Below are 57,671 nucleotides of genomic sequence, written 5' to 3'. Positions count from 1 at the left end.
TTATCCTCTGTGTATCTTATCAAGTCCTTTTCAATCCCGCTAAGCTTTGACACTACGAAACAGACTATTTTCTCTCCCTTCATTGGATCTGGAACTCCGACACATGCTGATTCAACTACATTTGGAAATGAGTTTAATACGCTTTCGATTTCGGCTGGACCTACTCTCTTTCCTGCAACCTTTATCGTATCATCACTTCTACCAACAATGTAAAAGTACCCTTCTTCATCTCTATAAGCCAAATCTCCATGAACCCATACATCCTTCCAAACTGACCAGTAAGTCTCAATATACCTCTCTGGATTCCTCCAAAACCCTCTAGTCATACCTGGCCAAACACTCAATATAACCAATTCCCCCTCAACATTTGGTGGAGCTTCTTTCCCCTCCTCATTGAATACTGAGGCGTTAATCCCCGGGGAAGGACCATTGAACGATGAAGGCTTTATCTTCTTTATAACGTAATTCCCTAAAATACCTCCAGAGATTTCAGTACCTCCAGAATAGTTTATTATAGGATTTTTTCCACTGGCATTAAATAACCAATACCAACTTTCCGGATCAATGGGTTCTCCAGTATTTCCTGTTAGCCTAACGTTTAGTTTAACTTCACCTTGACTTCTTAACGCTCTAACCAGACTAGCTGAGACTCCTAAAACATCAACTTTCATATCTTCAACGAATTTCTGTAGCACTTCCCCACCCGTATATCCTTCAATCATCCCCATTTTAGCATCTAGTAAGAGTGATCCAAATACCATCCACGGTCCCATCATCCACCCCATGTCAGTAACCCACATTAAGGTCTCATCTTTTTTCAGATCGAACTGAAAGTAAATATCAGCAGAAGCCTTTATGGGAAATCCATCGTGAGTATGAACACATCCCTTGGGTTTCCCCGTAGTTCCAGAAGTGTAAATTATCATCATTGGGTCTTCAGTACCAGTATTTTCTACATAGTCTCCACCAGTTCTTATTACATCCTTATAGTCATAAAAATCACCTCTAGTTCCTCCCCTATTTAGTACTACTTTAGTTATGTTCAGTCCTTCCAGATTTTTCAACATGTCAACTTCTTTTCCTCTTCTAATACTCTTATCAACAGTGAAGATTACTTTAGCCTCACTATCCTCTATTCTAACTCTTATTGGCTCTGGACCAAACCCAGAAAATAGAGGTACGAGTATCATCCCTGCTCTAACTGCACCTAACATTACCGATACTATTTCCGGGATCATCGGCATGTAAATAGCAACCCTATCTCCTTTCTTCAAACCTATTTCCTTTAACCAACTTGCAATCGACTTGCTCTCATTTAGTATTTGAGAATAAGTTACCGTTCTAGTGTTGAAGCTCTCATCCATCCACTTAATAAACACATCAGAACTATCGCGTAATTGATCACCAATGTTTAACTTTCCCCCTATGAACCATTGGGGCCATTGTTTTCCCCTACTTAAATCTAAAACCTTAGTGTAAGGTTCTTGAAATTTCACATTAATTAACCTTATAAACTCATCCCAAAATTCTGGATTCTCATATGTGTACTTAATGAAGTGTTCTAGTTTGTCAAGGTTCTTTTCAACCATGAACTTGTATACATTGCTATTTTCTATCCATTCCTTATCTGGATTAAATGCCATTAATATCTATCCCATTAATTTTTATAACTTGGGCAATTTTAAACGCTTTTATATTGCTCTCGTATTTTAAGGCTTTGATGAAAGATTCCTCGCTTATCAACCCCTCAAATGCTCCCAGTGAGTATAAAAACCCTAGGATTGCAGCATTTGCAGCCTTAATATTTCCAGCATTTATGGCTATTTGATTAGCGTCAATTACGTAAACTTTGCATCCTTTTAATTTATCGAGAACCTCTTGCAAACTAAGTAGCCTAACTTTAGGTAAAACTGGCCTTACTACGTAGTTATTTATAATGATAGTAGTATGTTTTCTTGAAGCGTAGTTTAAGTTTCTTAAAACCTCAGTAGCCTCTAAGCCAACTAGGTAGTCAGCCTTTCCTAATGGTATTAGTGGAGAGTTAACGTCGCCTATCCTTACGTGAATGTTAACTCCTCCGCCTCTCTGCGCTAAACCATGGGTTTCTGCTATTAAGACCTTAGTATTTGAATAGTTTCCAGCCTCGGCTATCATCTTACCAGCAGTTATTATACCTTGGCCTCCCACACCGGCTATTAAGATGTTTACCCTAGCCATAATTCGTCCCATTTTTCTGGTTTGTTACCCTTTAAGGATATTGCCTTAAATGGGCAAACTGGTATACAGGCCCCACAGCCTATGCACGTATAATTATCTATCTCAGCCTTCTTATCCTTTCTAGGAATTATTGCTGGACATGTAAAGTAGTCATAGCATATACTACAGCCGGTACATTTCTCTAGATCAACTATGGCCTTTGGTAGATTGTTCTCCTCTACGTTATCCATAACTAACAACGCACAAGCTCTTTTAGCTATGACAACTGCTGGTTGCCTATTTTCCCTAACCCACTTTAATGCATTTGATAATTCCTTTATTGAAGAATTAACGTCAAAAGGATCAACGTACTTTACATACTTTACTCCCAAACCCTTAGCAACCTCTCCTATATCTATTCCCTTTGATGGACTTGGCTGCTGTCCGGTCATCGCAGTAGACCTATTATCTAAGACAAGCACGAGCATAGGAGTTTGATTATAGACGGCATTTGCAAGTGCTGAAATCCCACTGTGGAAGAAGGTAGAATCCCCAATAACTGCTATCGGAATATTCCCAGTTGCCCTATAAACGCCATTGGCAATTCCAATACTAGAACCCATATCGGTAGAAGAGTCTTGAGCGTCAAAAGGCGGTAACAATCCTAATGTATAACATCCAATATCACCAGAGATGAACGTTTCATTAGGCTTAAAGGAAGCCATTGTAATTGCCTTCTTTAAGTCTATGAATGAACTTCTGTGTGGGCATCCTGGGCACAGTGCTGGAGGTCTAGGTGGTACATCTTGGGGAACTTCTAGGTATTCCGTTACAAGGTCTAACCCAAAGAATTTGCTAAAGGCATAGTATACCTTATCTAATGTCATCTCTCCAACCCTACTTACTAGATCCTTTCCATGTAATTCCACTCTTACCCCTTGATCATATAAGAGATCCTTTATTTGATATTCAACAATTGGTTCACCTTCCTCTACTATTAGAACCCTCTTGGAGTTGCTTACAGCCTTGAGAATCAGTCTTTTAGGTATAGGAACTGGGGTGGATAACCTTAATACATTTGCCTTAATGTCCAACTCTTTCATGGCATCAGTTACGTAACCGAATGAAATACCCGAGGCAATTATTAGATTTTCGCTATCGTTATCAATTAGCTCATTTAAACCCTCTACCTCCTCTTCAATTTTTTCCCATCTCTTTAACTGTTCAACTCTATTTCTTCTAGCGTTCTCTGGGACTAACACGTAACGTTTAGGGTCTTTGATAAGTTTACCTAGGACTGGTCTAGATGGAGGTTTAAGTTCCACTGGCCCCCTAATGTGACCTATCCTAGTAGTTGATCTGAGAATTACTGGGTGTTTAACTTTGTTGCTTAACTTAAAGGCCTCTATGGTTAAGTCATGAGCAGATTGTGGATCATGTGGCTCTATAACTGGGATTAACGCATGTAAACCGTAGTATCTGTTATCTTGTTCGTTTTGTGACGACCACATGGAAGGATCATCGGCAGAAACTATAACTAACGCTCCTTCTACTCCAGTATATGATGAACTCATTAAAGGATCAGCTGCAACGTTTAACCCCACATGTTTCATTGTAGTTAGGGCAAAAGCTCCGTTGATAGCCGCTCCATAAGCCGTTTCAAATGCCACTTTTTCGTTAGCACTCCATTCAGTATATATTTTTCCATATTTCATTAAGGTTTCTATTATTTCTGTAGAGGGTGTGCCTGGATAACCGGCAGCTATGGATACTCCAGCGCTTAATGCGCCGAAAGCTATTGCCTCGTTTCCCAAAATTACTCTCTTAGTTGTAGAAAGTTCAATCACATTTATAATTATAGTTTAAATGTTAATAAGCGTTGCTTTCTAAAGTTCAAGATTTTAATAATTTGATTAAACTTCAGAAGTAAAGTTTATTTTAGTACATAGGTAGTTTAATCTTTTTAATCTATCAATGTATAGTATATCGTATGGCTCAAACTCATGAAATGCTAGAGAACTTCTTAAATAACTTTCTTAAATTAATAATAGTAAGCGAGTTATTGAATATTGACATCGATGCGAATAACTTGGAGAAACTTGCAAAAGTATCTAGTGATATTGCAGTAGATCTATCCATAGGAATTACAAGGAGAAAATTTGGTAATGATAAAACTAAGAAGATAAAAGAAGGTCTAAGTAACGTATATTTATGGTTAGAATCAACTTCTACCACTCCAGAGTTATATTATCTTTTAATGGATAAACTTAGCAGAATAGTGATGGAAAATAACGTCGATTTGGCATGGAAAGAATTGGAAGAATTTGAACATTATTTATCGGAGCTTAATAAGAGTCAGACTAAGGAAGTAGAATTAGGGAAGACTCTTGAAAAAATCAGTGATATGAAAAAAGCTCTAATTAATTACTTGGTTTCTATACAAGGAGATAATGATGAAGCATTTTTAATAATAAGAGATGAAGTTTTTAATTTAATTCTTGGCAATAATATATACGAGTTAAAAATTAGTGAACTAAGCGAAAATGAGAGGAAATCCTCCGATAGTTTTAGACTTTATACTGCGTTGAAATTGTTGTTAGATGAGGAGAATAAAATAAGAAATAAGAGACTTCTGGGAGAAGTTTTTTCTATAAGCAAGATAAAGGATAAGGACGGAAAAGTTGTAAATGTTATGATAAGTTTCGCCAGTGCTAAGGAAATATTGAATTTAAGAGAAAACTCAGATATCACAGTTAAACTTATGCGTAGAGTTGAAGATGTCTGCATATTCTTATCCGGCAGTACGTTATACGGAATGATTCCTTGCAATGTTGAGTTGGATATGAATACAGAATACATATATAAGGGTGAAAATGTTTTCGAAAAAATCAGTCAACCTTGACTCGTAAAGGCCATTGAAAGCTCGTAATTTTAGCCTTTGCCCCCACTTTAACATTTCCTTCAGCGTAACACAGCAGTCCTCCTTCAACATTGAGAAATCTAATTAGGGCAACAAACACTGGTTGTGCTAATTTGTTACCTTCATCATCATTGTAGATTATTGTATAAGAATCCACGTAAGCCTCATCCTTATTTACTTCCACGTAATTCTCTATCTTGACGAAACAGTGTTCACAATAGGATCTAGCAGGGACGAAGATTCTTCCACACTTACTACACTTACTTCCTACAATCTTACCTTGTTTCAGCCCGTTAAAGAACTGTTCTCCCGCCGGGCCTACTGTATACTCGTATTTTTCAGCTTCCATTACGTCATACCATCTTAATAGGCTTCCTTCTTTTCCACTCTTCTCCCAAGACATTTAGATCACCTTAAAGCATTGGATATCTTCAATACTTCCTTTCCTTTCCTCCTTTGGCTTCCACACCGCCTTAACCCTCTTCCCTATGATTTCCATACTCTTCACTTGTTCATAACTTGCACATATTCTGTGGAATATTCCAGGGTATACGAAATCCCTATTGTTAGAAGGTAATAGCCTTATAACCCCAACAATCTCTGGCTCTTCCAATTTTGCCCTAGTCCAACTTATGAAACTTGCAACTACAGTCATTACAATCCCTTCATCTTTCACCTCAACCCACTCATCAGTAGCTCTAAAGCATTCCTCACAATACATTTTCGGTGGTACGTGGATTCTACCGCATTTATTGCACTTCCTTCCGTATATTTTACCTTCCTTAAGTCCAAGTAGATATTTACTTTGAGCTTGTCCAGCAGTGTATGCGTACTTAGCGTTTGGCTTATACGATATTATGTAGTGTTTACTTAAGTCTTCTTCTTTCAGAGGAGTTACCATCTCATATCACCTCAATTACGTAAAACTATAACCGTACCCGCTTGCATTAAATCTCCCCAAGCCTGGGCTACACCAGTATGTACTGGTCTCTTAACTTGCATTTTCCCAGCAGTCCCCTTTAACTGCCAATATATACTTATGACTTTCATTAAACCCGCAGCAGCAATAGGATTACCCACTCCCAGTAAACCTCCACTGGGACTACTGGGTATATCACCATCGATGTCGAATACTCCCTCCTTCAATAATTTTGGAGCCTCTCCTCTCTTAGCCAATTGTAGTGCCTCTAAATGGTGTAGTTCTTTGTAATCAAAGGGATCATATGGTTCGGCAACATCTATTTCCTTATTTGGCCTCTCAATCCCAGCCATCTTATAAGCCATTCTAGCAGCGAATTCCACATATCTAGCGTAAGATAAGTCCCTAGCAGGCCATTCCGTATTGTCTAAAGTCCATCCAACTCCTTCAACCCAAACTGGCGTATCAGTATACCTCCTCGCTACGTCTTCAGAAGCTAATACGATTGCCGCCCCACCATCACTAACTGGGCTAACGTCTAAGAGTTGCACTGGCCAAACTAACACTTCGCTCTTTAACACGTCCTCTACTGTTATGTTTGAACCTAATTGCGCATATGGATTATTTACTGCATTCCTCTTGTTCTTAACGGAAACTAACGCGATCTCCTCCTTTTTAATTCCATAGGTTGCCATATATCTATGCATTTCCATTGCAAATATCCAGATTAGATTAGGGTTCAATGGTTTTTCAAGGATTGGATCCCATATGTATCTGAATATTGCTTGAGGATGGGGTCTATCTGGACTCATCTTTTCCTCAGCTACAGCAAGTACTTTCTGGCATAAACCACTGGCAACATGATACCATCCTGCTATGGCAGTCATAACTCCAGTAGCACCACCCACATAAACCCTACTTACTGGTTTTCTAATGCCCCCAGAACCATGTGATAAGTATTCGCCCTTTAGGTTAACTCCATCAAAAGCATCTGGTGCACTTCCAATAACAACACAGTCGATATCCTTTAACTCTAGTCCAGCCTCATCTAATGCCTTACTTGCAGCCTCCCATGCAATCTCTTGTGGAGTTTCTAGTAGTCTTCTCCTAAATGGAGTTAAGCCAGCACCTATTACAGCGACTCTTTTATTTAAATGAATGTTTACCTTCATGGCTTTTCCACCACCACAACTGATCCGGTAAGAGTGGGAATTCCACGCCAAGACGCGACAAGTGCCCTTTCACCTTTCCCTTGCTTAATATAATCTATTGCGTCTAACAGTAATGAAAAACCTGAAGCTTCTAAAGGAACTCCCTTAGCCATATGCCCACCTAATGGATTTACTGGAATTTCTCCTTGAGGAGAGAGATTTCCCTCCCTTAAGTCCTTTGATGGTTCCTCAGAAACTCTCAATCCCTCCAAGTGCTGTAATTCTTTGTAACTGTATCTATCATCAACGAAAACAGCATCAAAATACCTTCTAGGCGACTCAATTCCAGCCATTCTATATGCCATATCAGAGGCTATCCTCATGTAGTTTGCCTTTCCTAGCTCTGCAGTTTCTAGGTTTGAGGAATCAGTTGCGAATCCCAGTCCCTTGATTACTAGATAATCGTCTTTTTTCAGCTTTTTAGCAACTTCCTCATCAGCAACTACTATAACTATTGCTCCATCAACAAAAGGCGCTATATCCAACTCACTAAGAGGGTAAACTACGTAATCTTTCTTTAACACGTCTTCAGCTGATATATTACTAGCATAAGACGCTCTAGGAGATGATAGACCAGCTTTCTTATTCTTTTCCACTACTAATGCTAAGTCTTCCCTTGTTATCCCTTTTCTTTGCATGAACTTTACAGCATCTAACCCTGCAATAAAATGGAAATTTGGTGGATTAATGGATCTAACGTATATGGGATCCATTGCGAATTTCACCAAGTCACTAAACGTTAGTATGTCGCTTACCTTGGAATGGGCTTCAATTGACACTACGTTAGCTACACCGGAATTAATATGCATTACAGCGTGAGCTAATCCTTGAAGCGAGTCTCCAGCTACAGTCATGGTTGGTCTCATTGCTCCTCCCATTTGGTCTGGCGCGAATTCGTCTGATATTGATATTCCCTCCCAGAAGTCCTCTTGGCAGGATATAAAAGAGTCTACATCATTTCTAGGATTTATATTTCCCGCATCCTTATATGCCCTAGACGCAGCCTCGAAAACCATCTCTCTAAATGAGACTTCTGGAGTTGTGGGCCTAAAGCCGAACCAACCTATGCCTATTATGGTAATTCGATTCAAAAAAGTCCCCAAATATATTCTCTTTACGTACTTATTAAAGCTTTTTAGCCTTGCCTATGAAAGGATCAAAAATAACTAAATATACGGTATTCCATACCGTTCAATATACTTAGCAATAATGTGTCTTTGCACTTCATCAGTTCCCTCACCTATCCTAAGTAATCTGGCGTCACGATATATTCGTTCAATAGTGGTTCCCTTAGCGTAGCCCATACCACCAAATACTTGCAAGGAGATATCGACTATTTCGTTAGCGATAATTGCTGATAATAGTTTTAACATTGCGACGTAAACTCCCTTATCCTTTGAATTCTCATCAAACTTACTACTAACATCCTTAGCCATTGATTTTACCGCGTTGAGTTTAGCTACGGAATCGGCGAAGTACCATCTTATCCCTTGAAAATCATAAATGGAATTTCCAAACGCAGTTCTAGATCTAGCCCACCTAAGAGCTTCTTCCAACGCAGACTCAGCCAAACCTATTGCAATCCCAGATATAGCAAGTCTCCCTATCTCTAGTACTGAATTTACCATATTCCACCCATTATTTACTTCTCCAACTATATAATCGTTTGACACTTCACAATCGTGAAAGATTACCTCAGCGGTTCCAGTTCCCCTATTACCCATGACTTCTATTTTTCTAGTCTCAACGCAATTACCCCTAGGCACTATGAAAACGGATAAATCATGCCTAGATGAGCCAGTTCTCGTAACTGTGACGAAAATATCAGCGTAAAGTCCTTGAGTTATCCACATCTTATGTCCTTTTATTCTCCATAATCCATTTCTTTTCTCAGCGAAAGTCTTCATGGAGCCTATATCACTTCCACCAGAAGGTTCAGTTAGGGCAAAACTACCTATCATCTCTCCCTTACTCATCGGCTCTAGAAACTCCTTCCTTTGTCTTTCGTCTGCATATAATCTAATCATTTCGCCGGCCAATTCTCCTTGAGCGTCAGCAATTAACGCTAAGGACCCGCTAACCTTGGCAATTTCTTCTAAAATTATCATCATATCGTAGTGTGAAAGTCCATTAGTTAAAGGGATTAGAAAGCCTAGCTCTCCGAGTTTCTTAACCAAATCTCTAGGGTAGTAATCTTCTTTGTCTATTTTAGTTGCTATTTTTTCAACATCTCTTTTGAGGAATTCCCTCAGTGATTCTATAAAAAGTTCTTTTTCGCTCATATATTTATCTTACATTTAATAACTTTTAAATCTTATATCAATCTATCATTATTGAACGAAAGGTATATATAATTTTTAATTTACAAATATATATGATAACATGAGCTGGAAAATATATTCTCTAGATCAGATTAGAGCATTGGCTAAATTCTCCATGGAAAATCCAGATACCTTCTGGCGGGATAAGGCTAATTACATAACTTGGTTTAGGCAACCAGAGAAAATACTTGAGGGAGAACCACCGTACGAGAAGTGGTTCGTTGGAGGAACCACAAATATATCCTATAACGCTATAGATAGGCATTTACCAGATAAGAAAGATAAGGTAGCATTTTATTGGACCAATGAGAAATTAGATAGTTTTAGGTCAATATCCTTTCAAGATCTTTATCAAGAGGTAAACAAGGCAGCCTATGTCTTAAGTGAATTGGGGGTGAAAAAAGGCGATACGGTATCTATGCTAATGCCTAATATACCAGAAGCTGTATACTTCTCCTTAGCATCACATAGACTGGGGGCAATTCTAATAATACATTATGTAGGGTTGAGCGAGGAAACACTGGCATATAGGTTTAATGATTGCGGTTCAAAAGTATTGATTGTTGCCTCAAGGACGTTTAGGAATGGAAATGAGATAAGAATTAAGGATTTTGTGGATAAAGTTTTGGAATCTCATACTACACCTATACAGAAAGTCTTGGCAGTGCCGAGGGGGTATTCAGATTTTAATGTTAATGGGAAAAGGGATGTTGTGTATGATGATGTGAAACCTAAAGGGAAAGTTTACGTTAAACCAGTGGAAGTTGAGGCTAACGAGCCAGCAACAGTTTATTACACGTCTGGAACTACGGGAAGACCTAAGGGATTATACCATAGTAATGGAGGGTATGTGATAGCACTCAATTGGGCTTTTAAGGCAATATTTAACCCAACAGAGAATGACGTTTGGTGGACTGTTTCAGAATTAGGTTGGCCAGTATGGCCAATGGCAAATTTATACACAATACCAGTAATGGGAATACCTGGTGTGCTTTTTGAGGGATATGTTGGTTATAAAAGGGATCTATTCTCGAGGGTAATTGAGAGATATAATGTAAGCCTAGTTTGGAGTTCTACCACAACTCTTTATACTCTCAAGAGTTTAGGAGAGGAGTCAGTTAAGGGCGGAGATACATCAAGCTTAAGAATGATTCTTAATACAGGAGAACCTTTAAACGTTGGAGCGTGGATGTGGTTAAATCAGAATCTTCCTCATGTTAAGATAGCTGATGCGTACTGGATGACCGAGCATTTATCGCCAGTTGGTGCAACTCCTTACGGAATCGGCGAAATTCCCTTCAAGGCAGGTTCCGCTGGTATACAATTCCCAGGAGGAACATATTTCTTAATTGTTGATGATGAGGGAAAACCATTACCTCCTAAGCAAAAGGGTTATATAGTGTTAAAACCGCTTAACCCAGCCTTAGCTAAAATGTGGAATGATCCCAATTACGAGAAGATAAAGGAGAAGTATTGGTCTAGGTTCCCAGGGTACTTCTACACTGGAGATTACGGTTATGTTGATGAGGATGGATATCTGTTCGTGTTGGGAAGAGCTGATGATGTAATAAGAGCTGAAGGGGAGAGGATAGGAACACTTGAAGTTGAAAGTGTAATAGTAACTCATCCCAACGTGGCCGAAGCTGCCGTAATAGGTCAAGGCGGTAACATTATAGCGTTTGTAGTCCCAAGACAAGGGGTTGAGGTTGGTGACACACTCAGAAATGACATTAAGAACTATTGTAGGAACGCTGGTTACATAGTTGATAAAGTAGTGTTTGTGAAGAGACTGCCTAAAACCAAAAGCGGGAAGATAATGAGAAGGCTACTAAAGGCTATCCTAGCTAACGAGAATCCCGGTGATATATCAACATTGGACGATATGAGGATAATGGAGGAACTTAAGGAAGCGTTGAAGAGCTTAAGCTAAAATGCTTTTTATGGAAAACGCAATTAACTTCCTTTGGGCATTTCTCAAATGATAGAGGAACGTTACTTTACTTATTCCTAGTAGCTTAGCTAATTCATCGGCAGTTGCTCTTCTGGGATAGTCTAAATAACCATAGGAATAGGATACCGTAAGCACTTTCTTTTCCCATTCAGTCAGATTAGGGTAGAGAATTGGGTTAAAGTCAGTTGTCTCCACTCTTTTCACCTTTCCTAAACTTTCGATCTCAGTAAGAATCTCTCGAAGATTTTTACTGGAAGTTACAAATGACCATTTTTCGTCTTTACCTTCTATGAGATTACCCAGAATCAACACTTCCTTATCGTAGAGGACCCCAGCTATTGATCCCTTGTATTTATTTAGAAAATCCACATAAGTTCCCCCCTTAAATTTATCTACCTTTATAACCTTTACAACGCTTCTGTGTGTTTTCATTAAGTTTGATATAACCTTATTTTCCATTGAATCGATAAGAATCCTGCTCCTTAAATAGTTCTTATGTGGATAAACTTCTAAATTAATAGTATATGCGGTAAATGGCATATGTGAAGTCCAACAATCTTCATGGCTTACAACTATATCTACATGTTTAATCAAGTTAATCGTGTACTATTTAAACTCTTTAAAAATATAAATGTTATGTATTATAAGGAACTATAATATAGTATACTGTTAGTCGTATGTTTATTAAACTAGTTTAATATAGAATATTAAATTATTGATTTGAAAAGCCAAATATGGCAGAAAAAGCTGCAGTAAAAGCAGGGGAAGCTATTGCTAGAATGGATAGGATTCCAATATGGGGACTTTCATATATTTTTATAGGAATATTAGGTATAGGGTTTCTCTTCACATTTTATGACATTTTCGATATAAATGTATCATTTATACAAACGGCTTTAACGCTATTTCACGTTAGCAATCCTTCTTCTCCTCAGATTCCAGCATTACTAGGTCCCATAGTCCTATTAAACCTAGTAGGGTATATAATAGGAGCCCTCATACTTTCCCCAATATCTGACGTAATAGGTAGGAGGAGGATGTTAATGATAACTATGATCATTACTGGCCTTGGCAGTTTATATAATGCATTGGCAAATAATTATGTTAATTTTTTAGTGGCAAGGACCATAACTGGTATTGGTGTTGGTGCTGATTTAGCAATAGTTAATACTTATATTGGAGAAGTAGCTCCCATTAACGGAAGGGCTAGATACACTAGTCTAGTATTCTTATTTTCAACACTAGGCGCAACACTAGGCATATGGTTAGGATTGTTCTTAACAACGCCCTCTGCTCCATTTCCTCTTGGATTACCGTTTGCACTTGGTGGAAGTGGGTTCTTTGCGGTTAATGGATGGAGAGTAATGTACGGTAGTGTTTCCGAAAAGTTTATAGATTAGCATTACCAGATTGAACTATGCAAGATTTGGTTCAAGCTTATAAGGAAGAGAAGAACGCGAGAATTAAGGAGAGGATTCTTGCAGTGAAGCTGCACGTAGTTGATGGTAAATCGGAGAAAGAAGTTTCGAAAATGCTTAACAAGGGCTATTCCACGATAAAATTGTGGATTGGTAAGTACAAGAAGGAAGGTCTTGATGGACTAAGGGACAAGCCCAGATCGGGAAGACCCAGAAAAGTAGAAGAAGAAAAGATAAAACAAATACTTGAAGATAAGCCCCAAAAATACGGAATACAAGAAGAGTACTGGACAATGAGAACATTAAAGATAGCACTACAAGAACAAGGAATAGAGTACAAGAAATCCAGACTATACGAACTAGTCCACGAACTAGGATACAACCTAGTAAAACCCAGACCTACCAACATCCAGGCAGAAAAGGACAAGTGGGAAGACTTTAAAAAAAATAAAGAAATTGGAAGGAAAGGCCTTATTCTTTCTAGACGAGTGTAGGGCAGTAATTAGCACGTCAATTAAGAAGGTTCTAGCTAAGATCGGCAGTAAGCCCGTAATGCGCGTCAATATAGGTTTTTCCTCAATCTATGTTATTCTCGCTATAAACGCTTGGACCGGTGAAGTAATAGTTTCTCTTGCTAAAAGGCCTAACTCTGAATCTGTTAAGTATTTCTTGAGGTACTTTAGGAGGCGTGTGGGTAGTGGTAGGGTTTACATGGTCATGGATAATTACTCTCCTCACAAGACTAAGGGTACGCTTGAGGTTTGTCGTAGGAAGGGTATTCATCCCGTGTTTACTCCTCCCTACTCGCCTGAGCTTAATATGGCTGAGGCGGTCTTCAAGTCCCTCAAGAACTACATGAGCAATAAAATATTTTATACGATAAAAGACGTTAAAAATTGTATTAAACAGTTCTTTGAAGAAAATAAGTATAGATTTGATCTTAATGCAATAACATACTTAGGGTTAGATAAAATTGAGGTCTAAGAACTTTCCGGAAATACTAGGGATAGGTGCTTTATTGGCTTTAATAGGATTGCTCTTAAGGTTTAGCTTACCCGAATCTCCAAGATGGTTAATATCAAAGGGTAAATTAACTGAAGCTGAAAGGATAGTTGAGGTGATGGAGAAGAAGGCTACTAGCAAGTTAGGTAATCTCCCACCATTACCCAATATAATTCAGCCTTATATTGCAGAGAGGTATTCCTATTTAGATGCATTAAAGACCATATTTAGTTCCTCACTTTATATAAAGAGGTTTGGAATACTTGTCTCAATGTGGTTATTTGGTTATATGACCGTCTATACCTTGGCAGCTGGTTTAACATCTATATTAGCCTCACTAGGATTTGCTCCACCAGAAGCTGGAATGATTGCGGCAATAGGTGTTATAGGTTTCATATTAGTTCCTATAACAACCTTCTTTGTTGGAGATAGACTTGAAAGAAAGACGTGGACAGTCATTTCAGTAATCTTCACAATAATTGGGGGATTATTAATAGCTATAGCTGGTACTAACGTAGCATTATCTTTCCTAGGATCTATAATTCTCTTTTATGGTTTTAATTTATGGGTTCCAACATCATACGCTTGGACTGCTGAGAGTTTTCCGACTAGGGCTAGGAGTACTGGTTTCGCCTTATGTGACGGTGTAGGTCATATAGGGGGTGGGATAGGGATCATTGCAATTTCCTCTTTCATAGGTTCTCTGATAGCTTCTGGGGTCACTACAACTTTGGCAATAGAGGTGTTTTTGCTAATAGCCTTATTCCAAGTAATTTCAACAATAATTGCAATAGCAATAGGACATAGGTCTGCCAATAAGAGATTGGATGAGGTTTCACCCTAAGACATCAACTCAGTTTAATGATAAACTTAAATAATTTTTTTAAGTATATACTCTCATGAGCGAGACGATAAGGAATATAATGAGATTATTTCCGCTAGGAATAGTAGTAGTTACAACTAAATGGAGTGATAATTTAGTAGGAATGACGGTCAACACATTTAATTCCCTTTCTTTAAATCCACCATTAGTTATGTTTACCGCAGATAAAACCAAGGGTAATGATGTACCTTTTATCGAGAGTAATGGTTTTATAGTAAATTTTGTCGATGAGGAAAAAATCTTCAATACATTTGCCTTTAAGCCCGTAAAGGAGAGATTCAAGGAGGTAAAGTTCTTCGAAGGTTTAGATGGAATGCCCGTATTGGCTGACAGTTACGCTTACATGGAAGTTAAGAAGTATAAGACTATTGATATTGGTGATCACACCATTGTAGTTGGTGAGGTAATTAATGGAAAGGTTGTTAGAGATAATTTTTCACCCTTAGTCTATTACAATAGAAATTATTGGAAGTTATGTAGATAACCTTAAATCAGTTTAATAGTGAATTAATTTATCTTTTTGCACTTAATAGTGTTTGATGATCAGCATTTTACGTACATCTCATGTGTGTATAAGAGTTAGCGATTTGGATAAGGCGAGATACTTCTACTCAGAACTCTTAGGATTTGTGGAGACAGAAAAGGATGGCGATTACATTTATTTGAGAGGGATTGAGGAAGGTCAGCATCATAGCTTAATACTAAAAAAGGCCAACTCGGCTGGTTTATCGTATATAGGCTTTAGGGTAAGTAAAGGAGAAGAATTAGATAAGGCCAGAGAAGAATTGGAAAACCTAGGTCATAAGGTTAGGAAATTTAGGGAAAAGGGTGTTGATGAAGCTCTATTATTTGAATCCCCCGAAGGAATCCCAATACTTCTATACTATGACATGGAGTATGTAGGCGATTTAAGATTAGCATTTCATAAGCATAGGGGAGTGAGTCCAGTCAGGTTAGCCCACGTAAATTATATGGTTAAGGACTTGGAGAGAGAATTGGAGTTCTTTAAGAGATTCATGGGTTACTATGAGACAGAGAGGTTCTTGGATAAGGATGGGAATTTGACAGTAGTGTGGTTAACTAGAAGAGGGGATTCACACGAAATAGCAATAGCGAAGTCAAGTAAAAACGTTCCGGGATTTCACCATGAGACGTATTATGTTCATGATGTAAAAGATGTCATTAAAGCCCCAGATATTCTAGCCTCAGTGGGATTGTGGGATAGTATAGAAAGGGGTCCCGGTAGACATGGCGCAACTGAGGGGTATTATATTTACTTGAGAGATTTTGATAAAAATAGAATTGAGTTCTTCACCAACGATTACGTGGTTCTGGATCCAGATAAGTGGAAACCAATAGTTTGGACCTATGATCAATTAAGGTATAGAAGTGATTTTTGGGGAAGGCCAATTCCTCAATCTTGGTTAACTGAATGGGTTCCCGTGGAGGATATTTCCACGGGTCAATTAAAGGGGTGGTCTGAATGATAAGAAGGGGAACAGATTACATAAAAAGTATAAAGGAAAACCTACCAGTAGTTTACTATGAAGGAGAAATAGTAAAGGATGTTACAGAACATTCAGCATTTAAAATACCGATATCTACTGTTGCGAAATATTATGATCTACATTGGGATGAGAAATATAAGGAGTACCTAAGGGTTTATAATCCTGATGTGGGAGAGGAAACTAGCATAAGTTTTCTAAGACCTAAAAACAAGAAAGATTTAGGCAAATTAAGGGATGGCCTAGTAAAGATATATGATTACTATAGGGGGTTCTTCGGTAGAAGTCCAGACTACCTAAACTTATGGACAATGGTATTCTATGCACACGCTGAGGATTACTTTGGAAAACAGTTTGGTTCAAAGTTCATGGAAAATGCGATTGAAATTTACAAAGAAGCTACAAAGAGGGATTTATTCTATACTCACGCAATTGTGGCCCCAATGTACGATAGATCTAGACCACCTTCTCAATGGGAAGATCCATACATTCAAGTGGGAATAGTTGAGGAAAAACCAGAAGGTGTAGTAGTAAGAGGAGCCGCAATGATATGTACTGCTGGTCCTTATGCGGAGATGTTATGGTATCTACCAAATGTCAGAAGAGATAGTGATCCTAGATATGCAATATACTTCTCTATTCCAACAAACACTAAAGGAGTTAAGTTCTTGTCTAGAAGGGGGTTCCAGCCTAGGGAAGGAGGAGAATTCGAATACCCAATATCTTCTAGATTTGAGGAATCCGATGCAATTTTAGTGTTAGATAACGTCCTAGTTCCTTGGGAAAGGATAATATTCTTCAAGAAGCCTGAGTTAATCGAAGACCTGATGTGGCACACCGTTCAGTTAAGGGGATGGTTTAACTGGCACTTCGTAATTCAACACTATAGCAGGTTAAAGTTCCTTGCTGGTTTAGCTATCGCCATTGCTGAAGCTGCTGGCACCAGTAATTTCATTAACGTTCAAGAAAAGATAGGTGAGATACTGATATATGTCGCTCTAAATGAGGCAGCCCTCTATGCATCAGTTGAAAGAGCCCAAGAATTGCCCAATATTACTAGACCAGATCCCTATATTTCCATTTCAGCTAGTCACTTCAACATGAAGGCAGTTCCTAGAGCAAATGAGATATTAAGGTCAATTAGTGCAGGATCATCAATACCTATACCTGCTGGTATTAAAGATTTTGAAAATCCCGAGGAAAGAAAATTATTGGATAAGTACATGGCAATGAAAGGTCTTGATGCACTAGAAAGAGTTAAGATGTTTAACCTATTGTGGGACGTTATAGGATCTGAAGCAGGGATGAGATATGAACAATATGATAGGTTCAGTAGGGGTGATCCCACAATAAGATGGGCTCAAACTTATACTGAGGTATTCAAGGATAGAAAGCACGAGTTCGTTAAATTGGTTAAGGATATAATCGATCAGATGCCTAATCCTAAAGCTTAAGTGAACAAAAGTTAACTTAATTTTTTATTTATATTTTTGGAGTTCTTGTTAATGACAATTGGCTTATTTATATCTCATGGTTCTCCTACAATACTGATAGAGGAGAATAAATGGAAGGACTTATTGAGAAGAGTAGGAAAGGAAATTGAGGAGAAGTATAAACCAGAAACGATAATAGTCTCAAGTCCCCATTTCGTCTCATGGACGGAAACCTTCTATATTGAAAGCAGTGAGAAGCTAGAGTGTATTCAGGATTATTACGGTTTCCCAGATGAGACTTATAAATACTGTTATAGCGCGTTAAATGACACTGAATTAGTTGAAGAAATAGTGAAAAATGCTGAGGGAAAATTAGTGAAAGATGATAAATGGGGATTAGATCACGGTGCGTGGATTCCCCTCTTCTACATGTTTCCCGAGTATAAACCAAAAGTTGTGACAATATCAATTACTGACAATTCACCAGAATCACACCATGAAATAGGTGAGAAGATTAGGAAAGCAGTAGAGAAACTTGGAAGGAAAGCAGTGTTTTTAGCCACTGGTTCACCAACTCATAGGTTAGACTTATTTTACTTTAAGATAACTCCTAAACCTACAAAATTCGATGTGATATTAATGGATCTAATAAAATCTGGTGAGTTTGAGAAAATATTAAAAATTAGTGAACTTTATCCTAAGGAGTATCAGACTGCAATGCCTGAGGGAAATTTAAATACTCTATACATGCTCTTAGGGTATGTTAAACCAAAGAAGGCTGAGATACTAGGATATGATACACCTTGGCCCGGAGTTAGTATGTTAGCCGCAAGCTTTTATGAGTAGAAGAATCATTTTTAGACATGCGTTTTTGTCCTAAATGCGGTTCCTTGATGAGGGTAAAAGGTAACAAAATGGTTTGTAGTAAGTGTGGATATTCTGATCATGATGTAGAAAAAGTGATATTAAAGGAGAATATAAATCATGAAAATGATAAGACAATAATCGCAGATGGTGAAACCATAGAGGGTAGAGTCGCTATCTCGCTCTGTCCTAGATGCGGTTCGGTGAGAGCTATATTGCTTAATAAGAAGAAAAGATTGTATAGGTGCATGGCTTGTAGCTTTGTTTACACTATTTAGAAATTTCTTATATCTATACCAGTAACTTTTTGATAGTTTTCAAAGCCATACTGTTCTATAACGTCTAAGACCAAACCTTTTCTTTCTTTTACCTTGGGAAAGACGTATTTCTCCTCATTTAAGTTATGATCCAACACTATTTTCACATATCTGGGTACCCAATCTACTCTCTTCTCCTTAATTATTGTGTTACCGTACTTCTCAATTAGTTTATGGTCATTTGAGTAAGGCCTAGCTTCCGGCATATCCTTAAAGACATATAGGTCCTCCATTTTAGCGTGAACGTTAACTATGAAGTTATGTAACGTTTCTAATTCCTCCCATATATCACTAAGTTTTTCTAACAAATAGAACCTTATTCTAAATATACCATGTTCAAATTTAAGTAGTTCTATTATATCCATATTTTCATTAATCTTGGGATATTAAAAAACCTTTTATTAAAGAGTGAGAAGTATAGAGATAATAATGAAATTTTCATTACTTCTACTACTTATAATAGCCGTAATTTCAAAAACGTTTATGCTAGGCAATTATATAATACACGTTAACGTAAATGAGAATTTTCCATTAATCCAAAGTGTTGAGAACTCATCTATTGGTATAAAATTTGTAGTAAGTGTAAAGAATTTTACAGTAGAACCTCAAACTATTGATAAGTTATTAGCAGTAAAAAATGGCTCTAATTTCTCGGAAATAATAGTACCTTATTATCTGATTAACAGAACATTCTCAATAGTTTATAATGGGAGTTATTATGCAAACATTACAATAAGCTCTGTGCAACTAAACAATAGTAATAATTTTAGTGGAAATCCTACGAATATTTCATTCATTTCTACCTCTTCATCTCCTTTAGCCTTAAAGACTTTTTACAGTAATGGGGTTATTGTAATGGTATTAGTTGCAACGTTTTCAATAGCCTTATATACGATTTTACAGAACAAGAAGAAGAGAAAATAAGAGGAAAGATTAGGTTCGTAAAGCTGAAGGCTTCTTTAACTCTCCTCTCCCACTTACGGATTGTAGTCCAATTACTATCATTGATTTCGGTGGTAGTTTCGATGTGATATGGCACGATACTTCTAGTGCATCTTTAGCTCTAATTAAACTTTCCTTAATTATCTTAACTGGTAAATCAGAAGATATTGCTACAAAATACTTAACACTGTCTGGAAGGAACATGCTAAAGAATTTTTCAAAGTTTGAGATGATTTTTGCATTTATGAGAAATATATATCTTATATCTTCTTTAGTTAAAAGCTTTAATAAATTATCATCAAGATAGCTTTCAAGTTCTTTAACACTTAAGTGTTCCATGATATATAAAGTATCTAAGTTATATATTAATTTAACTTCTTTATACTTCACTAGACTTTCAAGGATAAGGATTATATTTGTATAAGTATACTTGCTTATAGTTTAAAGGACAATGATCTCTATAAATCTATGCAAAAACCTTAAATATGTTAGGGAGAGGGGTGATTCAAGGATTCATTGTCAATTGTAATATTCTCTCTAGATTAACATAATTCTATAAAAGGAATAAGTGATTAAAAACAGTCTATCAAGAAAAATAAGAATGATAGTAATAACATTATTATAAAAATAATTTGATAGGCATACAGCATCAGCCTACTTGATAGCGTTAAAAGGATTTGAAAAGTTAAATGAATACAAATAACATTAACTTTATGACTTATCAGAAACTGTTAGCAACGGCAAGAATACACGGTAATGAGGCGAGGGAGTTCCTCGAGGAGAATAGTGGGGAGTCTATGCACTTTTATTCCTTTGACAAGAGACCTGCAGAGGACCTTGAACAATTTTCAAGAAGGTTTTGTACTTAAAGATTTACACGGATTTCAATGCCTTAAAATGGGATGCTAAGTGGTTCTTACGATCCATGTCTAAGAGGGTCAATGACTTAACTTGCAGCGTGAAAAACTGTGGTCAACCTTAGACGTCAATATTGGACGAAAATGTCTTGCCCTTTAAAGTGTGATTGAGTATGGTTGCCCACAATAACTAAGTTGTCACTAAAAGCATCACTATTTATGGTAAGAAGTTAACACTATATCATTCTTTTATGTTCATTGAAAAAGATATATCGAAAAATTTATTTGTCTTTATACCGCTCACTTCTTTATGGATTCTAAAGCCACAATGCGTACTTTAGTTACCCTCACTCTAATGTTAACTTTAGTAAATTATGTTGAGACAATGGTCATACCAGCATTGCCGAAAATCGAAACACAATTCTCTACTACGGCTACGACGGTTGCATGGATAACCTCAGCTTATCTCATAGTTGGAGCAATTGCTTCGCCACTTTTTGGAAAACTAGGTGATAGGTATGGAAAGAAGAAAGTTTACCTCTTATCCATTGGCTTTTATTCATTAGCAGTGTTATTAGCTGGATTCTCACCAAACATCTACTTTTTGATATTTGCTAGGGCAATTCAAGGACTGGGCTATGCAACGTTTCCTCTTGCTATAGCTATTATAACTGACCTATTTCCCAGAGAGAGAGTTGCATGGGCTCAAGGTATTTTAAGCGCGACACTTGCTGCTGGTCCAGCCCTAGGATTATTAATAGGTTCCTACATTGTTCAAGATTTGGGATGGCCTTACGCATTTCATACAGCATTTTTACTATCAATAATTCTAGTAATAATTTCCGCAAAGTACATAGTTGAAATTCCCGAGAAGACTAAGGAGAAGATAGACTATTTAGGCGCAACATTTCTTATGTTAACAGTGGTTCCGTTATTAGTATATTTATCTAATGGTCCTAATGTGGGTTGGGCTTCAATTAGCCAGTTGTCATTAATTGTGGTTTCAGTAATAGCGTTTCCTATATTCTTATGGGCAGAGAGGAGAACTAATGAACCCTTAATGAGACTAGATTTATTTAGAGTAAGAAACATAATGGTCGCAAACATTGCTGGGTTAATATCTGGAGCTGGAATGTTTTTAATGTTCACTGGGCTAGTTTATTATCTTCAATTACCTCAACCCTATGGACTAGGCTTATCCATAATAGAATCTGGGCTTTTAATGGCACCAGTAGCTTTAGTAATGATGATTGTTGGACCAATAGTAGGTAGATTGATTAACACAACTGGACCTAAGCCATTGCTTATCACTGGTTCTGTCATTAGTATTTTTGGTTACTTACTTTTAGATACTTTTAGGTATACCGTGTATGAGGTTGTGTTAGACGTTATGATAACTGCGGTAGGATTAGTCAATACTATGATTCCATTAGTTAATATGGTCGCAGTATCTTTACCAGAGGAACAAAGAGGAATAGGAATAGGTATGAACACTTTAATAAGAACTATCGGAAGTTCAATTGGCCCAGTAATCTCAACAGTATTTATGGACACTTACACTACATGGATAATATACGATTATAACAATCAAATTGTACCGGTAGCTCAAGTACCATCTTATTCAGCCTTTCATTACATGTATACTGCTGCAGTTGGTATAATGTTCCTAAACCTTATCGTTGCTTTATTCACTAGGAATTACGTAATTAAGGCTGGGCAACATGCATGAGCTTCCTACTTATTTTTTCTATTTAAGTATTGCAGTACAAATTATACAAATCCTATATACTTCTTATGGAGTATTATACATAACTACTTATTAACATGAAAAATAATTATAAATATAATGGCTGCTGTACCAATTGAGGAATTGTCGGAATTTGTTGAGGACAACCTAATTGAAATAGTAAGTAAAAGTGGAAGCGTGAGATTTATTAAGTACTTCAGTCCCAATTTGATAGTTGATGTTCAGAAATTTTTCAAGACTTTTTTACCTAATGCTAAGTATTATGTAGTGATAGTGCCAGACAATGTAAAAAATGAAAAGCTAAAAGATGAGCTTATATCCATGTCGAGAAACAGTTTTAATTTTGCAATTCTTTATTCCTATAAGCTTAGGGATAGAATTTTAATAATAGGTTACGATTGATTGAAACAAAAGAAGGAAAGGGAATTTAAACTACGTTTCTGAGTGAAATTGTTGCCTACACTGAAGGGAGCATTAAACATATTTATGACGTTTTCAAGCGCCACAAGTATTAATATATCACAGTCCGATATTAGTAATTCCTTATTTGTGCCCTTTTTTTCCTTCAAGGTATCTATTATAACACTTTAATTAAAAGAAAAGCTACAATTCACTTTTTATTATGAATCTCGGGTTGAGCTGAAAGTTAGTTTCTAAATTTATATGTGTATTAAATTAATGGGACTGCTGTCTACATTATGGAGAATACTATAAAGAATTAAAAAATTATTTTCTTTTACTAATTACTAATACAACAATTATAACTATTATCAAGAGTATACCTACAATAATTCCTATGTCCACGTAATTATATCCAGAGTTAACTATTAAAGTTTTCACAGCAGCTTTTCCCCATAAATCTTTAGCTACGAGTGTAATATTATTTTCACCGTTTTGTAACTTAAGCTGTAACTGGGTTGTTGATGAGTAGTTACCTACAAGTTTACCGTTTAACAAGATAAGATAATACGGATTAGTTCCGCCATTAATTGAAGCCGATAATGTAATTGATGTATTGTACTGAATGAAGTTTCCTTGAGTTTGTTCTTTAATACTTAATGAAGGAGGTGGGACTACTGACACTGGTTTACTCACATTTATTACATAACCTGCAGAATCTCTCACTGTTACCGTTATTATATAAACTCCTATATTGCTTAAGTCTAATTCCTTAACTGATCCATTACCCATGTAACTTCCATTAACATACCAAGAAATATAGTAGGGTGGTGTTCCTAGAGATACTGTAGCGTTAACTGGAAACTCAGTTCCAGAATCTATAGTAGTTTTAGGTATTGACAGCTCAGCTACTGGATCAGGGTTAACCTTTATAATAACACTCTTTGCTGATGATATCCCTAGAACGTCTTTTACCATAACAGTAATGTTATATTCGCCAATATTAGAAGGCGTGAAATTATACAGTTCGTCTCCAGCTCCACTACTTACTAAAGAGTTATTAACGTACCAGTAATATACAAGGCTTCCAGCTCCTCCTTTACCTATAGCCTTTATTACTTCCCTTAATCCCTTATCTGTCTCGGAGGTATAACTTAATGTAGAAATATAGGGATTGGGATTGATAGTGAAATTATATTTTGAAACATTTATACTACCTGCGTAATCCTTAACTTCTATTTGAATGGTGTATTTTCCTATACTATAACCCTTCATGCTTACTGTATAATATGCAATTGAAGTGTAATTTATAATTTTATATATTTCTGATAATATCCCACTATCATTAGATATTGTAATAGTGATGTTATATGGCTTAGTACCTCCGCTTATTATTGAGGTAAAGTTAAAGTATGGCAATGCAAGATCTGTATAATTGGTTACGTTAAGCATTTGTACTTTTAAGGGCGGATTTATTGTAAGTGAGAATTCGTAAGATTTTGAATTTCCATTAAAATCAGTAAGTTTTATTTTAATAGTATAATTACCTGGAGAAAGCGGACTTAAGGGTAAATAATACGTCGATATAGAGGGGAATAGAACGTAAGTATATCCAGATAACTCATTTCCACTACTATTGTTAATTGTAACGTTTAACTTATACGGTAAAACTCCACCAGAGACGTTTATAGTAAATACGTATGGGAAATTCTGGTCTGTAACTTTAGTGTAATTAACAACGTTAAATCTCAACTGTGATACGTTTTCGTTTAAGTTATTTATAACTTGATAACCACTACTCACTAAATAAACACCATTATATGAAACAGTATATAAGTTATCTGCGGATTCCTCAGTATCCAGACCAAAGGGGAAGAGGAATTTAGGGGGTGCTAAAGTTCCGTTTAAATATTGATAGATCATAGCTAACTCCACATTTGATTCATTAAAGAATGTAAACTCACCATTGCCTCCACCACCTAATATTAGCTCTGCATCGTAAGCAAGTCCTCCTGCACGGTAGACCCAAAATCATTTTACAAAAATAATTCCGGTAAGGTACTATTAATTTTATAGAAAATAAATGGAATTTATAACTATATTAGGAGTTCAACAAATTGAAGAAAAGCTTAAGGTGAGGAAGACGGTATTATCACGAGGTGAACCAAGGTGATAACACCTTGTCTTCCCCACCAAAATAACATTCAACAAATAGGATATAAATTACTTTCCATGTTAGACTTCCAAGGAAAAAAGGCAGAGAACGTAGAAAAAACGCTAGTCTCCGCGTGTTTATGGAACGACTCCATAGAAAACAAGTCAAGCGCATACAACGTATCACCACAAACCGTGAGGAATTACGCGGAGGAGCAAGGTGTGGAAGTAGTTGAGAAACTCTTGGAACAAGTGAGGAAAATATCCTTGGATACGCTGAAGGGAGAAAAGGAAATAGACATTTCAATAGACTGGACCACCAAAACTTGGTACGGGAAACCGGTGGAAGGACTCGGAAGCTCGGAAAAGGGAAACTCGTGGAACTACGCAACAGCAACGACTAAACATGATGGGAAAGTACTCCTACTGGCTTTCGTCACACATGTGAACGGGATGACCAAGGATGATATCGTGAAGATCCTCGTGGAGCAAGTTGTTGCAATGGGATTCAAGATAAGGTTAATAGCTCTTGATGCGGGTTTCTACACAGTTGATGTGCTTAACTTCATTTCGCAGTTCAATTATATAATCGGAGTTCCCGTTGGGGACGTGAAAGTCTATGAGGAGTTTGATGGAGAGTACATGACAAATAGTAAGAGGCATAGGAGGGATGAACAGGTTAAGTTCAGGCTGATCGTGTATCGCAGGGAGAAAATCAAGAGGAAGAAGAAGGTTGTTTACTTCGCTAGGGCGACTAATCTTGACCTACCGAAGAAGGAGGTGTTGAGGTTGTACAATAAGGTAAGGAGTCCCATAGAGACCTCTTACAGGAACATCAAGGCTTTCCTTCCCTTCACCAGTTCCACTAAGTTCGTCTTCCGCACGTTGATCTTCGTGCTGGCCATGGTTTTCTACTCCTTGTACACCATATTTAAGGGTGTGGTGAGGAGGGAAGAGTTCAGATTATTGCTTATCCTTTTGTTTCCTGGTGATTTATTCAATCTGGAAAATTTTCTATTTAAACTAATAAATATGCTTATTAATGTAATAGATTTATTTTTAGGGAGGTGATTTTGGGTCTACCGTGCAGTGAAGTTATAACCATCTACAAGGATATATGCTGATAACGTATTAGGTATTAATATGGTGACATTATCGTACCATATGGTTAAACCGCTCTGGTTCATATACCCAAAAGATATCATGGAACCTTGAGAAGTGTATGATGTGTTTATGAGTAAGTATTTTAAAGAGGGTGATAATAGTGTAGAGAAATTGGTACCATATGCGTAATAGTCATTTCCGTCATTAGTAACATAAACTAATCCATTACCCTTCACACTACTATTAGATAGAATTGAGATTTTACCAGTGAAATTCCATATATTATCTTCAAATCTGTAGGAATAATTATTGGTATAAATTTGTATAACATTCTGTAACCAAAGTTGTTGAGAACCACCTATCGTATTAACTTGAAGAACTACATTTAATTGAATGGATGCAGAGTATTGACTTATACCAGCTGGTGGTGTTAAATTATACGCTAGTAATTTGTTAATCTCAACAGCACCTATCACACTTTTAATCTTCTCTACATAAGGACTAATAACACCATTGTTAGCCTTAAGACCGTAATCGGCTATACCAGTAGGCAAGGGTCTTGTTAGAATATAGTAATTTAACGTAACAGGATTATTACTAATGTTATTATCGAAAACAATATAATATTGTCCGCTTGTGAGTGGAAAGAATTTACTAAGAGAATTAGTAGTAGTTGAATATATTGACTGAGATAAACCCGTTTGATTAAATTGATAAAATTGCGAAGGAGTCATAATCATGAAGGTTATTGGTGACGATGCGTAAAAAATTACGTCAATACCACTTCCTTGTGTAACATTATCACTAATATAGGAATAGTAGCGAGGAGGTAATTGTATTTGGTCAGATAAAGTTAGGGATAAGGTAAAAAAGGAAAATAATGGAAGAATTAACATTGCCAAGAATAGTATGTTAAGCAATCTCATGGGTAAAGGGATAGTACAGTGTTATATTTAAATATTGCTAGAGTAATACTGTAATGTAACTAACGTCTTAGTGTCATCATTAAGCTATTTAATATTTCTATATTAGAATAAGGCATACAAAACGTTGTTTTGCACCTACTGTTTGTAGAGATTTTCCCTTGTTTAATAAATTTATATACTAATGACGATATTATGACTAGCATTAATAATAACATTTTACTAAAATTATTTTGGTGATATTTTATCGTTTATGGTAATGATATTAAGTGATTAAAGATACATTAAAACTTAGTTATGGGAACTGCTTTGTGGAGTTCTTCAATTCTCTTAGATGTTAGATTCATTGAATTTTCTTAAATTCAAAATTAAACGTTAGATTAAAAGTGAGTTTAATGTTTGCTCAGCTAAAAATTGAAGCAATCCACAAAACATCTTGATGAATAATAGTTTTAACTCCTTTCTTAGTAGGGTTTATCTTATCAATTTTCTTTTAACCAGAGGAGAACATATCTTAATACTTTTACATAACGATTGGAGAGGGCTAGTAGGAGGGTCGTTTATCCCAATCTTCATGAAAACAGCTGCTCTGAATGGGTTCTTCTTCCTCCTATCGAATTATCGTTAAAAAAGATGTATCTAAACATAAGGCTATCCGTCTCCGCAGGCGAAGCTTCTGCCCCCCATTAACCTTCAACTTTGTAAACCGCAATATATATATCTTAGTAATTTTTTATATCTAGATGGGAAAAGAATCAGCATATATCATTTAATCTTACTCCTTATCTCAGTGTGAAGGAACTAACATTATTATAATATAACTTTACTAAAAAGCATTACATAAGAAATAAGAGATTTTAACGTTTAGAAAAATATAACGAATAACGAATTTTATTTCAATATATTAAAAATTTAAATAGTTAATTTTCTCTTGATGAATAAAAATTAGTAAAATTTATATATTTAAGGAGCTAAGTAATAAATTATAAAAGTTGAACGCTAATCAAGCTCTATTCTTTATTTCATTATTATCCTACCTTGTCTTATCTCCCTCTTTAAGGGGTCTAGGATTAGCCCAAGGGAAAAGTCTTATAATAGACCTCTAGCTTTCATAGCTCTTACTACTCTATCCACAGCCAATGCCATGGCAGCAGTTCTAAGGTCTTGATCTTCTAATTTCTTTTGACGATAATCGTATAGCGTATTGAAAGCATTGTTCATTCTGTCGACTATAAGCTTCTTAGCCTCCTCATCACTAATTATTTGACCCATTTTATTATTAGCCCACTCAACATAACTTCCAACAACCCCACCTGCATTAGCAAGTATATCTGGCACAACCACTATACCTCTCTGTTTCATTATTTCATCTGCATCAGCAGTCAATGGACCATTTGCACCTTCAACAATAAGCTTAGCCTTAACCTTGGGAGCATTAAATTTATTTATGACATTTTCAAGTGCTGCCGGTACTAATATATCACAATCCGATGTTAGTAATTCCTCATTTGTTACTTTTCTTCCCTCAGGATAATTTATCACACTTCCAGTTTTCTCCTTTATTTCCATAGCCTTTCCAACATCTATTCCTTTCTCATTAATTACTCCACCTTTAGAGTCACTAATTCCCACTATTTTAGCTCCCATATCGCTTAGGAATTTAGCTGCATAATATCCAACATTTCCATATCCTTGAATTATTACCCTAGCTTCCTCAATACCTCCTATAAACTTATTTGCAGCTTCCTTAGCTATGGTAGCAACACCAAGTCCAGTACTGTATAATCTAACACCTATTCCACCTAGTTCCACTGGCTTTCCAGTAAATACTGCGAAATCAACCTTTCCAGTTATCTTTATGTACTCATCTAGGTACCATGCCATGGTTTGTGAATCTGTGTTCACATCTGGGGCTGGGATATCTAATTCGCTACCTAAATATTTATAAATGGCTTGAATAAACTTTCTTGACAACTGTTCTAGCTCTTCCCTAGTCAACTTTTTAGGATCTACTCTAATTCCGCCTTTTCCTCCTCCATATGGTAATAGTAGTAATGAGTTCTTCCACGTCATTATCATAGATAACGCTTCTACCTCATCTTGCGTAACATTAGGATGATACCTAACTCCGCCCTTGTATGGGCCTAAAGCCGAGTTGTGCTGACTCCTCCAACCCATAAATGTCTTTAATTTACCATCAGACCCTCTAATTTGTATCTTAACTTGAATTATCCTTTCGGGCTGAGAAAGTGTTTCTAAAGTTTCGTTATCAAGGCCCAATAATTCTCCGACTTTATATAACTTTTTGACTTGTTGAGTATAGAGACTCGAACTAAGAACTTCTTCCATCAATATAAATTCGTTTTCCCGGAATAAAAATTTATTCCAGCACAGCTTTAAAATTTTCTTAACTCACAATTTTCTTTAGGTGAAAAAGTCAAAACGATATAAAAAGGGAATTTATTAATTGATATGCTACCAAAATGTAATAAATAGTTTTTAGTTGTTATTTGCTTTTTAGAAATTGTTTTGAAATTCGAATCGATCATAATAAGCAGTTACTACTTTTCATTATTTTAGCATGATTTTTCGACCTAAAATAAGATATAATTTCTTGATTAAAAAGTTTTCATTAGGATTCGAAGTAACATTTTTTCAATTAATCTCCTCTCTCCTTCTGATCCTCAACAATTTCCTCTATTTCCTTGGTTCTAAAACCACTTAAAACGGCTAGATAATGGAATATTATACCTATTATCGAAACTATTACAATATCATAAGGGAATCTTATAGGAGCAGAGTTGCCTGATGGTCCAAATTCACTAAGATAACTAATAATGTAAATTGCAATAATTAAGCCCATAAGCCAAAATCCACTCTTCAGGTGTACTTTCTCATTAGTGTTTACAGTTAGATAAGCAACTATTAAGGGTGTTAACGCCATCAATATAAATAGTGTAAAGTATAGTAAAGGATTATCGTTACTCAAAACTAGGTTATAATATCCGATTATAGTTAATATGATATTTACAACTAGTTGTGATATTCCTAAGCTAATACCAATCCATTTCTTTAGTCCTAGAATCTTCACAGCATAATTTATCCAGAAGATTGGAATTCCAATAAATAAAGCTGAGATGATATAAAACAATGTTGTAAACCCTGCCCAATACACTATTAGCAAGGAAACTATTGTAGCAACTGGCGCTATAATGCTTGCAAAAGGTATCTTAATTCCTCTCTTTAAATCAGGGGCTGTTTTTCTCAAGGTTTGTAAACCTATACCGCCCATAATATACGTGAGTACAGTAGCTGAGGAGTTGAATCCAACTAATAAATACCAACTTGGAAACGGAAGTAGGAATATGATACTGGCTATTAAGGATGTAATTAAGGACCACATAGGGATTCTATAGCTATTTAATTTCTTAAATATTAATGGGAAATATTCTTCTGCTGCTAAACCATAAAGTGTCCTAGCTGATGTACCAGTATAAACTAATCCAGTTCCACTGGGAGATAGAACCGCATCTATTAAAAGTACATATCCCCAGGCTCCAGCTATCGCTAGTCCTTCAGCTTCCAGCTCACTGTAGAATGGACTGTTAGCCCACTTACTATTCAGTAGTGCTGACCAATTGCCTGGAGTTATTCCAGCAGATATCCAATTTATTGCACCTATAAAAGCTATTTGTAGGAAAGTGTAAATTAGTATGGCAATTATTATCGAGAGAATTATGGCTCTCCATACGTTCTTTTCAGGATTTTTGGCCTCTCCAGAGTACTCTATTGGTTGTCTAAATCCTAAATATGAGTAGATTATCCCAGCTGAGGGTATTGCATACAGCATACCGACTGGACCGACATAATTTGATGCAACACTTTTCGGAAATATTCCTCCATAATTTGTAAAATTACTTGACTTAAATGCGAAAAATAGCAACACAAATGTAACAATTGGTATGATCAATTTCCAAACAGTTATGGCAGAATTCGTTTTCCCTAAGATCTTTATACCATAATAATTTACTAAGAAATAGATAAATAATAAAAGAACGGAAAACATTAATCCGGGAAGCGTCAATATAGTAATTGGTGTGCCGTTAATAACCGTTGAGTTAGTAAGCAATTTACTCAAAGTGGGGTTTACACTAGTTAAGTATTCGATTGTTGCTAAAGCCTCTATAGAAGGCGTAGAGATTGCCGAGAGAAGATAAAGGAACGCTATGACAAATCCGGTGTAACTTCCGTGGGAGTAAACTGGATATCTAACTATCCCACCAGTTTTAGGTATTGAACTCCCGAGTTCAGCGTAGGCTAACCCTATAAACATTGTCATTATCCCAGCTATTATCCAAGATAAAACTCCAGAGGGGCCCGCTATAGATGCCACGCTTAATGAAGCTAGTAACCAACCTGAACCTATCATTGCACTTAAAGATAAAAAGGTTAGATCCAAGAGACCCAACTCTTTCCTTAACAACTTATCGGAGTTACTGACGCTTGTCATACAAATTATTTACGAAATAAGATAGGTCTTTTTAAAGTAATATCTAAAGAAGTGTACGCTAATCGTACAGTTTAAGAGGTAATGATTTCGTAGTTCGCAAATGCGGAATTAAACTCTTACTGAATTGGTGACCTCAGGAGAGATGAACTAGGACGAATTCTCAATTTTTTCTCAGAATTATTATATGTCAAAAAACACACCTCATAAATAATGTATATATAATATCGTATAAGTCGTTTTTCCTTTTATCTATTTACATCGACTCTAGTAAATTTGAGAAACATAATTATAGAATATTGGAGATTTTTGGTATTTCCTAATTCATGATTAGATTAAAAATTACTCTCTCTTTTAATCAGTTTAATTTATATACCACTTTTTAGCAATAGTGAAAGATGTCAGAACAAGAAATAAACCACGTTAATTTGGACTTAACAGAATATAATCAAGGAAGGACTGTAGTACCAGACAATTACTACAATCCAAATATAGCACCACTTCCTAAAAGCGCAAAAACATGGACATGGATAAATTACACTACAATATGGGCTGGAATGATACATAACGTTCCCGCATTTATGTTAGCTGGACTACTAACATTTGAATTCGGTCCCCTAATAGCGTTAATGACCATTGCAATAGCTTACTTTACTTTGTTAATAGCGCTATACTTAAATGGGCATATAGGTACAAAATGGGGAGTTCCATTTCCCTCATCAATTAGACCAATGTTCGGAATAAAGGGTGCTAGAGTACCAGTAATAATGAGGGCAATTTCAGCACTGTTTTGGTTTTCCGTAGAAACTTACGCAGGGGGTCTAATATTAGATGCCCTCATCTCAATCTTCTATCCCTCATGGTCAACAATCTCAGTAGAACTCTTAGGAATGCCACTCCATCTGGCAATTTCGTTCTTCCTCTTTTGGTTACTTAACGTATTAGTATTGTTTAAGGGAATGGATGAGATAAGGAAATTCGAACTAATTGCTGGCCCCTTGGTAATAGTAATCTTAGGAGGTTTAATGATTCAAGTAGTTACTCTTGCAAATGGCCTATCACCATTGTTCCAAATAAAGGGCAGTAGCATTTCATTAGCTAACATAGCCTTAGCAGTATCCACAATGGCAGGTTTTTGGGCAACATTAGTTCTAAACATTCCTGACTTCACGAGATTTTCTAGAAGCCAGAGGGACCAACTAATAGGACAAACTGTTGGTCTACCTATACTTACGTTGCTTTTCAGCTTCATAGCAGTTGGGTTAGCATCTGCAGTGATTTACATTTACCATATTCCAAGTAGCGAAGCAATTAATTACGTTAATCCAGTTAATATAATGTATCTCTTTACTGACAATCTATACATAACGTTAATCTTAGGAATCAGTTTAGTCATTGCAACAATCTCAGTTAACGTTGCTGCGAATATCGTCTCACCGGTTTACGACTTGATAAGTTTATTCCCAAAGAAGCTTAACACGTGGTCTAAATCAGCTATTGTATCTGCAGTTCTGGGTTTACTTTACGCCCCATGGTTGTGGTATAATAGCGCCTCAAGTATAGAAAATGTGATAAATTTGATTGGAGCGGGTTTAGGTTCTGTTGCAGGAGTCATGATTGCTCACTACTGGATTTTAGGAAAGACTGAAATTAAACTAGCAGACCTATTTAAGCCAAATGGAAGGTATTGGTATGTATCAGGTTATAATATTAATGCATTAATTGCAATGGTAATAGGGTTTTCTGTTCCAGTAATAGGATTTCTAGTTCCTCAGTTAGCTTTGCTATACGACTACGGTTGGTATTTAGGACTATTTTTGAGTTTAATGATATACTTAGGTTTGGAGAAAAAGAGAATAACATAATGCATATATGAAATTAATAAGGTAAAATAAAGGATTTTTATTTCTTTCTTAATAAATATCTCTGTATTTTACCACTCTCGGTTTTAGGAAGCTTATCCACAAAATCAACCTTCTCAAGATGTACGTGTCTAGAGTATTTGCTATTGACGAAATTAATGATCTCTTTCTTCAATTCCTCACTCGGCGTATATCCACTTTTAAGTACAATATAAGCGTGCAATATATGTCCCCGTATTGGATCTTCGTCGGCAACAACAGCCGACTCTAGTACTGCGGGAAATTCTAGAAGTACGCTCTCAACTTCAAATGGTCCAACCCTATAACCGGATACCTTAACCACGTCATCCTTCCTTCCAACAAACCAGAAATATCCTTCCTCATCCTTATACGCGTTGTCACCAGTTAAGTACCAATCGCCTCTAAATGATTCCTTGGTCTTCTCTGGATTATTTAAATATCCTAAGAAGTGAAAACCTGGTGAATCTCTTTTGACAGCTATAATATCCTCTATTACATCTACCTCATAACCGGGAGCTGGTAGTCCCATACTCCCTATTTTTATTTTTGTTTCATATCCCCAGCCGTTATAAACAACCATTCCAACTTCGGTTTGTCCATAATGATCCTTGATAGTAACATTGTAATTATCCATAAACCATCTTATAACTTCTGGATTAAGCGGTTCACCAGCAGAACTAGCTCTTTCTAATACTAAATCATATTTCCTCTTAATCGTTCCGGCTATCATCCTATATGCCGTGGGTGCGAAGGCAAAATTAGTAACCTTATTCTCCTTCATGAACTCCATTGTCCTCTCCGGGTTAAACGGCTCGTCAAGGAAAATAACGGTCTTTCCGAACATCAGTGGTCCTATTATACCATAATACAATCCGTAAGCCCATCCAGGGTCTGCAGGGTTCCAAAATACGTCACTTTCCCTAATACCTATACCATATTTCATGTAAACATAAGTGTTGAGTAATAACCTCTTAGCGATTAGAGCCCCTTTAGGAGCTCCGGTAGTACCAGACGTGTAAAGTAAAACTATTGGGTCATCCCAATTTATCTTTTCAATATTCTTCAATTCACCGTAACTTAATAATTCGTCGAACTTGGAGAAAGGTATCGCATCACTTACCTTATCCTTTTGATCATTTTGGCAAAAGATAACTTTTGGCTTCACATCCCTAGTCCTCATCTTAATCGCTTCCGGCCCAAATGCAGTGAATAATGGCTGATAAATTGCTCCCAGCGACAACGTTGCTAAAAGTACTATAACTTGTTCTATTTTCTTTGAAGCCAATACAGCTATCACGTCTCCCTTCTTAACATCATGAAACTCCCTGAGATATAAGGCAAGTCTCAACGCCTTTCTTTTAAGATCTGAGAAGCTTATCTCCTCCACAACGTCCTTAGTAAATCTTTTAATTGCTATACCATCGTGAGAAGTCAACACGTCTAGTGGGTTCTTATCTAAAGATTTAATTACCTCATTCCATGAAAAACTCTTTCTAACTTCTTCATAACTCGCCATAAGTTAATTATACATTTAAAACTTAAAAGGTTTATAAAAAAGAGAAGAAAAACTTAACCTTTAATTGACTTATTATTCTCCACTACCAATTTTCCGTTTTGAATTACATTAGTTACCTTAGATATTTCCCTCATATTTTGCGTAGGATCGCCATTAATAATTATGATGTCAGCATCTCTTCCAATCTCTATGGCACCAGCGTTAATTCCAATAGCCATTCCAGCATCATAAGTTGAAGCTCTTAAAGCCTCAATTGGAGACAGTCCTCCTCTCTCAACAAGCAACACAGTCTCCATCCAATTCTTCCCCATGTCAATCTCCTCCAATCCTGTCTCAAAGCCCAGATCAGTACCGCTTATTATTGTAACCCCATACTCCTTAGCCTTTCTAACAACATTTGCAATACTCTCCCTTACGGAAGTGATCTTTTGAAGTCCCCACTCATCAACTCCAATCTGTTTACCGTATTTGAATATTAACTCTTGAATTGCTAATGTTGGAGTCAAGGTTACGTTTTTCTCCCTCATTAACTTTAGCGTCTCATCCTTAAGTAAGGTGCCGTGTTCTAACGTTTTTATCCCAGCCTCTATTGCAATCCTTGCTCCCCTATCTCCATGAGCATGAGCTGCTACGTAAGTATTTACTTTTTCAGCTTCATTGACTATTGCCCTAATTTCCTCATAACTTAGCTGAGGATGTTCTGGTCTATCCCTCTGTGATAGCACTCCACCAGTTGCGAATATTTTGATGAAATCAGCACCATCCCTTAGAACTTTTCTGGCGGCGTGAATACATGATTCCACTCCGTCACAAAATTCAGAAAAGCTTAACGTTTTTGAGAACTCTAACGGTACATCGTGACTTAACTCCCCATGTCCAAAAGTTTGAGTAATAGGTTTCCCAGCTGCAATTACCTTAGGCCCACTTATAGTTCCCTCGTTTATAGCCCTCTTTAAGGCTAACGATACTGTCTCTCCACAGTCCCTAACAGTCGTAAATCCGGCTAACAATAATTTTTCTAGCCATTTAGCAGCGCGAAGTACTCTGTACTCTGGTTTCTCAAACATTATCTTTAATAGACTACCACCTTTGATTCCAGAAAGATGAATATGAGCGTCGATTAATCCCGGCATTACGAACATGTCTTTAGCATCAATTTCCATTTTAGCACTGTGATCTTCTCTAGATACTTCTACAATTTTTCCTTCTCTAATATAGATATTAGCTTTCCCTATCACTTCCTTTCCGTTAAAAACGATTCCGTCTCTTATGGCTAGCTCCATGACCATCATCTTATCTTTTTATTGTTTCTTGTCCCTCGAACACTGTTCCTTTGGTTTCCTTATACAACAAGTACGCTATTAACGTTACAATCATCCCAGCTATTCCCCAATACACTGGTGCTAATTTGTACCCAGTAGCGTAAATCAAATAGCTTGCAATGAATGGTGTGGTTCCTCCAAATACCGCGACTCCCACATGGTAATCAAAGGATAAGGCTGTATACCTTACCTTGGTTGGGAACAACTCTGTTAATGCAGCCGCATATGCTCCAGTTGACATTGAACCTACCACGGAATATATAATTTGAGCTAACAATATTAGTAAGAATTGACCAGTGGAGATTAATAAGAAATATGGATATACAAGGACTAGTAAGCCCACTGCAGTCGCTACCATTAATGGCTTTCTTCCTACTTTATCGGCAAGCATTGCGAACAAGAGTATAGATATTGCCTCAACAATGTATCCTATCGTTAATGCCAATGAAACGACTCGTGCAGGTACTCCTATTACGTCTTCTAAATACGAGGATGCGAAAACACTAGTGGCATATGTCATTGTGGTACCACCTACTATGAATCCTAAACCCAACAGTATCCTTCTCCAATACATTCTGAAAGCATCACCTAATGGGAAATGGGAAATCTCATTCTTCTCTTTAACTTTTTTGAACACCGGCGATTCAGAAATTTTTAGCCTAATTATAACTCCTATTACTGCGATAAATGCACCAATTACAAAAAGTATTCTCCAGCCAATAGATGCGAAAGTATTAGGTAACATAATACTACTGAAGGCGAATATTAATCCCGTAGCCATCAGTGGGCCTATGCCTTGGGCCATTTGAGCAATTCCGGTATAAAAAGCTCTTTTCCCAGGGTCTGCAAATTCCGCTGAGAGAGTAATTCCTCCTCCGAATTCACCTCCAAGTGAAAACCCTTGAAGCAATCTTAAAATTGTCAATAACGTGGGTGCTAAAATACCCAATGTGGCATAACTCGGTAGCAAACCAGTAAATAATGACGATAATCCCATTAATGTCATTGTAATTATTAACGTATATTTTCTTCCTATCTTATCACCTAGATGACCAAATACTATAGCACCTAAAGGTCTACCAGCAAAACCTGTAGCAAATACAGCAAACGTGTCAAGAAGTGACACTATTTTATTTCCAGATGGGAAGAATAAGCTGGCTAAAATGCCCGCTACGAAACCGAATATCAAAAAATCATAAAATTCGAATGCTATACCTATCATTGCCGCGATTGAAACTTTAGTTTCTTCCTTCATAATTTACCAATCGTTTTTTACTTCCTTAAATTTTTTACTCATTAAAACTTAAACATTAATCTATATCAATGAATAGAATTTCCCAATATAGTTGAAAAGTTTCTAGTTAAATAAAATACAAAATCTAAAAGTCTCGTTATTTTTATCGAGATACTTTTCAACTAAATGACGATTCTGGGATCCATTGCGATTATAATTTGCGAATAATATAAATATAAAAATGATAACATGATTCTTAGTGTCGTCATTGAGATATTTATATTTGTATATTAGAATAAGATATACAAAACGTTATTTTGCATCTACTATTTGTAGAGATTTCTCTTTTTATAAATTTATATACTAATGACGACGCTATGTCACGATTAGACATGTATTATCTTTATAGACCGTTTTTACTCAGTTAAATTCGTCATAATTTTTGAAATATAGTGAATTTGCAATGAGAACTTGATCGCCCCAACTAAGTTTCATCATGGATGATTCCAACTACCTTCAATTTATATATAAAAAGCCTTACCTCTAGTAAATACTCGTCTATGCTAGTTTTGAGATTTGTGAAGATCAGCAAGTATTATTTGGAAACAATTTACTTTTAAACTCATACATTAGGTGGAAGCTATTAAATCTCCTTTTTCTCTTTACGTCTCAGAAACTCTATTAAGTTTTTCCTTGATAACTTTTCTTGTTTTTACTATTCAATTTTCCGTAGAAAAAGATTTAATTATTCAAAGGTTATAACCACGAATTTATTGATTTCATGTTGCCATAAAATTTATTATGACGAGAAAAGGTAACAACATAATATGAATTTACACAGTCACATACTACTAGCCTTAGCGTTTGGCTTAATTTTATTTCACAATGATATAACCTTAGCTGTATTAGTAGGGATAGGAGCAGCAATACCTGACCTGGACAGGGAATACGTGTTCACTAAGAGGAAAATATTTGCTAAATATCAACTACATAGAGCTCTCTTCCACAACATCTTTTTCGCTCTAGCAGTAACCTATTTCAACTTTTACCTAGGGTTAGGAATATTTCTTCACATGGCTTTAGATTTACTCACATCACCTACCGATAGAGGTGTAGAACTGTTTTTCCCTTTAGGTAGGTTGGTAAAGAATTACGAACTAGACTACCATGGTAATATAAGGAAAAGTAAAGGAATGATGTGGTATCTTGAGGATCCGGTGAGCATAATAAATAAGACTGCAGATCCAGGGTTGAAGGAGATAGTTAAGATGCCTTGGATTAGAATTTACGGCCCCTTTAAGAACAGTAGATTAGTTGATTGGATGATATTCTACTCCTCTTTCGTGTTCATTCAGTTATATGAGCTAAATCATCTTGTTAAATGGTGGGAATTATTTCTATATACCGTATTTGTAAAATACATCTTCATTACAATTGGAATAGTGCTATTTTATTTCACGGGGGAATTATGGAGAAGAAGACTACAATTTCAGAATGTAAACAATAAATTGAAATACATAATCATAGGCGTAATGGCTTTAGGACTTTCACTCATTCTATTTCAAGGTATAGAGCTATATTCACCCATGAAGCCCATAATCAATTTCAATACATTAGCGCTTATAATTCTCTCAATGTTTATAGGGTTATTTTTGGCTTATATTCACGTAAGACTTAGGTTCAAAAAAGTCACACTATAACTTTATCTTTTCTTTCTCAGTATTAACGCCATTACAACGATTATTACGCCTATTAACGCCATTATCCCTAATAGTATGGTATTAAAGGATAACTTCAATGTCTCAATTATCGGTTTACTCACCACTATGGTTTCTCCTGGTGTTAAGTTATAGGTCCCGATAAACCTTCCCACTTCATAAAAGGGAATACTCGCACTTAATTTAACAGTTGTATCAGCGTTAATCCATAAGCCTCCATTAACTCTTTTACCATTCAAATATACCGGTAAATTGGAGTTTATTACAACTCGATATTGTTTTATTGTGTTTATGGTTACGTTCAAAGGTTTGGTAATGTCAAATGATGATGATGGTGAAATTGATGAAATAACGTATCTCTCATCGCTACCATTATGATATGTGTAATTGACTATACTGATTTGAGTATCTTGAACAAACCAATTTGTATCATTTAAGGTAATTTGTTTGCCATTTATCTCAGCAATAACTGGAATAGATGAGTTTACTCTCACCAAGTAGTAATATGTGTAGTTAGGGATAATGTTCAAAATCTTGAACCAACTGACGTTAGGTTCTATTAAGCTAGGATAGTTTCCATTGAGGACTGCAAAGGAGGATGAGTTAATGGAATAATTCATAAAGAAGCCTAATTTAATTGGGGCTGAAACGTAACCAGAGAAAGTACGTGAAATGACGTTATTAACTAGAAACGGTATTTTACTACTAATATTCAAGTATAAGAAGCCAGGGATTGAAGGGTTAAAGTTAGTAGTCAACAATCCGGGATTCTGCTTTCCTATTGTAACGTATGCGTCTCTATTTTTTGCTATGGTAACACGTAAATTATTAGTAGACTCTGCTGTGTCACTCCCGTAATTATATACTTGTGAAAATGGTACCCATTTACCGTTTTTCATGTACAGTAATGCTAGATAAGAGGACATGTTTAAGAACGTTGTAGATGCACCATTCCCAAATCCTCCCCATACCAATTCAGCATCTAAGTAGTTTCCCAAATATGTTATAATACCTAAGTTTAAATTAGGAGTAGTCTGATTAGCTATTATAATTGAGGCAGAGGTCAAATTATTAACTGGGATGAAAACTGTATCGTAAAATGTTGGATTTGGTAAAGTTATATTTCCGTTCTGAAGAATAACGTAACCGAAACTAACATATACTCCTTGATTATTATGACTTTCATTTACTATAAGGTAAAACGAAAATGGGAAATTATATTTAATATAATAAGTGCCATAAGCGTAGTATGAAGAATGAGAGAAAAGGTCTGAGGTAGAGTATATTTCACCCTTGCCAATTAAGTTGTTTATTCCAGCTAATGGAGTAGTTGAGTTCCAAATATTGTCACTAAAGAACATCTTGCTCTCATTTGTAATGAAATCTGCCACATTTTGTAGCCAGAAATAGTACTCCTCATTGCTAGTATTGACCTGTAGCATGACGTTTAATTGCAGCGAAGCACCATAAGGTGGAACTCCAAATTTTGGACCAGATGCGTTATAAGCCAGAAGTGATGTTATATTCGCATAACCTAATACTTGATTTGTGTATATGGGGCCACTATAAGCTACCACTCCGGTTGGTAACGAAACGGCAAGTAATGGTGTAGATAAGAATAAAAGGATTATTAATATTGTATTCCTTAGCACGTAAGGGAAATGAATGTTCAAAAATAAAAACGTTTTCCTAAATTGCAAGTAAGTTATTGATTCTTTTAATCATGTCAGCTTCTCTGAACGTATAGAATGTTATTGCTTGACCCACTCTTCCCATTCTACCAGTCCTTCCTACTCTATGTATGTAAGTCTCCACATCTCTGGGAATATCGAAGTTTATAACCTTATTAACGTCTATTATGTCAATTCCTCTTGAAGCCAAATCAGTTGCGACCAGAACATTGTACTTTCCCTTTTTGAACCCGTAAAAGTTCTTCAATCTAACGCTCTGCGGCATATCCCCACTTAAAAGTCCCACATTTACTCCCTTCCCCTTTAACAAATAGTATAGTTTCCTAGCCCTATCCCTAGTCCTAGCGAATACTAGAATTTTCTCGCCATTTATTTCCTCCAGTAATTTCGATACCTTATCGCTCCAATCATTGCTAACCTTCACAAATTTCTGTTTAACCTCCTCTACCGGTTTATATTCATCCAATACGATCTCTCTAAGATCCTTAGAGAACTCTTTGGCGAGGGTCATGATTTCATCTGGTATTGTAGCTGAGAAGAACCCTGTAATTTTAGCATTAGAATGGTTCAATATCATTCTAATGTCATCTATAAAGCCCATGTCTAACATTCTATCCGCCTCATCAACTATAACGAAATCGTAACCAGAGAAGTCAATCTTACCCTTACTCCACAGATCTAAAAGTCTCCCTGGCGTACCAACTACTATTTTGGATTGTCTTTGATCATCGTAACTCATTCCACCTATTATCAAGCTAACGTCAATTTGTTTATATTTCCCTAATTTCCTTATCTCATCTAGAATTTGAGTTGCCAATTCTCTAGTAGGTGATAAAATTAAAGCTGTGCTATTTCGTTCTAGAATTGGAATAACATACGCTGCAGTCTTACCGGATCCGGTCTTGGCTTGAACTATTACACTATTACCGTTCATCAGTTCTGGAATAACAGCTTCTTGAACTCTGGTAGGCTTAATGTAACCAGCTTCATTCAAAGCCTTTCTTAGATCTTCACTTAAATTTTCAAACATACTGGGTTACTGATCGTGCTGGTCTAATAAAGCTATGCTTATTCGATCGATAAAAAGTTAACACGTTTACTACTTTTGTAAGTAAGTTTAAATTTAACTTGTCAACTACATTATCTACAATGGACAGCTCAAAACATTCATTGATTTACTCAGCCATACTCCTTGTATTAATGACAATCTCAGCAAGGGCCACTAATAACATGGTTACTACAACAGTTCCATTATTAGCTAAATATAGCCTTCAACTATCTAACTCTCTGGTTGGCCTTTTATCAGCATTATTATTTGCCTTCAATTTCATCGCCACAACATTTATTAATCCTGAACTTAATTCTAAGCTAAGAAAGAGAGTATTTGTAATATCCAACGTTATAATTTTACTTTCCTTACCGCTCTATTATCTGTCTAATGCAATATCAATATGGATAATCTCAATCTTTGCTGGAATCGCATTTGGTTTAGTAATGCCTAACCTAATAACAGCAGCGAGTTTAGCAAACGATAAGAAATCAGTTGAAAGGCTTCTATCTTTATACTCAACTAGCCTTAGTACAAGTTTGATCATAGGCCCTGCCTTTGAAGTCTATTTACTAACTAAATATGACTATAGGGACGTATTTTTATGGTTTATTCCTATAGCAGTTATAGGAGTTATAATTGCATCGAGAATTAGATTCCCAGATGTTAAGAGAGAGAGTAGTGGGATCTCAGTGATCAGAAACAAGGGTCTAATAGCCGGGTCATTGGCAGTTACGACATATAATGTACCATTCGCAGCATTTACAACTTTCTTGGCAATATTGGCTAAGGATAGATTCAACTTACCTAACTTTGATGCCTACTTTGTCTTTTTGCCATTCTATATAATGTCTTTCTTAACTAGACTTACAATGACTATTAGACCTTTCGAAAACCTCAGAATGCCAATGCTAATCTCTGTCATTATAACAATTTTGGGGTTATTTGGAATCCTATACGCTCCGAACTACTCTATTTTCCTTGCAGTTATAGCACTACTGGGAATACCTCACGGTTCAATATTTCCCATGGCTACCATAATGATAAGTAGGGCTACAAGTATAGCTGAAAGGAATGCGGTGAATTCGTATTTCTCAGCTTATAACAATTTATTGTTCTTAGTAGTACCAGCCACAATTGGTTTCGTATCAGAGATAGTTGGACTATCACTCTCCATATCAGTCCTAGTAATACCCGTTGTGATTACTACAATAGTTTTCTTCAAGATGTTTTGGAATGATAATATTATAGTTAAGAGATGAAAATTTAAATAACTGTAAGGCTGTGCATATCCACATGGATAAGAAAGTCTTGATTTTTATAGTTCTAATAATTATAATATCATTTGCTTTAATAATGGTATATCCCTCAAGTGATCTTTTGCTTTCCCCTCAAGAGGCTGAAGTCATCTTTGGTGGGAATTGGGAAGTTGTACGAAACGATACTAATTCAAATTCTATTGGCACGATAACAATGTACTATGCCAACAGTACAAATATTACTTCGCAACAGCTAATAAAAGTGGAATCAATTGAACAAGAGGTACTCGTAGGGGATGTAAATAATACTAATGTGGAGATGATAATAGTTGTCGTGAAGTTTTCGTCAAATATTAGTTGGAATGAGATCTTTACCAACAATAGTAACTATTATAAATATGATGGATATTACATAATTTATTCAGAGACATCTTTTACGTATTCAAAAACGATCATAGTCGCTTATAATGATTCAACGCTGATCGAAATAACGCTTAATGGTTACAAGGCTTCACTTTCTCAGATAAGGGAACTAATAAGCAAATTGGCAACTTAGATCTCTTTATTTGTATATGCGTATATTAATCCATTAGTAACTGATGATCATCGCAAGTCTAGTTAAGATGGAATACCAATATTGGCGAGCATAGTCATTTGGCAAATAGTTAAACTAAAAGGCAAGGCTTTCAGTTGCAAATCGCTTCCAACAGAGAGACTATAAAAAAGATATATCTATTAAACTGACTAACAAACATATTTCGAAAGAGTTTAAATATGATAAACATCCCTTATCTCATATGAAAACTAAACTTCTAATCCCTGTAGTTCTTGCGATAGCCATAGTTGCAATTTCAGTAACTACAATGTCAGCCCTTATGGGTTCTTCATCAAAGATTGTTGCTCTCTCCTCCTCTGGAGCTCAAGCAATCTTTGGAGGTTCTTGGGAAGTATTGCAAAACCAGACTTATTTGAAAGTATATCCTACAGAAAACATCACCATATATTACGCTAATGGAACTAACGTTACTATACCATTTCCCCAACATGTCAAGACATTAGACCATGAAGTGCTCGTAGGTAATATAAATGGGACTAAAGTTAAAATGATGATAAACGTAGTTCAATTCACTTCAAATGTTAGTCACTTCGTTCTTCCTCTATCCCATTTTATACAAGATGAACATCATCACCACCACTTCTCACAGAACTACATGCTAATCTATAACTCTACTGAATATAATGGGTATAGGGTGATTTACTTCGCCTCTAATGCTCCATATCCACACACCATATTAATAGCATATAAGGGTCCAACGTTGATAGAAGTCACCTTAAATGGATATGTAGCTTCAATGGCGCAGATGGAGGAAGTATTAAATAATATCTAAAATAATATTTTTCTTTTTACCTAATTACATTCTCTTTTATCATTATCTTTATTTCCTCTTCGTTGTATCCCAATTCCCTTAATATCTCCACGGTATTTTCCCCTAAACTGGGCTCCTTTTTATTATCTAGTGAACCGGGTAATGGAAGCTTTGGAATTATTGTATTGCTATTATATCTTTTTTCCCACTCTATAAAGCCAGCATTTACAACTTCTTGAAGTTTATTCATTTTTGCTACAGGGATATCATTCTTACTTAGTAAGTTAACTATGTCATCGAGCTTCATTTTAGTGAACTTATCTTGTAATAGCTCATGTAATTCCTTTCTGTTTTTTACTCTATCAGAATTAGTCCTAAACCTTTCATCCTTTAGCAACTCCTCTAAGCCTAATAGTTTACATAATCTACTGAATTTAGGGTCATCGTTCACTGCCAAATAGAATTCCTCTTCCTCTCTACTTCGGAATAGCTCATATGGAGCCCAGAAAGGTAACTCGTCTTTACCACCCTCAAAGACCTTTCCAAACTCCTCATATGCAATTAAATAATATCCCAACCAAACCGCATCAGCTTGTACAATATTTACCCTATAATGTCCAGGCTTCCTCATCAATAACGCGTGAAGTATAGTGATCACGCAGTAGGTCGAAGTATTCATGTCGGTAATTGATGCTGGTAATCTAGCCTTTCCATTCGCATCCATTATTCCACTAATGCTCTCTATGATTGTACCGAAGGCTGGCAAATTCTCGTATTTTCCCTTAGGATAACCCTTTATCGAACAATAGACTAAATTTGGATTAACTGAGAAGAGGGTTTTCTCATCAAATCCTAACTTTTCCATTGTATATGGGGATAAATTTTCTATGAGTACGTGAGACTCCTTAATTAACTTTAGGAACACTTCCTTTCCCTTATTGCTCTTTAGGTCTATCGCAATTGACTTCTTACCTCTATTATTAAAAACAAACATGGAATCTCCCATGACGTCATCCCTCCTGCTGGGATCGCCTTGAATAGGCTCTACCTTTATTACCTCAAACCCTAGATGTGCTAAGATCTCGCCGGCGAAGGGAGCTGATATAACGTGGCCGAGCTCGACAACTCTATACATATTTAGATGTTGACGGCGTTTCCTTTTAAAGTTTTATACACTATAATATACGAAAATAATTTAATGATAGAAAATATATAGTTATTTCATGAATCTTGAGATTGATCTGAGAGAGATAAAATTTTTTACATATGAAGAATTAGTGAGGTCATTTGCGTGGGAGATTCCTAGGTTAGCGGATATTGCCACTTTTAATGCTGTTCTTAAATCTTTATTTGGCATATTATTAATTATGTTAATTCTTGTAGATAAATTTATCTTCCTTTTAATTGATTATTATTAAATAATTTACTTTTATCATCCTTTTTAAAAAAATTAAGCTCCAACGTATGGTATAGTTCTCCCAAATCCAAGTAAATTAGCAACTATTGCCAAAACTATTAACACTACGATTATTACTAGACCATAATAATCAAGTTTAGTAAACTTAAGCTCCACTAGACTTGTCCTACTTGGATAAGCCCTAAATCCCCTAGTATCAGCGGAAATTGCCAGGTTCTTGGCTCCCCTAAACAAATACACCATTGTCGGTATTATTGCCTCAAATATCGCATAAACTATTAACAGGGAAGATATTATCTTCGGTTTACCATAACCTAACCCTCTTATATATTGCATCTTCACTGAAGTATCCAACAGCTCAAATATCCTAGGTATCATCCTTATGCCAACTAACACTGAAAACGTTATCGCTATAGGTATCTTTATTTTAGTGAACATCCTGAATATATCAGACCCAGTTGTTGTAGTAATGAACAGTAAGGCTGACAATAATACTGGAGCTACTCTAAAGGCAGTCTGAAGGCCGTAAATTAGAGCTTCTAACGTTAATTGTTGCTCATACCCCATTACTTGGAAATAAGATGGGAATTTCCAAATTACCGTAAACTGTTTCACATTAGGGAAGGCTAACTGTAGTATACTAAGTGGAGTGTAAGGAGCAATGCTCCACGTTCCACCCAATATTGTCGATAGCGTCAGAAAGAACGCATATCCGAATTTCCTTACTCCCTCGTTTAGCGTTAGATACGATAATAGGAGAATTAAGGTCAATATAGCACCTATCCACCATATAGTAGTAGCAGCTACAGTCATAACTACAATTGTGAGTACTAGTTTTATAACGGGGTTTAACTTGTACAGAAACGTGTTTCCAGTCTCATAACGCGTTATTTCCCTTAAACCCGTTATACCTATCAAGAAAATTACAAACAAAGCTGGTACTGCAGATCCGTAGAGAACAATTACCCAACTTACTATTTGTTCAACTAAATTGTTCATTTTTTATCAAACCTCCCAATTCGTATTCTAATGGAGGTTCTATACCATGTTTTAGTGACTTACTGAAAACCTCCTCCGGTTTCCCCTCTAGCGCGATTTTTCCCTCGTTCATTACTAATAAATAATCAGCAAATCTATCAACAAATCTGGAATCATGAGTCACAACCAGTATAGTATATCCTTTTTCCCTTAATTCTAAGAGTTCTTTTCCTAAGATTTGCCTATGATACCAGTCTTGTCCACTTGTCGGCTCATCCATTAGTATAACCTTAGCCCCACCTGCTAGTACTGAGGCCATTGCAACTCTTCTCCTTTGCCCCATGGAGAGAACTAAGGGATCTTCCTTCCTATAGACATCTAGAGAGAACGTCTTCAAAACCTCTCCTAACCTCTTCTCATCGTATATACCTCTATTCTTCATTGAGAACTTAACCTCATCCTCAACGGTTCTCTTTATGAACATAACGTCAAAGAATTGTGGCAAATAAGCTATGAATTTTCCCCTTTCCGCTAACTTAGCCTTACTTAAATCTACACCGCCAACTATAACCTTCTCCTCTTCTACTATCAGCCTTTTCTTGTCGATTAAACCGACAATTGCCTTCAATAAAGTGGTTTTCCCAGAACCGTTCTTACCCATTAACGCTGTTATAGTACCTTGTTTTAATGATATTTTAGTATTAATCAGATACCTCCCACTTTTCGTCTTAACCTTTAGACTTGCGTATAATGTTTCTCCCTTTCCCTCAATTCTAGAAGGTGGTTTATAAGTATAAGTTTTCCTTAAATACTCGTAATCTATTCTCCTAAAACCGTTTTTCTTTAAGAATAACATATAATCTGGTATTTCAAGACCCAAAGAGTGGAGAAAATCTGCCTTGTCCACAATCTCATCTTTTCTGACATCTACAGCAATTTTTCCCTCTTCTACTACAATTATTCTATCAACAAAGGGTAATACTCTCTCTATTTTATGCTCAACTAAGACAAGGCTAATTCCCTCAGATCTAAAGGTCTTTACTAGCTCTAAAATTTCCCTAGTACCTTGAGGGTCTATATTGGAAGTTGGTTCGTCTAAAATTAACGCCTTAGGTCTCATGGCTAAAACTGACGCTAAGATAGTTCTTTGAAGTTCCCCTCCAGATAAAGTATTAATCTCCCTATCCCTCAAATGCCAAATACCACATATCTTCATTGCCTCTTCGACCCTCTTTATCATCTCATCCCTACTTATCATGTAATTTTCCACGCCGAAAGCAACCTCATCTATTACAGTGTAATTAAAAGCTTGAGTATCCGGATCTTGCAGTAGTGTACCCACGTATCTAGATATTTCATGTGTGGGTGTGCTCTTGACGTCAAGTCCAAAAACTCTGACTTCTCCTTTTACTTCTGCGTTAATTAAGTGTGGAATTACACCGTTAATAACGCTCACTAATGTTGACTTCCCACTTCCCGACCTACCAGTTACTAAAACGGATTCCCCTTCTTCTATATCAAGTTTATCTACCACTATGCTGGGCTTATCTTTGCCTAAGTAAGTTACTTGGAGATCCCTAATCTCCACAAACTTCACTGTCCCACCGCTTTAGCTATCCTCTGCCCGGCTAAAGCTCCTAAAATTCCTATTATCACATCACCCGGTATAAAGGCTAGGAAGTCAAATTGTATAGTAGCCCAGTTAACTATGGCCCCACTTATTAATGGCCTAAAGAAACCGAGATAAAAGATTGGATCTGGAATTGCAAACAATATACCTATTATCACGCCTTCTAATATTGCCAATCCAACAACAGTTCTAGTTGCCACAGATGATCCATTGCCACTTTTATATCCAATACCGAACAATTTGCCCCTACTGGCTACTATTACAAGATCAAGGAATAACCCATATGTTAGGGCTTCATAAATGGTATACATGGGTTCTCCACCAAAACCATAGAAGAACAGGTCTGATAGTATATTAAAGATCAATAGGCTCAATATCCCAGTACCCGGTTTCCTAACTAAGGCAGCTACAACAAGGAGAATGAACATTCTCCCCCAGAATCCTACTCCTATGAAAGGCGTACTAGGTAAGAATCTCCCTATGAAACTGCCTATATAGAATTCCCAAACCACACTGAAAGCAGCTCCCACGGCAATGTAAACTAAATCAATTGTTGTAAAACTCTTTAAGCCGAACCTTCTAGCGAAGTAAAATACTATTGCAAGCCCCACTATAAAGTAGATAGTAACTATCTCCCAAGGCACCATACCTGGAACAGAAGTATCGAATTTTATCCCATTGAATGCCATGTTTAATTACTGGTACAAATATTTAAAAACATTTCCTATATTGATATTATAAACTATATAGTTTACTTATGGTAATATCTACATGAAATTTAGAGATTTTTCGTGATCATTGGAATTATCTCTCTTAAATTCCTTACTTTCTCTTTGATCTCAGGGTAAAAATCGTATCTGTCCAACAATATTGCATCTACATAGCTTCTCCTAGCTCCCACGTAATCAATTTCATATATATCCCCTATATGCAAAGCTGGATATCCTCCCTTTGAAATTGCAATGGCGAAGATTTTAGGGTTAGGCTTAACAATACCAATCTCGTGAGATAAGACTAAGTCATCAAAGTACTTTACTAATCCCAATTCCTCCAACAACTTTTTGGTCCTAGGTGATGAGTTACTTAATAAGATTAATTTAGTGTTGGTACTTCTAATAGTTTCTAAAAATTCCATCACATCGTCATATATGAATGCTTCCCCGTCCCTTATATCAGAACCCCTTATATGGCTGATCAGTCTATCACTTGGAGGAATATTCAAATTATATAGGAATTCCTTAATATCAGTTGGTTGGGAATAGTTATTAACAGCCATGGCTTTCACATAGGCTCTGAAGACCCTTCTAATGTCAACATCGTAACCGTGTTCTCTCAGGATAGTTTGTAATTTCTCATAAAATGCTGGTTTAAAACCAACTAGCGTGTTTCCAAAGTCTACGAAAATCGCTCTATACACGTGTTTTTCACTAATTTTTAAGGTTATATACTTTGTTCCCCTTTAAATATTGGGAAAAAATTTAATTAGAGAGAAAGAAATGCACACATTAATGAGCAAAAACGATAGATACATTAATCCACTAGTTCTTGATAATCCTTTAAGGTCTCTGGTTTCACCTCCTAATAGGATACTATCAAGATTCGTGAAATATCTAAAAGAGGACTACACGGTAGTGGATTTGGGATGTGGTCCCGGGTTCTTCACTACAATCCTCGCTAGAATCGTGAAAACCGTTTACGCAGTAGACCCGGACGAGAGGGCAATAAGGAGATTAAAGGAGAAAGTCCAAAAGTTGTCTTTGAATAACGTTATACCGTATGTAGCACCAGCTCAAAAACTGGAATTTATTAAAGATAAAAGTATTGACTTTGTTTTCTCTAACCTAATGCTATGTTGTACTTCAGACCACAATGGGGCTCTAAAGGAGATTAAGAGGATTTTAAAGGATAATGGTTTAGCTTACATAAGCGTTACAAGAAGCTTTCTCATAAAGGATAAAATGGATGTTAGTGGAGACGAATGGAAGAAAATACTTGGTCAATTTAAGATAATAAGGGAAGGAAAGAATTTAATGGAGAGATGGGCTGTAGTGCAACAAATTAGTTAATATTAAAGATGTAGACCCGAATGGATGAGCGTAACTCTTGCCTTTTAAGGCGTAGAAGATATCAGAACTAGCTTTTTCTTAAAGGTGAAGCTCTCAGAGATAAGCCAGATATATCATTACGGCACCAGCTATTATTGCTAAACCGTTAATTGCCGGATTATCATATCTGAAATGTGCTAATGCAAATCTTCTCCATTTTCCGTGTTTTTTAACGTAGATTCCCCTCTCGGTGAATACGTCTAAGAGCATATGGGAGGGTCCAATAATTACACCGTTTAACAGTGTTAGTAACACTACTTTATTGTTAAGGGAGAAATAGTATTCGTGATAGCTCAATCCGTAATAATAAATCAATAGGGGGATAAGGATTGGGACTACGGAGATTATACCCCAAGCTATACTTCTGGGGATTGTGTGGGTCAACGGTGTCCTTACTGGGATATATCCGTACCTAGTTGCGATCTCCTTATGGCCGATCCTATCAATCAAGGAATTACCTATTACTGAAACTATTCCGCTAAAGATTAGAGTGTAGTAAAAATATTCATGAAAGAGTACGGAGTCCAGAAGTGTCAATAGTCCCGTCGAAAAGACGTAATGGGTTCTGAGCCTCACAAGATTCATACCCTCTCCTCGTTTATAAATCTCACCTTATTTTTAGCAATGGCTATGTGTTTGCATTTTCCTCTCATTGCAAATCCCTTGCAACTACACGAATAATTGATTACGCTTTTATCCTTGTACACTATCCTTACTAGGTATGACTCTAACGGGTTCCTCTCAGATTCCATCACGATGTAATAAGTGTTCCTAGTTACTCCAATCAAGTATGGGTACATCTCATTATCGTTTCTTCAAAAAAGAATTAGATCCAGTACACTGAAAGTATTATTCATTGAAGATGGGAAAGTATTCCTAAGGTTTTATATGTTTTAACCCTTTTAACTTATGTTAGATAAGTTTATAAATTAGAAGGCCTATATATAGTTAGGGTGAAATGTATGATAAACCTCAAAATTAGTCACAAGAAAGAAGATAAAAAGAATGACAATTCTAGAGTTAACACTCCCATTACTTACGACATGGCTAGATTACCAGAGGAATACTTGAGAAATGAGTTTCCAGAAGAGTGGCGTTCATTACAAAAAGAAAAGAAATCATATTATGGTTGGATCTGGTATTCCTAACCTTAACTAAAACCTTTTTAAATTTCTATCTTCTTCTAAATCAAGTTTTTTGAATGTTTGTTATTTAGAACCTATATTTCTGAAAATAAGTTATATTCTTCTCTTAAAGGATTAACTCTTTTTAGTCTTATGATATTACCTTAAGTTATACTTGAGTTAAAACCGTAAAGTATATTTAAGAGATTAACATAAGGATAACTTGAAGAAATATGGCAACAGTAAAGTTCAAGTATAAGGGAGAAGAAAAACAAGTAGATATAAGCAAGATAAAGAAAGTATGGAGAGTCGGCAAGATGATAAGCTTCACCTATGACGAGGGTGGAGGAAAGACCGGTAGAGGAGCAGTAAGCGAGAAAGACGCTCCAAAAGAGCTATTACAAATGTTAGAGAAACAAAAGAAGTAAGCTCATGAAGGAATAATAAAAGCTAAAATCCTTTTTGTTTTTTCTTGTTTATGTTCAGTTGATGGTTATTCTCTTTCTAGTTTGACACGGGAGGAATAGTTGTCTTCACTCATATTCGTCATAAGCTTTAAAAAGAATTAAAAGAAAATGTCATTTTGAATGATTAGAGTGGCCAGGGCTGAAAAACGTGATGAAATGTTTTTAATATGACTTGAAAGTTCTACCTAACCAGTAACCTCTTTGTATAGACTTACCAATACTGGGTTGATCATCAACGACATTATGTATCTCCACGTCAAACCTCATGCTATTTCTTTCCTCTAAGAACTTCACACCAACCTCACTTAACTCCTTTCTCAGCAAGTACTCCCTAGTTCTGTCCAACCCCTTAAACGACCTCTCAGTCATGAAAACCTCGTTATATTTAGCAAGTTCAAAGGCGTAGTCGTGATAAACGTAAAGGTTGGAATCTATCAACACCTTTTCTCCCTTGACATCTGGCATTTTAGGTATTTCGTAATCGGGTATAGCCATTATACAATCAGAACACTCCATCTTAGCGTTAAGCTTAACCTCAACATTAAGCCTCTTTAACTCTTTCTCGTAGTAACTAATTAACTCCAAGAACTCCTTGACCTTCCAAGGATCCTTGTAAAGTAGGAACTGTCCTCCTAACCTATTGTTTTGTTCATATAAGGTTACAGTAAAGCCCCTCAAAGCTAAAACCCTTGCAGCCTCTAAACCCATTACACCTCCTCCCACCACGATAACCCCTCCCTTTCCCTTCTCCAATGGTGGTAATAACTCCCAACCTAATTCTGGGTTAACATCACATCTTACCTCCTTATATACAACCCCCCTACATGACTGGTTACACCTAATACATGGTCTTATTGGTAAATCCCTTTTCGCTTTCTCTAGCCAATAGGGATCAGCCAACAATTGTCTCCCCAACACAACGACGTCACCAATTTCCCTCGCCTTAATCGCATCCTCTGGAGTTATCATAGATCCCACTAGGAATAATGGAACATTAACCGCATCCCTAACAACTTTAGCCTCTTCAAGGAATGCTAATCTCTTGTAATAGTATGGCATGCTAGAACCTAAAGGACCATCCCTACCAGCAGAAAGGTGAATATAATCTATCCCCGCCTTTTCAAGCCTCTTACCTATTTCAGCTACCATTTCTGGAGTTAACCCCTCATTGTCGAATTCGGTTACACTAATCCTTATACCTACAGTGATTTTAACTTTCTCCTTTATGCCCTTAAGGATTTCCTCTACAAACCTTACACCATCTTTGTATTCATCATTCCTCTTATTTGTCGCGGGAGATAAGAATTGGGCTAATAGATACCCGTGAGCTCCATGAAGTTCTATTCCGTCAAATCCAGCCCTCTTAGCTCTCATTGCTGCGTTTATGAAATCATTTTTAACCCTTTCTATATCTTCCTTAGTCATCTCCCTTACTTCGTCCATTATAGGAATGGGAGAAGGGGCTATTGGTTTGTTACCCCAAATTATATCCTTCCTAGTCTTCCTACCAACGTGAACCAATTGAACGAAAATTTTACTCCCTAAAGCGTGAATTAACTCAGTTAACCTCATGAACTTTGGCGTTAACTCATCTGAATACATTCCAAGTTCGTTAACTGACCCCCTAGCGTCTACATGATTAACGTATGTGTATTCCGTTATAATTAACCCGACTCCTCCCTTAGCTCTCTCAGCTAAGTAAGCTATGTGTGTATCGCTTGGATAACCCTCTGGCGTGCCTAGATTGCTAATCATTGGGGACATGGCTATTCTGTTCTTTAAAACGACATCGCCAATTCTTATTGGTTCCAATAGCTTCGATAGATCCATGAGGGTTATTAGAATGTGATAGTTAAAAAGTTAACTGTAAGGCTCTGTATTTTCATAGAACTACTAAATCTTAGATGAATGTAATATATAGAAAGTACTTTAACTATTCAATAATTGCTATGAAGCTCTCTCATATAAGAAATTTCCAATATTATCATAAGTCATGTCGACCTTGACTAGTCTAAATCCATTTGCACGTAATAACGAGTTTATATCTTTCTCGAACTCCTCCCTGACTTCTATCAAAATTTTATCAGTTATATCTAAGGTATTCGTGGCTCCTTTCAATACTTCCAATTCACCACCCTCAACGTCAACCTTTAATAAATTTACCTTTTTTAAGTTAAGAGAATCTAAAGTAATTGCGTCAACCACAATCTTGTTACCCTTACTCTCATAGGCTGAAGTCATGTCATTATTCGCAAATAGTTCTATTTTGCAAATTGCACTCCAAACTGCCTTATTGAAAAACTTAACGTTATTGGTCAACCCATTTTCCTTAACGTTAAGTTCTAAAATTTTAAAGGAAATAGGATTGGGTTCAAAGGCTATAACATTTGCCCCTCTCTTCCCAGCCCTTATGGTATATGAACCTATATATGCCCCTATGTCAACAAATATCATACCTTTCTCGAAGCTAATCCATTTCCTAACCTCTGGCTCGTTATGAAGCAATATCATCCAAATATCATGAATTAAATTTTCTTTTCTCACATACCAATACATGTCCTCATATTCCACCTTTAATAGTTTGGTATATTCTTCGTTTATCTTAGGAAATCTGTTAAAATACCTCAAGTTAATATATGTTTTTAAATAGGTATAATATAGGAATAATCTAGATGGGAAATTTGAAGGTTTAACGTTAAGATATTCTCTTAATGACGGAGGTTTAGGTTTTAACTCCTCTATTCTCAACTCAAATCAGCCTCTTCTATAAATTCCTTTAACCTTTCAGCTTTACCCTTTCTTTTTCCTCAGATATCCCGTTATTTTAGCGAATTTGTCATGAAATATTGCTGGTCCTCTTATCATATCTCTTGCCCTCATTATACTATCTAGATCTACTGTTGTGACACCACCCTATTTTTTAGCGTAAATTGAGGTTAAGGATTTGTAAATGGACTTACTATTATTTTTCTCGAAAAGTACTTGTAGATTGACTTTCGATAAATCGTATTTGGTCCCAGCGTTTCTGTAAACTCCTAATTTAGCGTTCATATTCCTAGCTTCTTCCAAAGCTACTCTGGTCACGCCTCCACTCCATAATATCCTCAGTACAATGTTAATCATTATAGCTCTCCCAGATTCCCGAACTTGACCTCCTCTCCCTTTTCACAACCAGTATAGGCTAAAGATGAGGAGTAAACAGCGCCTTTATTAAAGTATAACTTATAGTACTCTTCTTTTCTTGTTATCCTATCCTTTCTATAATAATTATAGAAGTAGATTGTGGAGGATCTATCAATCCTATTTATCTCCATGATTAATAAATTCAATGCAGATTGTGTAAAATCTTGCAACTTGACAACCTCCTTGACGTCATATGTTGCCAAATATTTAGCAACGAGTTCTGAATCAACCATATGCGTGGGGTCTATTCCTAGCATACTACCCAATTTGTATTTATCAACGGTACCATTATGGGCTAAGAATAGTGTTGACTTTGGAGTGCTTTCCAAGTAAGGATGGGAATAATAGGGAGAGACTAGTTTCTTATCGCTGGCTTGCCTAGCGTGAATTATAACTTTCATTTCACCATCTAACAAGTTTAGGATTTTCTCTAGATTTTCGTCCTTAAATATTGGGAGATGACTCCTATAGTGTATTAAATTATTACTAGTAATGGCTACAATTCCCCAACCATCACCGTGGGTTTCGTTAGCCAATGGGTCATTTAGTGATGCCTTAACTAGGCAATTAGTAAGTCTCCTTAAGTGCTCCTTGTCATCTCCATTATATGCAAACATTCTACACATGTTGTTTTAATAAGTAATTTGAAGGGATAAAAATGTTTCATGGTTCATAAACCTTATAAAAGAACTCGTTAGCCTTAGGAGTAAGTTCCTCCCTTAATTTCATAAATAGATCGTATGCTATATACCCTATCCAATTTGAAGGTAATAAATCCTCAGGCAAATCTGGATCAATGTTTAAAAATTTTCTATATTCATGGACAAGTAGTATCCTAGTTACGAACGCCTCATTACTTTTTAGACTACTTACCTTTTCTAGTACTCCAGTCCATTTTTCTAAGAACGCTCTATAAGCTTGTTCAACCTCAGATAAATTCCAACACTTTTCTACTAGTCGCTTTGGTTCTCCCAGATGAGTGGCAACGAAAATGTCTACTTGTATACCATTAGATGAACCATAGTGATCGTTAATGAAATTCTTTAAGGTATCTTCAATTGGGTTTGGTGAGATCCACGTCGATTGCGCTAACATACCAAATCCGAGCCACTTCAGCTCTCTCCTTAACCTATCTCTTAGTTCTCTATTGTTCTCTGGGATATTATATACTACTATCCTCCACTTATTATCCCATCTTCTCCTAACTTTTTCATAAACTCTCCTAGTCCCTTCCAATAATCTTAGCATACCTTTTTCTGATAATTTGTAGCTAACTTTCCTATTTTCTCCTTTTATTCCCACTATAAGTCCTGCTTTCTTCATTCTATGTAATCCTGCCCTTATTGCTCCTTCGGAAAATCCAAATTCCTTAAAGATTACGATTAGACTTTTAGAACTTATCGTTCCTCCAGAATCCTTCACATAATCTCCATAGAGTGTAAAGAACAATGACTGTATCTTCATTAATAACAACCTTATAAATTAATACTAAAAAATTTTCTTACTTGTAGCAAGTGTTATAAAGCTCATCGACCTCTCTATAAAGGGTTAATTTCTTTTTAACTGTCCTTATAAATTATTTGATCTCCCCTAGCCTAAACTTATATCGTTGTATCTTACCGGTTGCAGTCTTAGGAATTTCCGTAACAAACCTTATTTCTTTAGGAACCTTATAATGGTCTAATTTTTCCCTAAGGTAATTCCTTATCTCCTCAGCTAAATCACTACTTGGCGAATACCCTTGTTTTAGCGTAACAAACCCAACTACCCTTACTAATCCTACCTCATCTGGAATACCTACAACTGCAGCCTCTAGAACTGCAGGATGTGTTAACAGCGCTGCTTCCACTTCTATTGGAGAAACCCATAATCCTGAAGTCTTAACCATATCGTCAGACCTTCCAACATAGTAGTAATATCTCTCTTCATCTCTGTAAAACTTATCTCCAGTTCTAAACCAAGATCCCACCATGTTCTTTCTAGTACTTTCATAATCGTTCCAGTAAAACATGGCTACACTATCTCCTTTCACGTAGAGATCCCCAACAGTTTTAGGTGGAACCTCCTTGCCGTCTTCGTCTACTATTTTAACTTCATATCCCGGCACTGGTTTCCCAGTACATCCAGACTTAGAATTACCTTGAATGTTAGAGATG

50 protein-coding genes and 6 pseudogenes (2 of these 56 only partly in view) are annotated in these 57,671 nt (G+C 36.3%); 23 read left to right on the top strand and 33 right to left on the bottom strand.

The window, feature by feature from the left end:
* The 3 genes in view from J5U23_RS10700 to iorA are tightly spaced (each overlapping or abutting the next) and all read right to left on the bottom strand, a layout consistent with a single transcriptional unit that may run on beyond the window.
* On the bottom strand, positions 1 to 1,643 hold the 5' portion of the coding sequence (locus J5U23_RS10700) for an AMP-binding protein (RefSeq protein ID WP_218266135.1). 178 nt of this gene lie to the left of the window's left edge; only the first 1,643 of its 1,821 coding nucleotides appear in the window; its start codon is at positions 1,641 to 1,643; its stop codon lies beyond the left edge, outside the window.
* Positions 1,633 to 2,217: an indolepyruvate oxidoreductase subunit beta gene (locus J5U23_RS10695; RefSeq protein WP_218258226.1), complete on the bottom strand. Its 585-nt coding sequence runs from the start codon at positions 2,215 to 2,217 to the stop codon at positions 1,633 to 1,635. Before J5U23_RS10695 ends, J5U23_RS10700 begins: the two co-directional genes overlap by 11 nt.
* Complete coding sequence (iorA, locus tag J5U23_RS10690; RefSeq protein ID WP_218266134.1) at positions 2,205 to 4,043, bottom strand: indolepyruvate ferredoxin oxidoreductase subunit alpha; 1,839 nt, start codon at positions 4,041 to 4,043, stop codon at positions 2,205 to 2,207. Before iorA ends, J5U23_RS10695 begins: the two co-directional genes overlap by 13 nt.
* A 143-nt stretch (positions 4,044 to 4,186) precedes the next feature.
* Between iorA and J5U23_RS15905 the strand changes: the two genes are divergently transcribed.
* On the top strand, positions 4,187 to 5,098 hold the full coding sequence (locus J5U23_RS15905; protein WP_244988784.1) for a hypothetical protein: 912 nt from the start codon (positions 4,187 to 4,189) through the stop codon (positions 5,096 to 5,098).
* Here the strand turns inward: J5U23_RS15905 and J5U23_RS10675 are convergent.
* The 5 genes from J5U23_RS10675 to J5U23_RS10655 all read right to left on the bottom strand — a co-directional run bounded on the left by J5U23_RS10675 (position 5,085) and on the right by J5U23_RS10655 (position 9,528).
* Positions 5,085 to 5,519 (bottom strand): Zn-ribbon domain-containing OB-fold protein, encoded by a 435-nt coding sequence (locus J5U23_RS10675; RefSeq protein ID WP_218266133.1) that lies wholly within the window; start codon positions 5,517 to 5,519, stop codon positions 5,085 to 5,087. The genes J5U23_RS15905 and J5U23_RS10675 overlap by 14 nt on opposite strands.
* On the bottom strand, positions 5,520 to 6,017 hold the full coding sequence (locus tag J5U23_RS10670; RefSeq protein ID WP_218258223.1) for a Zn-ribbon domain-containing OB-fold protein: 498 nt from the start codon (positions 6,015 to 6,017) through the stop codon (positions 5,520 to 5,522).
* 11 nt (positions 6,018 to 6,028) lie between these two features.
* Entirely contained in the window at positions 6,029 to 7,207 is a 1,179-nt protein-coding gene (locus tag J5U23_RS10665; protein ID WP_218258222.1) for a thiolase domain-containing protein, read from the bottom strand.
* Positions 7,204 to 8,349: a thiolase domain-containing protein gene (locus J5U23_RS10660; protein ID WP_218258221.1), complete on the bottom strand. Its 1,146-nt coding sequence runs from the start codon at positions 8,347 to 8,349 to the stop codon at positions 7,204 to 7,206. Before J5U23_RS10660 ends, J5U23_RS10665 begins: the two co-directional genes overlap by 4 nt.
* 63 nt (positions 8,350 to 8,412) lie before the next feature.
* Positions 8,413 to 9,528 carry an acyl-CoA dehydrogenase family protein gene (locus tag J5U23_RS10655; protein WP_218266132.1) on the bottom strand — a complete coding sequence of 372 codons (1,116 nt, stop codon included), beginning with the start codon at positions 9,526 to 9,528 and terminating at the stop codon, positions 8,413 to 8,415.
* A 100-nt stretch (positions 9,529 to 9,628) separates the two neighbouring features.
* Between J5U23_RS10655 and J5U23_RS10650 the strand changes: the two genes are divergently transcribed.
* Positions 9,629 to 11,497 (top strand): AMP-binding protein, encoded by a 1,869-nt coding sequence (locus J5U23_RS10650; protein WP_218266131.1) that lies wholly within the window; start codon positions 9,629 to 9,631, stop codon positions 11,495 to 11,497.
* On the opposite strand, the gene J5U23_RS10645 is transcribed toward J5U23_RS10650, so the two are convergent.
* Positions 11,489 to 12,058 (bottom strand): helix-turn-helix domain-containing protein, encoded by a 570-nt coding sequence (locus J5U23_RS10645; RefSeq protein WP_240781719.1) that lies wholly within the window; start codon positions 12,056 to 12,058, stop codon positions 11,489 to 11,491. The genes J5U23_RS10650 and J5U23_RS10645 overlap by 9 nt on opposite strands.
* A 194-nt stretch (positions 12,059 to 12,252) precedes the next feature.
* On the opposite strand from J5U23_RS10645, the pseudogene J5U23_RS10640 reads away from it, so the two are divergent.
* From J5U23_RS10640 to tfs4, 8 genes and pseudogenes are all read left to right on the top strand, one after another.
* Positions 12,253 to 12,891 (top strand): annotated as a pseudogene (locus tag J5U23_RS10640) (MFS transporter); the annotation flags it as partial.
* Between the two features lie 44 nt (positions 12,892 to 12,935).
* Positions 12,936 to 13,920, top strand: a pseudogene (locus J5U23_RS10635) (IS630 family transposase).
* A complete protein-coding gene (locus J5U23_RS10630) occupies positions 13,904 to 14,782 on the top strand; it encodes an MFS transporter (RefSeq protein WP_407690815.1) in 879 nt (292 codons plus the stop codon). Before J5U23_RS10635 ends, J5U23_RS10630 begins: the two are co-directional and overlap by 17 nt.
* Positions 14,783 to 14,837: 55 nt before the next feature.
* Complete coding sequence (locus tag J5U23_RS10625) at positions 14,838 to 15,305, top strand: flavin reductase family protein (protein WP_218258217.1); 468 nt, start codon at positions 14,838 to 14,840, stop codon at positions 15,303 to 15,305.
* Positions 15,306 to 15,360: 55 nt separating this feature from the next.
* A complete protein-coding gene (gene hpaD, locus J5U23_RS10620; protein WP_218260279.1) occupies positions 15,361 to 16,308 on the top strand; it encodes a 3,4-dihydroxyphenylacetate 2,3-dioxygenase in 948 nt (315 codons plus the stop codon).
* Entirely contained in the window at positions 16,305 to 17,780 is a 1,476-nt protein-coding gene (locus tag J5U23_RS10615; protein ID WP_218266130.1) for a 4-hydroxyphenylacetate 3-hydroxylase family protein, read from the top strand. The genes hpaD and J5U23_RS10615 overlap by 4 nt, the downstream gene beginning before the upstream one ends.
* Before the next feature lie 51 nt (positions 17,781 to 17,831).
* Positions 17,832 to 18,605 carry a DODA-type extradiol aromatic ring-opening family dioxygenase gene (locus J5U23_RS10610; protein ID WP_218258215.1) on the top strand — a complete coding sequence of 258 codons (774 nt, stop codon included), beginning with the start codon at positions 17,832 to 17,834 and terminating at the stop codon, positions 18,603 to 18,605.
* A 17-nt stretch (positions 18,606 to 18,622) separates the two neighbouring features.
* The gene (gene tfs4 / locus J5U23_RS10605; protein ID WP_218266129.1) at positions 18,623 to 18,901 is read left to right on the top strand and encodes a transcription factor S4; all 279 of its coding nucleotides are present in this window, start codon (positions 18,623 to 18,625) and stop codon (positions 18,899 to 18,901) included.
* Here the strand turns inward: tfs4 and J5U23_RS10600 are convergent.
* A complete protein-coding gene (locus tag J5U23_RS10600) occupies positions 18,898 to 19,305 on the bottom strand; it encodes a hemerythrin (protein ID WP_218258213.1) in 408 nt (135 codons plus the stop codon). The genes tfs4 and J5U23_RS10600 overlap by 4 nt on opposite strands.
* 64 nt (positions 19,306 to 19,369) lie before the next feature.
* Here J5U23_RS10600 and J5U23_RS10595 point away from each other — a divergent pair, with 64 nt between their 5' ends.
* Positions 19,370 to 19,864: a hypothetical protein gene (locus J5U23_RS10595; RefSeq protein ID WP_218258212.1), complete on the top strand. Its 495-nt coding sequence runs from the start codon at positions 19,370 to 19,372 to the stop codon at positions 19,862 to 19,864.
* A gap of 9 nt (positions 19,865 to 19,873) precedes the next feature.
* Here the strand turns inward: J5U23_RS10595 and J5U23_RS10590 are convergent, their stop codons facing one another.
* Complete coding sequence (locus J5U23_RS10590) at positions 19,874 to 20,224, bottom strand: DUF4898 domain-containing protein (protein WP_218267542.1); 351 nt, start codon at positions 20,222 to 20,224, stop codon at positions 19,874 to 19,876.
* A gap of 386 nt (positions 20,225 to 20,610) precedes the next feature.
* Here J5U23_RS10590 and J5U23_RS15900 point away from each other — a divergent pair.
* The 3 genes and pseudogenes from J5U23_RS15900 to J5U23_RS10580 all read left to right on the top strand — a co-directional run.
* Positions 20,611 to 20,864, top strand: a pseudogene (locus tag J5U23_RS15900) (IS630-like element ISC1078 family transposase); the annotation flags it as partial.
* Positions 20,865 to 21,049: 185 nt separating this feature from the next.
* The gene (locus J5U23_RS10585) at positions 21,050 to 22,468 is read left to right on the top strand and encodes an MFS transporter (protein ID WP_218260720.1); all 1,419 of its coding nucleotides are present in this window, start codon (positions 21,050 to 21,052) and stop codon (positions 22,466 to 22,468) included.
* A gap of 117 nt (positions 22,469 to 22,585) precedes the next feature.
* Complete coding sequence (locus J5U23_RS10580) at positions 22,586 to 22,888, top strand: DUF4898 domain-containing protein (RefSeq protein ID WP_218266128.1); 303 nt, start codon at positions 22,586 to 22,588, stop codon at positions 22,886 to 22,888.
* 324 nt (positions 22,889 to 23,212) lie between these two features.
* Here the strand turns inward: J5U23_RS10580 and J5U23_RS10575 are convergent.
* Positions 23,213 to 24,907 (bottom strand): annotated as a pseudogene (locus tag J5U23_RS10575) (thermopsin family protease); the annotation flags it as partial.
* 147 nt (positions 24,908 to 25,054) lie between these two features.
* On the opposite strand from J5U23_RS10575, the gene J5U23_RS10570 reads away from it, so the two are divergent.
* Positions 25,055 to 26,110 carry an ISH3 family transposase gene (locus J5U23_RS10570; protein WP_218266034.1) on the top strand — a complete coding sequence of 352 codons (1,056 nt, stop codon included), beginning with the start codon at positions 25,055 to 25,057 and terminating at the stop codon, positions 26,108 to 26,110.
* A 14-nt stretch (positions 26,111 to 26,124) separates the two neighbouring features.
* Here the strand turns inward: J5U23_RS10570 and J5U23_RS10565 are convergent.
* The 3 genes and pseudogenes from J5U23_RS10565 to J5U23_RS10555 all read right to left on the bottom strand — a co-directional run.
* Positions 26,125 to 27,069: pseudogene (locus tag J5U23_RS10565) on the bottom strand (thermopsin); the annotation flags it as partial.
* A gap of 1,086 nt (positions 27,070 to 28,155) precedes the next feature.
* The gene (locus J5U23_RS10560; RefSeq protein ID WP_218266127.1) at positions 28,156 to 29,415 is read right to left on the bottom strand and encodes a Glu/Leu/Phe/Val family dehydrogenase; all 1,260 of its coding nucleotides are present in this window, start codon (positions 29,413 to 29,415) and stop codon (positions 28,156 to 28,158) included.
* A 310-nt stretch (positions 29,416 to 29,725) separates the two neighbouring features.
* Entirely contained in the window at positions 29,726 to 31,576 is a 1,851-nt protein-coding gene (locus J5U23_RS10555) for an APC family permease (protein WP_218266126.1), read from the bottom strand.
* Between the two features lie 395 nt (positions 31,577 to 31,971).
* Between J5U23_RS10555 and J5U23_RS10550 the strand changes: the two genes are divergently transcribed.
* The gene (locus J5U23_RS10550; RefSeq protein ID WP_218266125.1) at positions 31,972 to 33,438 is read left to right on the top strand and encodes an NCS1 family nucleobase:cation symporter-1; all 1,467 of its coding nucleotides are present in this window, start codon (positions 31,972 to 31,974) and stop codon (positions 33,436 to 33,438) included.
* Positions 33,439 to 33,475: 37 nt separating this feature from the next.
* On the opposite strand, the gene J5U23_RS10545 is transcribed toward J5U23_RS10550, so the two are convergent.
* From J5U23_RS10545 to J5U23_RS10535, 3 genes are read right to left on the bottom strand one after another with little or no spacing between them, the layout of a single operon-like run.
* Complete coding sequence (locus J5U23_RS10545) at positions 33,476 to 34,972, bottom strand: acyl-CoA synthetase (RefSeq protein WP_218266124.1); 1,497 nt, start codon at positions 34,970 to 34,972, stop codon at positions 33,476 to 33,478.
* A gap of 53 nt (positions 34,973 to 35,025) precedes the next feature.
* A complete protein-coding gene (locus J5U23_RS10540; protein WP_218266123.1) occupies positions 35,026 to 36,255 on the bottom strand; it encodes a metal-dependent hydrolase family protein in 1,230 nt (409 codons plus the stop codon).
* A gap of 10 nt (positions 36,256 to 36,265) precedes the next feature.
* Positions 36,266 to 37,549, bottom strand: coding sequence for an MFS transporter (locus J5U23_RS10535; protein WP_218266122.1), 1,284 nt, complete (start codon positions 37,547 to 37,549; stop codon positions 36,266 to 36,268).
* Positions 37,550 to 38,355: 806 nt separating this feature from the next.
* On the opposite strand from J5U23_RS10535, the gene J5U23_RS10530 reads away from it, so the two are divergent.
* Entirely contained in the window at positions 38,356 to 39,228 is an 873-nt protein-coding gene (locus J5U23_RS10530; protein WP_218266121.1) for a metal-dependent hydrolase, read from the top strand.
* 2 nt (positions 39,229 to 39,230) lie between these two features.
* On the opposite strand, the gene J5U23_RS10525 is transcribed toward J5U23_RS10530, so the two are convergent.
* Both J5U23_RS10525 and J5U23_RS10520 read right to left on the bottom strand, forming a co-directional pair.
* The gene (locus tag J5U23_RS10525; RefSeq protein ID WP_218266120.1) at positions 39,231 to 40,898 is read right to left on the bottom strand and encodes a thermopsin; all 1,668 of its coding nucleotides are present in this window, start codon (positions 40,896 to 40,898) and stop codon (positions 39,231 to 39,233) included.
* Between the two features lie 37 nt (positions 40,899 to 40,935).
* Positions 40,936 to 41,967, bottom strand: coding sequence for a DEAD/DEAH box helicase (locus tag J5U23_RS10520; protein WP_218266119.1), 1,032 nt, complete (start codon positions 41,965 to 41,967; stop codon positions 40,936 to 40,938).
* Positions 41,968 to 42,086: 119 nt separating this feature from the next.
* Here J5U23_RS10520 and J5U23_RS10515 point away from each other — a divergent pair, with 119 nt between their 5' ends.
* The 3 genes from J5U23_RS10515 (at position 42,087) to J5U23_RS10505 (ending at position 44,632) form a co-directional block, all read left to right on the top strand.
* Entirely contained in the window at positions 42,087 to 43,247 is a 1,161-nt protein-coding gene (locus tag J5U23_RS10515; RefSeq protein ID WP_218258199.1) for an MFS transporter, read from the top strand.
* 34 nt (positions 43,248 to 43,281) lie between these two features.
* A complete protein-coding gene (locus J5U23_RS10510) occupies positions 43,282 to 43,800 on the top strand; it encodes a hypothetical protein (RefSeq protein WP_218266118.1) in 519 nt (172 codons plus the stop codon).
* Between the two features lie 241 nt (positions 43,801 to 44,041).
* Complete coding sequence (locus tag J5U23_RS10505) at positions 44,042 to 44,632, top strand: zinc ribbon domain-containing protein (protein ID WP_218266117.1); 591 nt, start codon at positions 44,042 to 44,044, stop codon at positions 44,630 to 44,632.
* 16 nt (positions 44,633 to 44,648) lie between these two features.
* Here J5U23_RS10505 and J5U23_RS10500 read toward each other — a convergent pair whose 3' ends face one another.
* The 5 genes from J5U23_RS10500 to J5U23_RS10480 form a co-directional block, all read right to left on the bottom strand.
* On the bottom strand, positions 44,649 to 45,746 hold the full coding sequence (locus tag J5U23_RS10500; RefSeq protein WP_218266116.1) for a CaiB/BaiF CoA transferase family protein: 1,098 nt from the start codon (positions 45,744 to 45,746) through the stop codon (positions 44,649 to 44,651).
* Positions 45,747 to 46,061: 315 nt separating this feature from the next.
* Positions 46,062 to 47,027, bottom strand: a complete 966-nt coding sequence (locus tag J5U23_RS10495) for an energy-coupling factor transporter transmembrane component T family protein (protein ID WP_218266115.1) — start codon at positions 47,025 to 47,027, stop codon at positions 46,062 to 46,064.
* Entirely contained in the window at positions 47,011 to 48,603 is a 1,593-nt protein-coding gene (locus J5U23_RS10490; protein WP_218266114.1) for an ABC transporter ATP-binding protein, read from the bottom strand. The genes J5U23_RS10495 and J5U23_RS10490 overlap by 17 nt, the downstream gene beginning before the upstream one ends.
* Complete coding sequence (locus tag J5U23_RS10485) at positions 48,600 to 49,325, bottom strand: hypothetical protein (protein ID WP_218260707.1); 726 nt, start codon at positions 49,323 to 49,325, stop codon at positions 48,600 to 48,602. The genes J5U23_RS10490 and J5U23_RS10485 overlap by 4 nt, the downstream gene beginning before the upstream one ends.
* A gap of 89 nt (positions 49,326 to 49,414) precedes the next feature.
* The gene (locus tag J5U23_RS10480) at positions 49,415 to 50,053 is read right to left on the bottom strand and encodes an HAD family hydrolase (protein WP_218266113.1); all 639 of its coding nucleotides are present in this window, start codon (positions 50,051 to 50,053) and stop codon (positions 49,415 to 49,417) included.
* A gap of 79 nt (positions 50,054 to 50,132) precedes the next feature.
* Here J5U23_RS10480 and J5U23_RS10475 point away from each other — a divergent pair, with 79 nt between their 5' ends.
* Entirely contained in the window at positions 50,133 to 50,702 is a 570-nt protein-coding gene (locus J5U23_RS10475; protein WP_218260276.1) for a class I SAM-dependent methyltransferase, read from the top strand.
* A gap of 93 nt (positions 50,703 to 50,795) precedes the next feature.
* Here J5U23_RS10475 and J5U23_RS10470 read toward each other — a convergent pair whose 3' ends face one another.
* Together J5U23_RS10470 and J5U23_RS10465 are read right to left on the bottom strand one after the other, a co-directional pair.
* The gene (locus J5U23_RS10470; RefSeq protein WP_218266112.1) at positions 50,796 to 51,326 is read right to left on the bottom strand and encodes a DUF1286 domain-containing protein; all 531 of its coding nucleotides are present in this window, start codon (positions 51,324 to 51,326) and stop codon (positions 50,796 to 50,798) included.
* On the bottom strand, positions 51,323 to 51,541 hold the full coding sequence (locus J5U23_RS10465) for an SWIM zinc finger family protein (RefSeq protein WP_218258189.1): 219 nt from the start codon (positions 51,539 to 51,541) through the stop codon (positions 51,323 to 51,325). Before J5U23_RS10465 ends, J5U23_RS10470 begins: the two co-directional genes overlap by 4 nt.
* Positions 51,542 to 51,703: 162 nt before the next feature.
* On the opposite strand from J5U23_RS10465, the gene J5U23_RS10460 reads away from it, so the two are divergent.
* The gene (locus J5U23_RS10460) at positions 51,704 to 51,889 is read left to right on the top strand and encodes a hypothetical protein (RefSeq protein ID WP_218258188.1); all 186 of its coding nucleotides are present in this window, start codon (positions 51,704 to 51,706) and stop codon (positions 51,887 to 51,889) included.
* 209 nt (positions 51,890 to 52,098) lie between these two features.
* Positions 52,099 to 52,293, top strand: coding sequence for a chromatin protein Ssh7a (gene ssh7a, locus J5U23_RS10455; protein WP_009992021.1), 195 nt, complete (start codon positions 52,099 to 52,101; stop codon positions 52,291 to 52,293).
* A 201-nt stretch (positions 52,294 to 52,494) separates the two neighbouring features.
* Here ssh7a and J5U23_RS10450 read toward each other — a convergent pair whose 3' ends face one another.
* The 6 genes and pseudogenes from J5U23_RS10450 to J5U23_RS10425 all read right to left on the bottom strand — a co-directional run.
* A complete protein-coding gene (locus tag J5U23_RS10450; protein ID WP_218266111.1) occupies positions 52,495 to 54,162 on the bottom strand; it encodes an oxidoreductase in 1,668 nt (555 codons plus the stop codon).
* A gap of 117 nt (positions 54,163 to 54,279) precedes the next feature.
* Positions 54,280 to 55,080: an FkbM family methyltransferase gene (locus J5U23_RS10445; RefSeq protein WP_244988781.1), complete on the bottom strand. Its 801-nt coding sequence runs from the start codon at positions 55,078 to 55,080 to the stop codon at positions 54,280 to 54,282.
* 165 nt (positions 55,081 to 55,245) lie between these two features.
* Positions 55,246 to 55,455 (bottom strand): hypothetical protein, encoded by a 210-nt coding sequence (locus tag J5U23_RS10440; RefSeq protein ID WP_218267569.1) that lies wholly within the window; start codon positions 55,453 to 55,455, stop codon positions 55,246 to 55,248.
* A complete protein-coding gene (locus J5U23_RS10435) occupies positions 55,455 to 56,141 on the bottom strand; it encodes a class II glutamine amidotransferase (protein ID WP_218266110.1) in 687 nt (228 codons plus the stop codon). The genes J5U23_RS10440 and J5U23_RS10435 overlap by 1 nt, the downstream gene beginning before the upstream one ends.
* A 37-nt stretch (positions 56,142 to 56,178) precedes the next feature.
* Positions 56,179 to 56,979, bottom strand: a complete 801-nt coding sequence (locus tag J5U23_RS10430; protein WP_218258185.1) for a PaaX family transcriptional regulator — start codon at positions 56,977 to 56,979, stop codon at positions 56,179 to 56,181.
* Between the two features lie 112 nt (positions 56,980 to 57,091).
* Positions 57,092 to 57,671 (bottom strand): annotated as a pseudogene (locus J5U23_RS10425) (benzoate-CoA ligase family protein); it runs 1,014 nt beyond the window's last position.

The sequence above is a fragment of the Saccharolobus shibatae B12 genome (genome assembly GCF_019175345.1).
Classification (GTDB): Archaea; Thermoproteota; Thermoprotei_A; order Sulfolobales; family Sulfolobaceae; genus Saccharolobus; species Saccharolobus shibatae.
Note: the sequence above shows the minus strand (reverse complement) of the source record. Positions and strands in the feature narration are given on the sequence as shown.

Bases quoted from the DNA above. Each gene is read 5' to 3' on its own strand.
- J5U23_RS10695 (WP_218258226.1), bottom strand. From the start codon at position 2,217: ATGGCTAGGGTAAACATCTTAATAGCCGGTGTGGGAGGCCAAGGTATA.
- J5U23_RS15905 (WP_244988784.1), top strand. From the start codon at position 4,187: ATGGCTCAAACTCATGAAATGCTAGAGAACTTCTTAAATAACTTTCTT.
- J5U23_RS10675 (WP_218266133.1), bottom strand. From the start codon at position 5,519: ATGTCTTGGGAGAAGAGTGGAAAAGAAGGAAGCCTATTAAGATGGTAT.
- J5U23_RS10670 (WP_218258223.1), bottom strand. From the start codon at position 6,017: ATGGTAACTCCTCTGAAAGAAGAAGACTTAAGTAAACACTACATAATA.
- J5U23_RS10665 (WP_218258222.1), bottom strand. From the start codon at position 7,207: ATGAAGGTAAACATTCATTTAAATAAAAGAGTCGCTGTAATAGGTGCT.
- J5U23_RS10655 (WP_218266132.1), bottom strand. From the start codon at position 9,528: ATGAGCGAAAAAGAACTTTTTATAGAATCACTGAGGGAATTCCTCAAA.
- J5U23_RS10650 (WP_218266131.1), top strand. From the start codon at position 9,629: ATGAGCTGGAAAATATATTCTCTAGATCAGATTAGAGCATTGGCTAAA.
- J5U23_RS10645 (WP_240781719.1), bottom strand. From the start codon at position 12,058: ATGCCATTTACCGCATATACTATTAATTTAGAAGTTTATCCACATAAG.
- J5U23_RS10625 (WP_218258217.1), top strand. From the start codon at position 14,838: ATGAGCGAGACGATAAGGAATATAATGAGATTATTTCCGCTAGGAATA.
- hpaD (WP_218260279.1), top strand. From the start codon at position 15,361: ATGATCAGCATTTTACGTACATCTCATGTGTGTATAAGAGTTAGCGAT.
- J5U23_RS10615 (WP_218266130.1), top strand. From the start codon at position 16,305: ATGATAAGAAGGGGAACAGATTACATAAAAAGTATAAAGGAAAACCTA.
- J5U23_RS10610 (WP_218258215.1), top strand. From the start codon at position 17,832: ATGACAATTGGCTTATTTATATCTCATGGTTCTCCTACAATACTGATA.
- tfs4 (WP_218266129.1), top strand. From the start codon at position 18,623: ATGCGTTTTTGTCCTAAATGCGGTTCCTTGATGAGGGTAAAAGGTAAC.
- J5U23_RS10600 (WP_218258213.1), bottom strand. From the start codon at position 19,305: ATGGATATAATAGAACTACTTAAATTTGAACATGGTATATTTAGAATA.
- J5U23_RS10595 (WP_218258212.1), top strand. From the start codon at position 19,370: ATGAAATTTTCATTACTTCTACTACTTATAATAGCCGTAATTTCAAAA.
- J5U23_RS10585 (WP_218260720.1), top strand. From the start codon at position 21,050: ATGGATTCTAAAGCCACAATGCGTACTTTAGTTACCCTCACTCTAATG.
- J5U23_RS10580 (WP_218266128.1), top strand. From the start codon at position 22,586: ATGGCTGCTGTACCAATTGAGGAATTGTCGGAATTTGTTGAGGACAAC.
- J5U23_RS10560 (WP_218266127.1), bottom strand. From the start codon at position 29,415: ATGGAAGAAGTTCTTAGTTCGAGTCTCTATACTCAACAAGTCAAAAAG.
- J5U23_RS10555 (WP_218266126.1), bottom strand. From the start codon at position 31,576: ATGACAAGCGTCAGTAACTCCGATAAGTTGTTAAGGAAAGAGTTGGGT.
- J5U23_RS10550 (WP_218266125.1), top strand. From the start codon at position 31,972: ATGTCAGAACAAGAAATAAACCACGTTAATTTGGACTTAACAGAATAT.
- J5U23_RS10545 (WP_218266124.1), bottom strand. From the start codon at position 34,972: ATGGCGAGTTATGAAGAAGTTAGAAAGAGTTTTTCATGGAATGAGGTA.
- J5U23_RS10540 (WP_218266123.1), bottom strand. From the start codon at position 36,255: ATGGAGCTAGCCATAAGAGACGGAATCGTTTTTAACGGAAAGGAAGTG.
- J5U23_RS10535 (WP_218266122.1), bottom strand. From the start codon at position 37,549: ATGAAGGAAGAAACTAAAGTTTCAATCGCGGCAATGATAGGTATAGCA.
- J5U23_RS10530 (WP_218266121.1), top strand. From the start codon at position 38,356: ATGAATTTACACAGTCACATACTACTAGCCTTAGCGTTTGGCTTAATT.
- J5U23_RS10520 (WP_218266119.1), bottom strand. From the start codon at position 41,967: ATGTTTGAAAATTTAAGTGAAGATCTAAGAAAGGCTTTGAATGAAGCT.
- J5U23_RS10515 (WP_218258199.1), top strand. From the start codon at position 42,087: ATGGACAGCTCAAAACATTCATTGATTTACTCAGCCATACTCCTTGTA.
- J5U23_RS10510 (WP_218266118.1), top strand. From the start codon at position 43,282: ATGGATAAGAAAGTCTTGATTTTTATAGTTCTAATAATTATAATATCA.
- J5U23_RS10505 (WP_218266117.1), top strand. From the start codon at position 44,042: ATGAAAACTAAACTTCTAATCCCTGTAGTTCTTGCGATAGCCATAGTT.
- J5U23_RS10500 (WP_218266116.1), bottom strand. From the start codon at position 45,746: ATGTATAGAGTTGTCGAGCTCGGCCACGTTATATCAGCTCCCTTCGCC.
- J5U23_RS10495 (WP_218266115.1), bottom strand. From the start codon at position 47,027: ATGAACAATTTAGTTGAACAAATAGTAAGTTGGGTAATTGTTCTCTAC.
- J5U23_RS10485 (WP_218260707.1), bottom strand. From the start codon at position 49,325: ATGGCATTCAATGGGATAAAATTCGATACTTCTGTTCCAGGTATGGTG.
- J5U23_RS10475 (WP_218260276.1), top strand. From the start codon at position 50,133: ATGCACACATTAATGAGCAAAAACGATAGATACATTAATCCACTAGTT.
- J5U23_RS10470 (WP_218266112.1), bottom strand. From the start codon at position 51,326: ATGAATCTTGTGAGGCTCAGAACCCATTACGTCTTTTCGACGGGACTA.
- J5U23_RS10465 (WP_218258189.1), bottom strand. From the start codon at position 51,541: ATGTACCCATACTTGATTGGAGTAACTAGGAACACTTATTACATCGTG.
- J5U23_RS10460 (WP_218258188.1), top strand. From the start codon at position 51,704: ATGATAAACCTCAAAATTAGTCACAAGAAAGAAGATAAAAAGAATGAC.
- ssh7a (WP_009992021.1), top strand. From the start codon at position 52,099: ATGGCAACAGTAAAGTTCAAGTATAAGGGAGAAGAAAAACAAGTAGAT.
- J5U23_RS10450 (WP_218266111.1), bottom strand. From the start codon at position 54,162: ATGGATCTATCGAAGCTATTGGAACCAATAAGAATTGGCGATGTCGTT.
- J5U23_RS10440 (WP_218267569.1), bottom strand. From the start codon at position 55,455: ATGATTAACATTGTACTGAGGATATTATGGAGTGGAGGCGTGACCAGA.
- J5U23_RS10435 (WP_218266110.1), bottom strand. From the start codon at position 56,141: ATGTGTAGAATGTTTGCATATAATGGAGATGACAAGGAGCACTTAAGG.
- J5U23_RS10430 (WP_218258185.1), bottom strand. From the start codon at position 56,979: ATGAAGATACAGTCATTGTTCTTTACACTCTATGGAGATTATGTGAAG.